This is a genomic window from Bradyrhizobium sp. FW305-F6 (genome assembly GCF_058782905.1).
Window position 1 is genome coordinate 167,252 of sequence record NZ_JBYSYD010000006.1, and the last position, 57,671, is coordinate 224,922.

Here is a 57,671-nt window from a genome sequence, read left to right on the forward strand (position 1 = left end):
GCGAGGCGCTGCGCGCGGGCGAGCAGACCATCAATATGTCGGTCGATCCCGAGCGCGCAGGTGCGCTGCTGTCCAAGTTCAAGACGACGCCCGGCGTCACGGCGGCAGGCTGGACCGCGGGCATGGTCGAGATGGACCGCACCATCCGCTTTCCCGCGGCGGACTGGCGCGAGGGCGACAAGGTCAACAAGGGCAAGCTCGCAACCGCGGTCGCGAACGTGCTGAGCCGGACGCTGGGGGCAAAGCCGGTCTCGCAGAACGTCAACCCCGCGACCGGCAAGCTCAAGCTGGTGTTCAAGCGGCCCAATCCGGATTTCCCGGCTCTCGAGCTCACGGACACGATCGAGGTCGCAGGGCTCATATCGCCGGACAGGCCGGGCACCACCGACAAGCTCATGCTCTGGATCGGCAGCCCCGCGACCACGACCGCGGACGAGGGCAGCGGTGCGAGGCTCAACCTGTCCGAGGATGCCAGCCTGGACGAGGAAGGCGACCTGCCCGACGACAATGGCTCGATCGAGGCGCTTGCCAGGGAGCTGAAGGGCCAGCACTGGGACGCCGACAAGTCGGTGTGGAAGTGACTTTGTCATTCCGGGGCGACGCGCCAGCGTCGAACCCGGAATGACCCTGACGGTCAGTTCCCCGTCGTCCTGAAGCGCAGCGGCTTGGGACCTGCCAGCGTCAGTACGTCGCCCTGGCGCTTCCAGGTCTCGACGCTGCTCAGCGCTGCGACGAGCTCGTCGTCGGCTTGCGCCCGGGCCGGCGGACAGTTGCGGTCCTCGATCTGTCCGGGAACGAAGATCACGGTGTTGCCGGCGACCGAGAACTAGCCCTTGCCGCCCTTGCACCAGAGCTCCAGCACGACTTCGCCATGGTCGCCGATCTCGATGTTCGGAATCCGCTTGGAGCCCGCTTGCGGCAACGCTTCCAGCGTCATCTCGGTGCCGAAGGGAAACCCCTCCTGGGCCCGCGCGAGCGTCGACATCGCAAGCATTGCAACCGCCGCACACACCCATCGCTGGAGCGAAACCATGAGACCTCTCGACCGACCTGACTCGCCGCACCTTCTATAAGACAGCGGGTGCATTGAGAAGGCTCGCCCATGGCCGACGCAGGCGCAAAAAAATCCCCGCGAGGCGAACCTCGCGGGGATTTGCGCCGCCTGGCGGCGGCGACCGCTATTTCAGGACCATCTCCGTGAACGGCCAGACATAGGCCTGCAACGTCACGAGGAGACCGACGAGGCACGCCAGCACGATCGAGTGCCAGAACACGAACCGCAGGATGGTGCCCTCATGGCCGTACCAGTTGGTGGCAGTGGAGGCGACCACGATCGACTGCGCGTCGATCATCTTGCCCATCACGCCGCCGGAAGAGTTCGCCGCGCTCATCAGGATCGGCGACAGGCCGAGTTGCTCGGAAGTGATCTTCTGGAGGTTGCCGAACAGGATATTGGACGACGTATCCGATCCCGTCAGCGCCACGCCGAGCCAGCCGAGCAGCGTGCCGAAGAAGGGATAGAGCACACCGGTCGCGGCAAAGGCGAGGCCGAGTGTCGCGTCGACGCCGGACAGGCGCGTCAGCGTGCCGATCGCGAGCATCGCCGAAATCGTGATCAGCGAGATCGCGCAGAGCCGGATGGTGCGGCCGTATTGGGCGATAAGCCTTCCGGGACCGACGCCCATCAGAACGCCGGAGATGATCGCCGCGATCAGCATGCCCGTGCCGGTGAAGGACAGGTAGGTGAAAGCGAACACCGCGCTCTCCTTGGTCGGTCCCGGCGCGACCGGCGGCATCTTGTTGATCATCTGGTGCAGCTCCGGCACCGGATAGTTCCAGACGAAGATCGCGTTCGCCCAGGTCTTGAAGGCACCGCTGCCCCAGATCAGCATCACGATGCAGACGATGATCCACGGTAACAGCGCGTCGAACATCTCCTTCTGCGTCAGCGGCGTCTTGTCGAGCGGCCTGGCCGCAGCCATGGTGGCGGCCGATTCATCGCGGCCACGCAGCGCGGGGGACAGCCAAAGCTGCTTCGGTTGCCATACCTTCAGGAACAGGATCAACGCCCCCATCGAGATCAGCGACGCACCGATGTCGACGATCCAGGGGTTGATGTAGTTCGAAATCACGAATTGCGGGATCGCGAACGTCAGGCCCGTGACGAGGATCGCCGGCCAGACGTCCTTCATGCCCCTCCAGCCGGCGAAGGCCCACACCACCCAGAACGGCACGAGCAGCGAGAAGAACGGCAATTGCCGGCCGACCATCGCACCCAGGATATAGGGGTCGAGCCCGGTGACGGAGGAAAGGCCCTGGATCGGCGTGCCCAGCGCGCCATAGGCGACCGGCGCGGTGTTTGCGATCAGCGACAGGCCGGACGCTGCGAGCGGCGAGAAGCCGAGCCCGATCAGCACCGCGCCTGTAATGGCCACCGGCGTGCCGAAGCCCGAGGCGCCTTCGAAGAACGCGCCGAACGAGAACGCGATCAGCAGCAATTGCAACCGCCGGTCCTCCGTGACGCCGCCGACGGCGCGTTTCAGCAGCTCGAAACGCCCCGTGGCCACCGTCACCTGATAGAGGAAGATGACGTTGAGCACGATCCAGCCGATGGGGAAGAACCCGGTCACGATGCCCAGCACCGATGCGCGGATCGACATGTTCGCCGGCATGGTGAAAACGAAGATCGTGACCAGATTGGTCAGGATCACGGCGATGATGGCTGCGATATGCGCCTGAACCCGTCCGCTCGCGATCAGAACCAGCAACGTGACGACGGGCACCGCCGCCGCGATTGTCGACAGCACCGGGCTGTTGAGCGGATCATAGATTTGGTTCCACATGGTCTTGCTCCCCACGCATGTTGGCCGCAGGCGGCCCGCGTGGAGAGCCGGTCCTGCTTGATGTCGCAAGCGACAAATCCCGAATTTGACGCGAGGCCTCGCGCATGCGGCGGTTCCATCCGCTCACAAGCTCGCGAAATCCCGTGGGACTCGACCCAGCGCCGCAGGCACCATGCTAGGGTTGCTGCGACAATCCAACGCAAATTATAGAATTTCCGACTTTAGTCTAAGCGCCTCCATTTCCCCCATCGGCTCAGCTATTTGGCTCTGGGCATTGTGCACATCCCCTGAGGAGACCCAGCTCTGTGAACAACATCCGCGCCACGCTCGCGATCGTCTGGCGAATCGCCATCCCTTATTTTCGATCGGAGGACAAATGGGCCGGCCGCGGCCTGCTTGCCGCGGTGATCGTGATCGAACTGCTGCTGGTCGCCATCGACGTGCTGGTGAACCAGTGGTACAGCCGCTTCTACAACGACCTCCAGGAGCGCGACTGGAACGGCTTCGTCCGGGAACTCGGCGTCTTCACACTGCTCGCAAGCGCCAGCGTGGCGCTCTCCGTCTACCAACTCTATCTCAATCAGTGGCTCCAGATTCGCTGGCGACAATGGCTGACGCGTCACTATCTGGGCGAATGGCTGAATAGCGCGACCCACTACCAGATGCAGCTCAAGGGCGATGCGGCCGACAACCCGGACCAGCGCATCACCGACGACGTCCGGAGTTTCGTCGAGCAGACTCTCAATATCGGCATCGGGCTGCTTTCCTCGATCGTCACGCTGTTCTCGTTCGTGATCATCCTGTGGGGCCTGTCGAACGCGGCACCGCTGCATATTTCCGGCATCGACTTTGCCATTCCCGGCTATCTGGTGTGGGCAGCGCTCGTCTACGCGATCTTTGGCACCGCGCTCACGCACTGGATCGGCTCTCCTCTGGTCAACCTCAATTTCGAGCAGCAGCGCTACGAGGCCGACTTCCGCTTCAACCTCGTCCGCGTGCGCGAGAACTCCGAACAGATCGCGCTGCTCAAGGGCGAAGGCGCCGAGCGCCAACGACTCCTGCATCGCTATGGTTTCGTCGTCGGCAACTGGTACGCGATCATGAGCCGGACCAAGCGTCTGACGGCCTTCACGGCGAGCTATTCCCAAGCCGCCGTCATCTTCCCCTTCATACTCACCGCGCCTGCCTACTTTGCGGGTAAGATTCAACTTGGAGGGATGGTGCAGACCGGGTCCGCCTTCGGCAGCGTGCAGAAGGCCTTGTCCTTCTTCGTGTCCGCCTACCGCTCCCTGGCCGAATGGCGCGCGGTGGTTGCCCGTCTCGACGGCTTCGAGATGGCGGTCAGTTCGGCCGCCAACATTGCCGCGCACGAGCCGACCATCGGCATCGCGTCATCCGGCGGCAGCAACGCCGTCGCGTTCGAGCAACTGCTGGTGAAGCTGCCCAACGGCAAGCCGCTGGTCGCGTCACATGCCTTTACGATCGAACCGTCGGAGCGGGTGCTGGTGACCGGGCCATCCGGCTCGGGCAAATCCACGCTGTTTCGTGCCGTCGCCGGCATCTGGCCGTTCGGCACCGGCAGGATCGCCATCCCCGAACAAGCCAAGCTGATGATGCTGCCGCAGCGTCCTTATTTCCCGGTCGGCCCGCTCGGCGATGCCGTCATCTATCCGGCCGAACACGGCGCCATAGCGCCCGAGAAAATCAGAGAGGCATTGATTGCAGTGGGACTTCCCGACCTCGCCGGGCGGCTTGAGGAGGACGGCCACTGGAACCGGACGCTGTCGCTCGGCGAGCAGCAGCGGCTCGGGCTCGCCCGCGCACTGTTGCACATGCCGGACTATCTTTTCCTGGACGAGGCCACTGCCTCGCTGGACGAGCCGTCGGAGGCCCAGCTTTATCGGCTCCTGGCCGAGAAGCTGCCGCAGGCCACCATCGTCTCGATCGGCCACCGCTCGACGCTCGACGCCTTCCACACCCGCAAGGTGGCGCTGGTGAAGGACGGTCCGATCCACGTTCTCGGCGGCGCAGCGCCGGCCGAGAAGGAGCCGAGTGCGGCGGGCTGAGACGCCGCTCCGGCTGCCACGTCGTCATGCCCGGGCTTGTCCCGCCTGCGCGGCCTAAGCCGCTTCGGCGAGGCGAAGGTCCGGGCATCCACGTTCTTTGTGCGGCTATGTTGTTCGCCGGGACAGGCCCGGCCTGACGGCATCTCGAGCGGCCGTCAACGCAAGTCGCCCACAAAGCAGAAGGGCGGCAGGTTGCCCTGCCGCCCTCGCTAAGTTCGCTCGATGCGAAGCTTACTTCAGGTTGGTCATCGCCGTCAGGTCGACAGAGAGCTTGGCGACGCCAGCAGCGCTACACCAGTTGGAGCCGAAAGCCGTGGCTGCGTTCGCGCCACCGTTGATCGGGGTGACGAAGGCAGGGCTGGAGTTGGTGGCGGAGAAGTCGCTGGTGAAGGCGTTGCAATCACCCTTCGACAGATCGGTGTCGTAGTAGCGCAGATCGAGCGTAAACACCTTGTAGGTGAAGCCGACGCCGACGTTCCAGGTGTTGTAGCTCGGCTCCTTGATGCCGTTCGCGTACCGCGGATCGCCTGCGATGCCGTAGAAGATGTCGGAGGTGCCGAGCCACTGGCGGCCGAACTCGCCCGACACATACATGCCGACGCCGCTGGCGCCGAAGGTCGTGCTCGGTGCAGTCCACTTGGCCGTGACCGAGGCGTAGTTGCCCCAGGCGCCGAGGTTCAGGAAGTTCGGCGAATAGTACTCGTTGAAGCCGACCGACCACTGGTCGTTGATGGCGATGTTCAGCTTGGCGTAGGCTTCGAAGAAGCTCGCGTCCTTCTTGGCGAAGTTGCCGTTGATCGGAAGGCCGATGGCGCCCTGGGAGTTATCCAGCGAAGTACCGCAATTGCCCTGCGCGAGGGTGCCCTGCGAGCCGAAGCAGCTTCCGCCCGGATAGAGGTAGCCCCAGACACCGAAGTCGAAGGCGAACATGCCGAAGGTCGGCCGGATACCGCCGTAGATGTCGACCTCGGCCGCAGCGCGGTTCGGGAACGAGATGCTCGCGGCGGCGGTACCGACATAGAGCTGGAGGTCCTTGGTGACGTTGTAGCGCGGCTCGAAATAGGCCGTGACCGACGGGTTGTGGTTCGACTGGGTAATACCGCGGAAGATGTAATCGTTGGTGATGCCGGCGCCGAAAGCGATATCCCACGGATCGAAGGCCGGCGGCGGCGGGGCCTTCAGCGCCTTGACACGCAAGTCTGCCGCGAAAGCCGAACCCGTCGTCACCAATGCCAGCGCCGTTGCCAACAATGCCACTTTTTTCATTTCGATCCCCATCACCAGTTCTTAAACCCCAGTCGGATCCCGGAAGCCCCCCGGGGCGCTCGACCTGATTGCAAATTCATTACTGCGACAATCTGTATTGGCGGATAGAAACCGTGAAGCAAAAAGCGCGGGCATCTGCCGACTTTTTAGGCGTTTTGACCAATTCACGAAAGGTTGTCCGCCTGTGTTGCTTCTCGATCACATTATTTGCATTCCAAAGTGCACGGCAGCCCCGTGTAAGTCCGGGGATCGTCGGGGAGCGTGACACCTGGGTTACGAATCAGGCTGCGCCGGGCTGGTGGCGATCAAGCCGGGCTTACGGCGATGCAAAAAGGCCGCAGCACTCGCGCCGCGGCCCTTCTGGTGACTGGCCCTTGCAAGGGGATAGAGGCCGGGTTGCTACCCCTGTCCCTCGGCCGGCACCGATTCCGCAGAAGACGAAGGCATCGCCCAGCTGGTCTCGGCGGCAGGCTCGGGGGCCGGGGCCTGCGCCGGGGCTGACGGCTTCGAAGCAGTCGCTGCCTTCGCTTTCTTCGGTGCCGCCTTCTTCGCGGCCTTCTTCGGTGCAGCCTTCCTGGCCGCCGCCTTCTTTGCGGTCTTCTTCGCAGCCTTCTTCGGCGCGGCCTTCTTGGCAGATTTCTTGACGGCCTTCTTCTTCGTCGCCTTCTTGGCGGCCTTCTTCTTCGCGGTCTTCTTCGCCGCTACGGCCTTCTTGGCCTTTTTGGCCTTCTTGCTTTTCTTCTTCTTCGCTTTCGCCATCGTGGTCCTCCTGTTGCCGCCGAACAATGGTCGATCGGGCGTCTGCAGTCGTCACCCCGGGAGGAAAGTTCAGGCTCTGCAAGCTCAAACTTGCGCGTTCAGTGCCGGCCGCGCCCCGCCCGTCGCCCAATCGAGAAGCTCAATCGTATGTACGACCGGAACTGACGTGCCACTGGCAATCTGCACCATGCAGCCGATATTGCCCGCGGCAATCATGTCCGGCTTGAGGCTCGCGATGTTGGCGACCTTGCGATCGCGCAACCGGCCCGCAAGCTCGGGCTGGAGAATGTTGTAGGTCCCCGCCGAGCCGCAACACAAATGGCTCTCGGGTACATCTTTCACCACGAATCCGTTCTTGGAAAGCAATTCTTTCGGAAGGCCCGTGATTTTCTGCCCGTGCTGCAACGAGCACGCGGAGTGATAGGCGACGACGATGCCGTCCGCTCGTGACGGCGTCGCGAGCTCGAGGCCGGCGACGTATTCGGTGATGTCCTTGGCGAGCGCCGACACCTTCGCCGCATCGGCCGCGAACGCTGTGTCCTCGCGCAGGAGATAGCCGTAGTCCTTGATCACCGTGCCGCAGCCGGAGGTCGTCACCAGGATGGCATCGAGCCCCTCGCCGGCCATTTCCTTCCGCCACGCCGCGATGTTGGCGCGAGCCCGCGCCAGCGCATCGTGGTCGTTGCCGAGGTGATGGGTCAGCGCGCCGCAGCACTGCTCGTCCCGGACCAGGACGACCTCGATGCCATGGCGGGTCAGAAGACTGATGGCGGCCTGGTTGATGCGCGGCGCCAGCACCTGCTGGGCACAGCCCTGGAGCAGCGCCACACGTGCGCGCTTCTTGCCGAGCGCCGCGAACACGCTGCCCGCGGCCGGCCCGGCGGGCGGCAATTGGCTCGGCGCCAGCGCCAGCATCGCCTTGAGGCGCTGGATCAGGCCGGGCGTCGCCGAAGGCCGCGGCGTGGGCAACAAGACGCCCAGCGGACGGGCGAGCTGCGCCAGCCTCATGCTGATGCGGAAGCGTTGCGGATCCGGCAGGACGAAAGCCAGCACCCGGCGCAGCAGCCGCTCGGCCAAGGGCCGCTGATAGCGCTGCTCGATCCGGACCCGGGCCTGGTCGACGAGGTGCATGTAGTTCACGCCGGAGGGGCAGGTCGTCATGCAGGCGAGGCAGGACAGGCAGCGGTCGATGTGCTTGACCACCTCGGCCGTCGGCGCCTGGTCCTTCTCCAGCATCTCCTTGATCAGGTAGATGCGGCCGCGCGGGCTATCGAGCTCGTCGCCAAGCAGCACATAGGTCGGGCAAGTCGCAGTGCAGAAGCCGCAATGGACGCAGGCGCGCAGGATCTTGTCGGCTTCCGCGATGTCGGGGTCGGCGAGCTGGGCGAGTGAGAATTCGGTCTTCATGCGGTCGCGCCCCGGCTCAGGCGGCCGCGGTTGAGAATGGCCTTGGGATCGAAGCTGGCCCGCACCCTCTCGCTCAGCGCGGCAATGCCGGGCTCTTGCGGATGGAATACGTCGACCGCACGCCTGACATCATCGTTCGCCCGGATCAGCGTGGCATGTCCACCGACCGCAGTCGCGCGTGCGCGCACGACCGCGCCATGCGCATCGTCCTTCGGCGGCAGTGCGGCCCAGATCAATCCGCCGCCCCAATCGTAGATCAATTCGCCCCCCGTCTCGCGCGCCAGCTGGAAGCCGAGCGCCGCGCCAGAAGCCGGCGGACAGACGATCCGCCACACCGGCCAGGCGCTGAGCGCGCCGCCGGCCGCGAACGGCAGCACGTCGCGGATCGTGGCCCACAGCGCCGCGGAGGCCGCGTCCTCGACCAGAATCGCAGCTCCAAACGGCGCCAGCAACTCGCGCAACGAATTGGCGCGGTGCGCGGCGGAGGCCGTGATGCCCTCGAGCCGCAGCATCGTCAGCGCCTCGCCTTGGCCGGCCATGTCGCCGAGCCCCTCGGCCTTGGCCCGGAACTCTGATTTCGGCAGATGCGCGGCACCGGAGACGTCGAAGGGCGAACCGAGCGCCGCGGTCATGGCCTTGTTTGCGGCGGCATCATCCAACCCGCGCAGCAGCAGCGTACGCTCGGCCTCGGGCTTGGGCATCACCTTCAGCGTGACCTCCGTCATTACCGACAGCGTGCCCCAGGACCCCGCCAGCAGCTTGCAGAGGTCGTAGCCGGTGACGTTCTTCACCACCCTGCCCCCGGTCTTGAAGCTGTCGCCGAAACCGGAGACGGCGTGCGCGCCGAGCAGGTGGTCGCGCGCCCCGCCGGCACGGATGCGCCGCGGTCCGGCGAGCCCGGCCGCGATCATGCCGCCGATGGTCCCTGATACCGGCGTGCCGAGCAGGGCCGCGGTGTCCATCGGCTCGAAGGCGAATTGCTGGTTCTTGGCATCGATCAGGGACAGCACGTCGCCCAGCGGCGCGCCGGCCTGGAGGGTGATGACGAGTTCGTTCGGCTCGTAGGACGTGACGGCATTCAGCGCGGAGAGGTCGAGCACCGCATTGGTGGCCATGGCGTGGCCAATGCTGCGCTTGGAGCCATGGCCGATGATCTCGAGCGGCTGCTCGCTCGCAATCGCCGCGCGCACCACTTCTTCAACGTCTTTGGCGTCTCTGACCTTGAGCGTATCCACGGGAAAAGGCGGTATCCAAATTCAGAGCGGAAAGCAATCTGGCGTTGCCGCTAGAACCGCGGCAAATCCGGGAACGCCAGCTTGCCGGCATGGACATGCATGCGGCCGAGCTCGGCGCAGCGGTGCAGGGTGGGGAACACTTTTCCGGGATTGAGCAGCCCCTGCGAATCGAAGGCGCATTTCAGCCGCTGCTGCTGGTTGAGGTCGATCTCCGAAAACATCTCCGGCATCAGGTCGCGCTTCTCGATACCGACGCCGTGCTCGCCGGTGAGCACGCCGCCGAATTCGACGCAGGCGCGCAGGATGTCGGCGCCGAAGGCCTCCGCGCGCTCAATCTCGCCGGGCTTGTTGGCATCGTAGAGGATGAGGGGGTGCAGATTGCCGTCGCCGGCGTGGAACACGTTAGCGCAGCCGAGCTGGTATTTCTCCGAGAGCTCGCGGATGCGCGCCAGCGCCTTCGGCAGCGCGCCGCGCGGAATGGTACCGTCCATGCAGAGATAGTCGGGCGAGATCCGGCCCACCGCAGGGAACGCGGCCTTGCGGCCGGCCCAGAACAGATTGCGCTCGGCCTCCGACGTCGAGATCTGGCAGGTGGTGGAGCCGCAGCCATTGGCGATTGCCTCGACGCGCGTGATCAGCTCGTCGACCTCGATCTTGGGGCCGTCGAGCTCGATGATGAGCAGCGCCTCGACATCAAGCGGATAGCCGGCATGAACGAAGGCCTCCGCGGCGTGGATCGCGGGCTTGTCCATCATCTCCATGCCGCCCGGAATGATGCCGGCGCCGATGATGCGCGCCACGCATTCGCCGGCGGCCTCGACCTCTGCAAAGCCGACCATCAGGGCGCGCGCCGTCTCCGGCTTTTGCAGGATGCGCACCGTGATCTCGGTGATGACGCCGAGCAGGCCTTCGGAACCGGTGATGACGCCCATGAGGTCATAGCCGGAATTCTCTGTCGATTTGCCGCCGATGCGCAGGATCTCGCCGCTCATCAGCACGATCTCGCACCCGAGCACATTGTTGGTAGTCATGCCGTATTTCAGGCAATGCACCCCGCCAGAGTTCTCCGCGACATTGCCGCCGATCGAGCAGGCGATCTGCGAGGACGGATCGGGAGCGTAGTAGAAGCCGGCATGGGCGACGGCCTGGCTGATCGCCAGATTGGTGACGCCCGGCTCGGTGACGACGACGCGGTTGTCGAAATCGATCTCGCGGATGCGCTTGAACTTGCCGAGGCCGAGCAGCACGCCGTCCTCGAGCGGCAGCGCGCCACCGGACAGCGATGTGCCGGAACCGCGCGGCACCACCTTGATGCCGTGCGCGGCACAATATTTCAGGACGAGCGAGACCTGCTCGGTCGTATCGGGCAGCACCACAACCATCGGAGGCTGCCGATAGGCGGTGAGCCCGTCGGATTCATAGGCCCGCATCTCGGCTGGCGTATCGATCACGCCCTCGCCAGGCACGATGGCGCGCAGGGCGGCGACGATTTCGCTGCGACGCGCCAGCACGGCCTGATCGCTTGCGGGCATCATGATGGCCATTTTAAGAACCTTCGTCCGACGGATGGAATTGTCTCGGCAAATCAATCATGTCTTGCCGTCTTTGGGTAGGTCCTCCGAAGGTCGCATTGCTTTGTTGCAGCGCAAGTTCTCTCTGGGACAAGTCTGTTATCTGGAAACCTGTCAAAGCTTCGCGGCTTGTCCACTTGCATCGGACCTGACAAAACCACGACCCTCCATCTGACCCGGGAAGAGACGAAGAGCACACTTATGACAAAACTGACTTTCGGCGCACTGACGATCCTCACCGCAATTGCCACCGCACCCGCCGCGATGGCGCAGGATGTCGCGGCCGGCAAGACATCGTTCAACAAGTGCCTGGCCTGCCACGCGATCGGCGAAGGCGCCAAGAACAAGGTCGGCCCCGAGCTCAACGGCCTCAACGGCCGCAAATCGGGCACTGCCGAGGGCTACAATTACACGGACGCGAACAAGAATTCCGGCATCACCTGGGACGAGGCGACCTTCAAGGAATACATCAAGGACCCCAAGGCCAAGATCCCCGGCACCAAAATGGCGTTCGCCGGCATCAAGAACGAGACCGAGATCAACAATCTCTGGGCGTTCATCGCTCAATACGACAAGGACGGGAAGGTCAAGCAGTAAGCGCGCAACAGGCGGCCGCTCGAGCTCCGCGCGAACCGGTCTCGGCTTCGCTCGAAAGCGCGCTAATCGGCGGCCGCCTGCGCCGGAACGATTTTGCCGATCATCGTCTCGATCTCCGCCTTCACGAGATCAGGCACGGCGTTCTGCACCATGTGGCCGAGATCCGGCAGCACGATCAGCTTTGCATTCGGCACGGTCGCGGCAAACGGGCGCGCGTGAATGCTGGTTTTCACCGTCTTGTCGGGCTCGCCGGCAATCACCGTCACCGGCGCCTCGATCTCGCCATAGCGCGCGACTTGCGCCGCCACGGCCTCTTTCAACGTCACCAGATCATAGGCGTTCGCGATGAACTCGCGCGGGCGAAGCAAGAGCGGCGTTGCGGAGTCCTGCACGAAGCCGTCCGGCATCGTTTGCGGCAGGAACACGTTTCGCGCCCCGGCCTCCGTGACGAAATAGCCGAGCGGCAACGTGATGGTGTAGGCGAGCAGCGGACCGATCACCGGGGTGGCGATAATCTCGTTGTAGCGGCCGACGCCGCCGCGCCAGGGATGCGTGACAGGCGCGAGCATGACGAGGCCGGCCACGCGGTGCGGGTGATCGAGCGCGATCCGCGCTCCGAGGGCGCCGCTCCAGGAATGCACCACGAAGACGGCGCGATCGACGCCGAGCTTTGCAAGCGCCTCATCGATCATCCGCGCCTGGATCTGCGGCGTCGAATCCTGGCGGCTTGCGCGCGTGCTCCAGCCGTGGCCGGGACGATCGACCAGAATTACGCGGTGCTCCCTGGCGAGGAGATCGCCGAGCGGCCGGCGCATGGCTTCGAGATTGGAACTGGCGCCGTGCAGCATCACGATCGGGACACCAGACTCGCGCGGGCCGATGTCGACGACATGAAGCCGCGCGCCGTCGACCTCGATCATGCGGCCCTGCGGTGGATAGGCGCGTTGCACGGCAACGATTCCCGCCTGCGTGACCAGCGCCAGCAGAACCAGCACCGTCACGACTGACATCACGATCATGGAGAGAGTCCGGGTGATCCTGGGCACTGGGAAGTTACGGGTTTGATGGCGCGGCAGTTTCGCCGCCGGTCTCCCACGCTTCCACCGGAAATGCAGGGGCTGTGGATATGTGCATAATTGCAGCAGGAAAAACTCAATGGAATCAAAGCCGGTCGGAGAGGCACGCGAGGGCCGGAACGGCTTCATGCATTCGTCATCGCGGCTTCCATATAATCGCCATGGTCGGTTCCGCCATCTAGGCGCGGGTGGGCGCCGATCCTCCTCGCAACTTCAAGGGGATGCGGGAAAGACCGGCAGGATTGTCCTGGTTTGAACCGGAGATTTTCGATGAGCTTCAGATCGAACGACACTGCGATCGACGAAATCGTCGCGAGCTGCAACGGCGACCTCCGCGGCGCCGTGCGAGCGCTGCTCCTGATCAACGAGCATCTCGAGACCGAGCTGGCAAAGGCTTACGCCGCAGCCGCCCACCGCGGCCTCGTCGAGCGCGGCGGCAGTGTGCTGCACTAGTTCGTCCCGTCCTCGTCCTTTTCCTCGTCCGGCGTGAGCGGCGGACAGACGCGAATCGTCGAGCGGGCAAGCTTGGCATCTTCCATCGACTTGTAGGGACCGTCGCCGAAATAGATGTCGCCGATGATGACCGGATTGCGGGTCACGATGGTGCATTTCCCGGTGGCGCGGTTGCCGATCACCCAGAACAGTCCCTCGGCGAAGCTCACCGTCCCCGACGCGAGCAGCAGCGCGGCTGCAAAGATCAAACGCTTCATGGCTTTTGCTCCTGCCGAGCAGGTAAGCCTGCCGCGGGCTCCGCGCGATGCCGCCGTTCCGATCGTGGTTAATCCGCGACGTCCCTGACCGCTCGGGAAAAAATCAATTTGTCCGCTAGATGTCGCGCCCTTCGACCTTCTCGGTCAGCGCCTTGACCTGGTCGGGGATCTTTTCCAGGTGCGGGTTGACGGCGAGCGCCTTGCGATAGGCGTCGAGCGCGCGCTTCTCGTCGCCGACCTCCTGCATGATCATGCCGAGGCCGGCGAGCGCCCCGAAATGGCGCGGCTCCCGCATCAGCACCTGCTGGATGTCCGACAGGGAGCGGCCGTAGTCGCTCTGCATGTAATAGAGCGTGGCGCGCCGGTTCCAGGCTTCGATGTAATCGGGCCTGAGCTTGATGACGGAATCCAAGAGCTTGATCGCGACGTCGATCTTCTTGGCATCGACGGCGGACTTGGCGCGCGACATCAGAAGCCCGGCGGTGTCGCTCGGCGTCTGCAGCCAGATCGCCCAGATCCGCGCCTCGACATGCTTGGCGCTGGCCTCGTCGGGCGCGGCCTTCAGCGCGCCGAACAGGAAATCGAGGTTCTTGCCGCGGTCGACCTTCGGCAGCTTGGTCGGCGCCTCCGGGAGCTTCTTCTGCTTGCCGGGCGGCTCGACCTGCTGCGCCGAGGCCGGAGCCAAGCCGACGGTTCCCAGAAGAAGGGCCAGACACAGGGTGCGCGCGAAAGGGAATCTGACTGCCATGGTGAAAGTCTAAACGCGTAAAGCCGCCCTTGCAAAGCAAAGGCGGCGTCAAACTCGTGTGAGCGGTGGTCTTGCGCGGGCGCGGGCGACCGCGAGGGCGAGATCGCCCTGAGATCAGCCTTGGGAGATCAGCCCTGGCGCGCCTTGAAGCGGCGCTGCACCTTGTTGATCACATAGACCCGGCCCTTGCGGCGGACCAGGCGGTTGGCGCGATGGCGACCGCGCAGCGATTTCAGCGAGTTACGGACCTTCATGGCAGAATCCTGAACGTTCGAAAGGCCGTGTTCGGCACTACCGTTTCGGCACGCGCGAATGTGGCAAAATGAGATCTTCCCGCCGGCGGATCGACCGCCCGGGATGGGGCGGTTCTTAGGGCATCGCGGGAGGGGCTGTCAATGTTAACCGCCCCGCGGCCCCGCAAAACCGTGAAAACAACCCCATGCACAGTAGAAGCGGCCGGATCGGCCCGATTGGGCCGATCCGAGGTCGAGCGGGCCAAGGACTTTTGCCGACTGCGCTATCGCCGCCACCAGCGCCTTGCCAAATTCGTTATATCCTATAATCAATTCGGTAACACGTCGGGAGGACACCCATGCCGAAGCTCAAGCTGCCTGATATCGACAAAGTCGTCGCCATCGACATCCACACCCATGCCGAGGAGCCCTGCGGCACCCATCCCGACGACGGCTATGACGATTTCCAGGCGCAGATGGCGGAGTATTTCAAGTCGCCGCACAAGCATCCGCCGACGGTGCCGGAGACCGCAGCCTACTATCGCTCCAAGAACATCGCCGCGGTGATCTTCCCCGTCGATGCCGAGCGCGAGACCGGCTTCCGTCGCTACAAGAACGAGGAGATGCTGGAGATCGCCTCCGAGCATCTCGACGTGCTCATCCCCTTCGTCTCGATCGACCCGCACAAGGGCAAGCTGGGGGCCCGCGAGGCGCGCAGGCTGATCGAGGAATACGGCGTGCGCGGCTTCAAATTCCACCCGACCATGCAGGGCTTCTACGCCAACGACCGCATGGCCTATCCGCTCTATGAAGAGATCAACAATGGCGGCGCGATCGCGCTGTTCCACACCGGCCAGACCGGCGTCGGCTCGGGCATGCCCGGCGGCATGGGCATGCGGCTGAAATATTCCAACCCGATGTACATGGACGACGTCGCGGCCGATTTCCCCGACCTCAAGATCATCCTCGCCCATCCCTCCTTCCCCTGGCAGGAAGAGGCGCTGTCGGTCGCGACCCACAAGCCGAACGTCTATATCGACCTCTCCGGCTGGTCGCCGAAATATTTCCCGCCGATCCTGGTGCGCTACATCAACTCGATTCTGCAGGACAAGATGCTGTTCGGCTCGGACTGGCCGGTGATCACGCCGGACCGCTGGCTGTCGGATTTCGCCAAGATCGAGATTCGCGACGAGATCAGGCCGAAGGTGCTGAAGGCGAACGCACGGAAGCTGCTGGGGATCTAGTCACCGTACTCGGCGAACACTGCGCGACGTCCGCCGGCTTGCGGACGTCGGCGCGTGAGTGCGATCAGTTCACGCTTGCCAGATAGCCCGCCAGAATGGTCCGGCTCTGGCTGAGCGTCTCGATACGTTCGTCGATCAGGCTGACCTGCTGGGCAAGTATTCTTCGCAGCTCGTTGCACGGCGTGAAGGCCGGGTCGTTATTCCGCACGCACGGCAGTAACCGCTGGATCGTGTCGAGTGTCATCCCGGCAGAGCCAAGCATCTTGATCCGCCGCACGGTCTGCTCCTCCTCCGAACCGTAGTCGCGATAGCCCGAGCCGGTCCGCTGCGGCGCAAGCAAGCCTTCGCCTTCGTAATAGCGCAGCATGCGGATGCTGACCCCGGTCCGCCGGGAGAGTTCGCCAATTTTCATCCGAAACCTCTTGACCCTGACAGCGCTGTCAGACCCTACAGGCAGTGCCCATCCAAGTCATGTTGCTTGTGAAGGGAACAATGATGAAAGCCTACCATTTGAACAGCCACGCCGGGGCCGGTCGCCTCGTGCGCGCCGACGTCAGCAAACCTGAGCCCGCCAATGGTGAAGTCCGCGTGCGGGTCGAAGCGGCAAGTCTGAACTACCGAGACCTCCTGATCCTGGACCGTGCCGGCCAGAACGAGCTCAACGGCCGTGTGCCGCTCTCCGACGGCGCTGGTATCGTTGACGCCATCGGCCCCGACGTCGCGCAATGGCACGTCGGAGACCGTGTCGTTGCGTCCTTCTTCCGCGATTGGGTCTCTGGACCGTTCAAGTCCGGTTATGTTTCGTCATCTCTCGGTGGCAACACGACTGACGGAATGCTGGCAGAGTATGTCGTGCTGCCTGCAACCGCGCTAGTCGGCGTGCCGCCGCACCTGTCGTTGGTTGAGGCGGCGACCTTGCCCTGCGCCGGCGTCACGGCCTGGCATGGCCTCGTCACGCGCGGTGCGATGGGCGAAGGCGACGCACTGCTTGTCCAGGGAACTGGCGGGGTTGCACTGTTCGGCCTTCAATTCGCGACGGCGCTCGGCGCACGTGCAATCGTGATCTCGTCCTCGGATAAGAAACTCGCCCGCGTCAGGACAATGGGCGGCTCGATCCTCATCAACTACCGCGATACACCCGACTGGGATGCCGAAGTGATGAAAGCCACTGATGGCGAAGGTGCCAGTCACATTCTCGAACTCGGCGGCCCCGGTACCTATGACCGGTCGCTGCGATCTGTCGCGTCGGGCGGCAAGATCATTCAGATTGGCGTGTTGACAGGCTTCGGCCCGAAACCGGACCTCGCCCGCCTGCAATGGGAGAACGCCGACATCATCGGTGTCACCGTGGGATCGGTCGAACATTTCACGGCAATGAATGTCTTCCTGACTGAACACGCGATCCATCCGATCGTGGATCGCGTCTACGATTTCGATGAAGTCCCCGACGCCTATGCTCACCTGCGGAGCGGCTCGCATTTCGGCAAGGTCGTCGTGAAGCTCTAGTTCGCTGTCGAATGAGACCATGCGCAGGGCTGCCGATTGCCGCGCCCCACCTGGAGGGCTTCGATCCGGGGATCGAAACCCTCCCGTTCAAGCGCTCGAGCTGCCTCAGACCTGCGCCAGGCCGCCGTCGACGAAGACCTCGCCGCCGGTCATGTAGCTGCTGTCCGAGGACGCCAGAAATGCAGCCACCGCCCCCGTCTCGCTGGGATCACCGACGCGCCCGATGGGCGTCGAGCTACCGAGTGCATCGAAGGCTTCCGCGCCCACGACCTCCAGCGCCAGTTCCGTCTTGGTCGGCCCGGGCGAGAGCACGTTGACGCGGATGCCGGTGCCGCGCAGGTCCAGCGCCCAGCTGCGCGCCAGATTGCGGATCGCGGCCTTGGTCGCGCTGTAGATGCTGAATTGCGGCGTGCCCATCACGCCCGTGCTCGAGCCGGTCAGGATGATCGACGACCCCTTCGTCATCAGCGGCAGGGCTTTCTGGACCGTGAACACCAGCCCCTTCACGTTGACGTCGAAGATATGATCGTAGTGCTCGACCGTGATCTCGCCGAGCGGTGCAAACAACCCGGTGCCGGCATTGGCGAACAGAATATCGAGCCCGCCCCGTTCGGCCTTCACCCGCTCATAGAGACGGTCGAGGTCGGCCAGATCCGTCACCGAGCCCCTGACGGCGCGGGCCGAGGCCCCCAGCTTCGCCACGGCGGCGTCGAGCTGCTCCTGCCGCCGCCCGAAGACGTAGACGAACGCGCCTTCGTCCACGAAGCGTTTCGCCGCCCCGAACCCGATGCCGGTGCCGCCGCCCGTCACCACTGCGGTCTTGCCTTGTAGTCTGCTCATGATGTGCTCCTTCATTGAGGTTGCACTGAGCTGGCGGCCTACCCACCTATCGACAAGTATGCACCTTTTGGTAAGTGGCTAAAAAATGTCGACCGATCCTTCAGACCTCATCTCCCCGCCGGCGCAAGCTCAAGCAGACGTCCAACGCTGCACGCCGAATCTGCCCGGCTTCACATGCGGCCTGGATGCGACCTTGCGGGTCGTCTCGGGCAAGTGGAAGCCGCTGATCCTCTACTTCGTCGCCCAGGACGGACCCACCCGTTACGGCGAGCTCCGCCGCGCCATCCGCGACGTCAGCGACAAGGTGCTGATCCAGCAGCTTAGGGAGCTGGAGGCCGATGGTCTGGTTAAGCGGACCGACTACAAGGAGGTGCCTCCGCGGGTAGACTACAGCCTGACGCCGCTGGGCCACAGCCTGGCGCAGGCGCTGGTGCCGCTTTGCACATGGGGCACCGAGCACATGGCGGAGGTCAGCCGGGTGTTCGCCGAGCGGGCGACGTGGACCCGGCGAGAACGCCAGCCGACCGTTTAGCTCGCGCGATGCTTGGTACGAGGTCTGCTACGTTCCGTCAGCAGCGCCGGTGAAGCGCAAGGAGATCAGATCTGAATGCTGCAACGTAAGTGCCTCTCCCTCTCCCGATGTTTCCGCAGGAGAAAGCCCTCGCCCTGCGCCGGAGCCTGTCATCAGGCGCGCGTTCGGCGCGGCCCGGTGGGCGCGATCTCTCCCCCGCAAGCGCAGGCAATCGCATATGGTGCTTTGCGCGAGCTGAGCGCGCGCCTCGTCCTTCGAGACGCCCGCCTGCGGCGGGGCCCTCAGGATGAGGCTAAGAAGCATTGGTGCGTATTGAGATTCGCATTTTCCAAATCATGCGGCAGGCAGACATCCGTTGACGACCATGCGCGCTCCCCAAGGGGAGCTCTTGTCACCACAACGGCCCCGGAGGACAGAAAATGCCCATCAATGCCGTCGTCTTCGACGCCTATGGGACGCTCTACGACATTCAGTCGGTCGCGGAGGTCACGGAGGATGCGTTTCCGGGCTATGGCGAGATCATCACGCAGGTCTGGCGCATCAAGCAGCTCGAATACACTTGGTTGCGCTCGCTGATGCGGCGTTACCAGGATTTTGCGGCCGTGACCCGCGATTCCCTCGCCTATACGCTGCGCGTGCTCGGGTTGGCCTATGACAGCGAGGCGTTCGAGCGCGTCATCGAGAAGTATCTGCATCTCGATCCCTATCCCGATGCAGCGGCCGCGCTTGCGGCGCTGAAGCCGCGCAAGCTCGCGATCCTGTCCAATGGCAGCCCGGACATGCTGAATGCGCTGGTGCGCAATTCCGGCCTCGACCGTTTGCTCGATGCCACCATCAGCGTGGACGCCAAGAAAATCTTCAAGCCGAGCCCGGCGGCCTATGAGCTGATCGGCGAAGAGCTGGGCACGGCCTCCGAAGAGGTGCTGTTCGTCTCGTCGAATCCGTGGGACGTGGCGGGGGCAAAGTCGTTCGGGCTGAATGTCGCCTGGATCGAGCGGGTGACGCCGGAAGCGATGGCGCTGGCTTGCGTCGAGACCGAACTCGTGGCACCGCTCACCATGTTCAAGGCGATCCGCACCCAGATGGACGAGCTTGGCTTCGCGCCGGACCACCGCGTCCGCGCGCTCTCCGAGCTGCCGAGAATCGCGTAGCGGTCGCCGCCCGCAAAATTGGAATGAGCTGCCCGGAATGAGCCTGGAATCCGTTCGCGCCTTCTTCGCCGAGAATGCCCCCGACATCTCCGTCATGGAATCCCCGATCAGCTCGGCCACGGTGCCGCTGGCCGCCGAAGCCTATGGCGTCGAGCCCGGCCGTATCGCCAAGACGCTGAGCTTGCGCATCGGCGAGCGCGTGATCCTGATCGTCGCGGCCGGCACCTCGCGGATGGACAACAAGAAGGTCAAGGCGCAGTTCGGCGGCAAGCCGAAGATGCTGGGCCTGGAGGAGGTCGCCGAGATCACGGGACACGAGGTCGGCGGCGTCTGCCCGTTCGGGCTGAAATCGCCGCTGCCGGTCTATTGCGACATCTCGCTGAAGGCCTTCGACGTGGTGGTGCCTGCCGCGGGCTCAACACACAGCGCGGTGCGCATCACCCCCGACCGCATGGCAGAGCTGACCGCCGCCGAATGGGTCGATGTCTGCGAGGTCAGGCCGTAAGCCGGCACCGGCGACGATGCCTGATGCATTTGCCGGTCAGGGAGGCTAGCATGGCGGCGATGACCGACGACAAGGTAAAGCGACGACTGACCACCGTGCTGTGCGCCGACGTGTACGGCTATTCGCGCCTCATGGAGGCGGACGAGACGGGCACGTTGGAGACGCTCCGCCGCTACCGCGCGGCCATCGCGCGACTGGTCGAGCGCCATGACGGCCGCATCGTGAATACCTGGGGCGATGCCGTGATCGCCGAGTTCGCCAGCGTCGTCGAAGCCGTGCAATGCGCGGTCGAGATCCAGCAGGAGATTTCCAGTCAGGCCTCGAGCACGCCCCAGGCGAGCCCGATGCAGTTTCGCATCGGCATCAACCTCGGCGACGTCATGGTGGACGGCACCGACATCTACGGCGACGGGGTCAATATCGCTTCGCGCCTGCAAGAGCTCGCCGAGCCCGGCGGCGTCGTGATCTCGAGCTCGGTCTACGATCAGGTGCACAACAAATTATCCGTCGGGTTCGACTGCCTCGGCCAGCGCCCGATGAAGAACATCGCCCCCCTGACCAGCTATCGGTTGACCCTGGGTGGCCGAACCGCCGGGCCAGCGTCGCTCCCGATCGAGGAGCGGGCAGCCTCCTCAGAGACAGCGCGGGCCCCGCACTGGAACGACAGGCGCGCTCCGGCGTCGGCGACGAATATCGTTTCGGATTGGCTCACAAGGCTGCCCCGCCCGGTTGCCGCGGCGCTCACGGTGTCGGCCTTCCTGATCCTGATCAACCTGTTCACCAGCAACAGGATCTGGTTTCATTGGCCGGTTGCAGCCATTCTGTTCGGCGTGGTTTTGCGGATGGCGCTTGGGCCGCGGCCTGAATCGGGCGGCAGGACGGATCGCTGACCGAGACGGCGCGACCGCATCGTTACGGAACCAGTCTCCACGTCCTAGTTGGCACTTTTCCCGGCTCGCGCTCGTCAGCGCCTAATCCTCGTCATCGTCATAGGGGCGTGGCTGCGCTGGCGGAGGCGGCGGCAAAGCATTGTTGTAACGCGGCGACGGAGCAGCGCGATTGCGTGGAACCTGTTGCTGCGGCGGCATCTGGTTGTTGGACTGGAATACCGCGCGGCAAGCGCTGGAGAGCTGCGGCGTATTCTGCTGCAAGCAGGCCGTGATGCGGCTGACGTCGGGGATCTGGTCGCTGCAGAGACGCCAGACGTCCGGGGTACAGGCCATCTGCTGCTCCATGGTCCCCCGATATTCCTCCGCGAATGCTGCGCCCGGCGCGACGATGCCGCCGATCGCGAGCACGACACCCAGCGCAATCCGCTCTGTTCGCATGTCCCGATCCTTCCCGATTCCCATCGATGTTCATCAATCAATGAGGCGGAAGCCGGTTCTGGACCAACAACAAAACGTGAAAACGAGCCAGGAACCATGGCAGCTCTCGCTGACGCTTTTGTCCGTGGCGCCCCGGCAACATGGCCGAAGCAAACCCGCGTGCTGCGCCTTTGGCCATAGGGCGTTTCGCCTGACGCCAAGAAGCGCGGCGACCTTCCCGCTAGCAATTGTGCTGGAATGAGGAATCGTCGATGCTGAATGCAGTACCAGCCCGTGCGCCAAACGGCACAACGGCCGCCATCCTACGTCGCAAGCTGCTGGTCACCACCGCGCTGGCGCCCCTCGTGCTGGCCTTGCCGGTCCTGACGACCGGCCCGGCGTTCGCGGCCTGCACCGTGGCCGGCACCGGCACGATCGGCGCACTCAATCCGGGCGACGTCGCGACCTGCACCGGCCTCGGCAACACCGACACGATCGCATCGAACGGGAGCAACAACGTCGAAGTCAGAATCGGCGACGGGACTTCCGCCTCGCTCGTTCCGATCGGCAATGTCTCCGCTATTGTCTATCTCGCCACCTCGAACTCGCGCCTGATTCTGAACAGTCAAGCCTCGGTTTCCGCCTATGGCGGGATCGTGCTGGCCGGCAATGCGAACAACAATCAGATCACGATTGCCGCGGGCGCAACGGCGAACGCAACGGGCAACTTCGAGTCCGCGATCATCATCGACGGCTCTCACGGCAACGTGGTCGATATCCGAGGGTCGGTCACGGCGGCATCGACAACGACCGGGCTGCGATTGAGTGGCAACTCGAGCTCGAATGTCATCAACATCTATCAGGGCGGTACGATCGTCAGCACCGGCGAAGCCGTCCAGTTCATCGCAGGCGCGAACAATACGCTCGTGAATAGAGGCTCGATCTCATCCGGCGGCTTTGGGTTCTACGGCAGTGCCTATCCCGACACCGTCGTCACGTCAGGCTCGATCTCGGGTCCTTCCGGCGCCGTCGTTCTGTCGGATGGCAACGACGTGCTGACGCTGGAGGCAGGGTGGAGCATGCTGGGAGCGGTACTCGGCGGCAACGACGTCGACACGCTGAAGTTCGGCGGCACCTCCAGCGCAACGTTCGACCTCGGAACGCTCGGCGCCGGCCTGCAATACGACGAGTTCGAGCAGTTGGCCAAGACCGGCTCCTCGGTCTGGACGCTGACAGGCACCACGGCCTTCAACGGCGCGACGACGGTGGATGCGGGCGGCCTGATCGTGAACGGCACATTGCCCTCGGTGGTCACCATCAATGGCGGCTATCTCGGCGGCACCGGCACGGTCGGCGGCATCGCCGTCAACAATGGCGGCATGGTCGCACCCGGCAATTCGATCGGGACGCTCAACGTCAATGGCAACGTCGTTTTCAACGCCGGCTCGACCTTCCAGGTCGAGATCAATCCCGCCGGCCAGTCCGACAGGATCGCGGCGACGGGGACCGCGACGCTCAACGGCGGCACGGTGCAGATCGTGCCGCTCGGCGCGGGCTTCATCGCCAACACGCAATACACCATCCTCACGGCGGCGGGCGGCGTCAGCGGCACGTTCGGGGCGCTCACGAGCTCGGGCACGCCGCTGGTCGCGGGGCAGCTCAGCTATGACACCAACAACGTCTATTTCCTGCTGCAGCAGATCGGGGGCTTCGGAACGTTATCGGGCTTGACCCCAAACCAGTCCGCGGTGGCCGGCGCCCTCGACCAGGCTCAGCCCGGCGGCGCATCGGGAGCGTTGACCACCGCCATCAACACACTGGCCGCGCTCAACACGTCCGGCATCAAGGCCGGCCTCGACGATCTGGCCGGCCAGATCCACGCCGATGGGCGCCGCCTCGTCGCCGACCAGGCCGACATGTTCCAGGGCTTCATGTGGAATGCCGGGACGCAGTCGCGCGGCGAGAGCGTGCGGATGTCGGCGTCCGCCTATGCGCCGGAGCCGGCCGACCCGATCGGCAAGGCGCTGAAGGCGCGGCGGGCGGCGCCGGCGCAGAGCGTCTGGTTCGGCGGCTACGGCAATTGGGACAAGGTGGCGGCGAGCGACATCGCTTTCGGAACCAATGCAACCATCGCCGGCGCCGCACTCGGCGCCGATCTCTGGCACATGAACGGCTTCACCGCAGGCCTTGCGGTCGGCGCATCGACCGGCCAGCTGCGCATGGCGGGCCGCGCCGACCGGATCGACGCCAATGCCGGGCATGCCGGCGTCTACGCGCGCGGCGAAGCCGGCGGCTTCAACCTGGCATCGGCGCTCAGCTATTCCTTTGCGGCGCTCGACTCCTCGCGCACGATCGCGTTCCTCGGCGAGACGGCAACGGCCTCCTCGCGCGCAAACACCTTTGCCGCTTCGATCGGCATCGCGCGGCCGTTCCAGACGGGATGGGGCCTCGTCGCCGAGCCCTTCGCCAAGGCCGACTGGTACACGACGCGGCAGGGCGGTCTTGCGGAGGCCGGTGCGCCCGGCGTCAATCAGCTGGTGCGGGGCGGCAGCTTCGACCTCGGCTATGGCACGGCCGGCCTGCGGGCCAGCCAGCGCATGATGACGCCGAACGGCCACGCGGCACAGTTCGGCGCGAGCCTCGCCGTCCGTCATGAGTTCACCGGCAGCGCCGCGAACACCACGGCGGCGCTGGAAGGCGCGCCCGGCATTGCGTTCACGATCACCGGCGTCGAGCGCGCGCGCACGGTGGCGCTCGCCGGCGCCGAGATCCGGTGGGATCTGACGAGCGCGACGTCGTTCAGGGCGTCCTATGAGGGCGCGTTCGCGCCGGGATACGACCGTCACACGCTGCGCGGCCTGGTTCGCAGCGAATTTTGAATCGCGCCACCCTCCGCCCTGCGATCGTCTTCCGCAGACCGGCCGGCAGGCAAGGGACAACGTTTACTCAGGATTAACCATGTTCGGCCGGGGCAGGAACGCCTGCCCGGCGGTGGCCGTTGCTGTCCCAGGAGTAAGCCATGGGACAACTCGCAACGATCGACATCGCTTTGGACGAGATGCTGGTCAATCTCGCAGCCATCGTGCTGCGGCTTGCCGAGCCCGAACTGGTGCGAACGCCGGAAGCCCGGCGCGCACTGGCGCGATCCGTCCGTCAGTATGGGGTATGCGCGGCGCGCTCGAGCGACCCTCGGGTCCACGCGTTGCAAGGGCAACTGGAAGAGACGCTGAAGCCGAGCCTACGCATCGTCGCGATCGACGGCGAGAAGGTGTCGTAGCAAGCTGGTGGGCACGCTGCGCTTTGCCCACCCTACGAAACTTGCACAAACGATAGTCTAACGAGATCTCGTAGGGTGGGCAAAGGCGCGCGCTTCGCGCCGTGCCCACGATCACTCCCCAAAGCGCCCCGCGATGTCGCGCATATCCCCGCCCCAGTCCAGGGGAAGGTCACCCTGTTTCACATAGCGATGAAAACTGCTGAGCGACCAATCTCGCACACGCGTGACGTGGCCGTGCTTCACCGGATTGAAATGGATGTAATCAACATGCCGTTCCAAGTCCGCGTCGTCGCGAATGGCGTGCTCCCAGTAGCGGCGCTGCCAGATGCCTTTCTCACGTTTCTTCAATTTGCTCATTGAGGGCGGCCCCGCCTCCAAGCCTCTCGAAAATCCACCCTTGATCAGATTCCAGCGCGATGAAAAGTCCTCGTCGCCTTCCGGCAGCGTCCAGATCGCGTGGAGGTGATCGGGCAAGATGCAGATGGCAACGGTCTCGAACGGGCGGCGTTCAAGAACCGTTCGGTAGATTCGTCTGAAGCGATCAGCTTGATTGACGAGCAGCCTGCTCGACCGATCTTCGAGAACAACGGTGAAGAAGAATGTGCGGCCCTGTGCGCGCCGGTATCGAGACATCTTCGCCCCCTTCAGGCAGGACGTGGGCACGCTTCGCTTTGCCCACCCTACAAATACTCGCACAAGCGAGATCTCGTAGGGTGGGCAAAGGCGCGCGTCTCGCGCTCCGTGCCCACCAAACGTCGCTATCCGGCTTTCGCACCTTTCTTCGTCCGCCGCTTGCAGGTGCCCGGCAGCTTGGCCGCGAGAAAATCGCCGAGCGCTTCGACGCGCGCGGGGCGCGGGCCGCCGGGTGGGGTGACGAGGTGCACGGCGCCTTCGGCCTGCTTCCAGTCCTTCAGGATGACTTCAACCTCGCCGGAGGAAATGGCCTCGCCGACGATGAACTCGGGCAACTCGGCGATGCCGAGGCCGGCGATCAGCGCCGGCATCACCGCCTCGCCATTGTTGACGCGAAGCTGGCCGCCCGGACGCACGCTGGCCTGCTCGCCGGCCGAATTGGTGTAGTGCCAGACGTTGGGCGTGGAGAGATAGGCGTAGCTGAAGCATTTGTGCTCGGCGAGGTGCATCGGATGCGTCGGCCTGCCATGACGTTTCAGATAGGACGGCGCGGCGACCGTGTAGCGCGGCATGGTGAAGAGCCGACGCGCGATCAGCGATGAGTCCGGCAGCCGCGCGATCCGCACCGCCATGTCGAACCCCTCGCCGATCAGGTCGATCGTCGCATCGTTCAAATGCAGGTCGACCGAGACCTCCGGGTAGCTCTCGAAGAATTCCGGCAGCAAGGGCGCCACGGCCTTGATGCCGAACGACATGGGTACGGCAAGCCGCACCAGGCCGCGCGGCGCGACCGATTGGGCGAGCGCCTCGTTCTCGGCGGCCTCGCCGTCGGCCAGCAGGCGCGTTGCGCGTTCGGCCAGCTTGTGGCCGGCATCGGTCAACGCGAGCCGGCGCGAGGTGCGGTTGAACAGGCGCGCGCCGAGCCGCTCCTCCAGCCGCGTCACCGCCTTCGACACCGTCGCCTTGGACATTGCGAGCTCGCTCGCAGCGCCAGCAAAGGACCGCAACTCCACGACTTTTGCGAAAATCGCGAGCGCCTCGAAATCGGGAAGTTTTGCCATGGAGCTGTCCATCCGAATGTTTTTAGAAACAATGCGTTTCAACAGTTTCTATTTCTATACCACGAGCGAGCGCTTATCCAAGGGGCAGTCGCAATCGAACCGGACCAACGCAGATGATCGAACTCAGACCTTTCGAAAAGCTCGGCGGCGCCGACCACGGCTGGCTCAAGGCCAAGCATCACTTCTCCTTCGCGAGCCATTACGACCCGAGCAACATGGGTCACGGCGCCTTGCGGGTGTGGAATGACGACGAGATCGCGCCCAATACCGGCTTTCCCGCTCATCCCCACGCCAACATGGAAATCATCACCTATGTGCGCGAGGGCGCGATCACCCATCGGGACAGCCTCGGCAACGAGGGGCGGACCGAGGCCGGCGACGTGCAGGTGATGAGCGCCGGCAGCGGCATCCGCCACTCCGAATACAACCTCGAGCCGACAAGGACGCGGATCTTCCAGATCTGGATCGAGCCGGCCGAGCGCGGCGGACAACCGACCTGGGGTTCGAAGCCGTTCCCCAAGGCGGACCGCTCCGGCAAGCTCGTCACCATCGCCAGCGGCTTCAAGGACGATGCGGACGCGCTGCCGATCCGCGCCGATGCGCGGGTGCTCGCCACCACGCTGAAAGCGGGCGAAAGCGCGGAGTACGCGCCGCAGACGTCGCGGCACCTTTACCTCGTGCCCGCGGCCGGCTCCGTCGAGATCAACGGCGTTCGCGTCAATGCCCGCGACGGCGCCGCAATCCGCGACGAGGAACGGCTGAAGATCACGGCGCTGGAAGATACCGAGCTCGTGCTCGTCGACGCGGCATGACGAAGATTGCCGTCATTCCGGGAGGTTCCGGGTTCGATGCTTCGCATCGCCCCGGAACGACGGAGTGAAACCGAACACCATCCCCCAACGGAGACCACCATGACCAAAGTTCTCGTCCTCTATTATTCCGCCTACGGCCACATTGAAGCGATGGCCAACGCCGTCGCCGAAGGTGCGCGCGAGGCCGGCGCGACCGTCGACATCAAGCGCGTACCCGAGCTGGTGCCGGCCGAGGTCGCGAAGGCCTCCTACTACAAGCTCGACCAGGCAGCTCCCATCGCCAAGATCGAAGACCTCGCCAATTACGATGCGATCATCGTCGGCACCGGCACCCGGTTCGGCCGCATGGCCTCGCAGATGGCGAACTTCCTCGACCAGGCGGGCGGGCTCTGGGCCAAGGGCGCATTGCACGGCAAGGTCGGCGGCGCCTTCACCGCGACCGCGACCCAACATGGCGGCCAGGAGACCACGCTGTTCTCCATCATCACCAACCTCCTGCATTTCGGCATGGTGGTGGTCGGCATGAACTATGGCTTTGCCGGCCAGATGAAGCTCGACGAGGTCACCGGCGGCGCACCCTACGGCGCCACCACGATCACCGGCGGCGACGGCAGCCGCCAGCCGAGCGCCAACGAGCTCGCCGGCGCGCGCTATCAGGGCCGCCAGATCGCGGAGACCGCCAAGAAGCTGCATGGCTGATGCGTACGGCTGGTGCGCGGCATTTCCGTTCGGGAATGCCGCTTCAGCGCGTCTTGCCCATGGCACGCGCGGCCATGGCGGCAAGTTTCGGATGGCGGCGCAAGCTTGGCGCGGCATGATCGCGCCAGGCGAAAGGCAGACCGCGCCAGGACAGGGGCACGCTGACATCGGTCAGCGGCACCCTCTCGGCGCCGAAACGGCGCTTGTAGTCCTGGTTGCCGACGCTGAGGTCGAAACGGCGCACGCCCTGCGCATGCAGCGCTGCCATGGTGCGCTCGACGACGAGAAGCCCGGGCGAGCAGCTCGACCATGAATCGCCGGCGTGGCTGATGCGCAGCAGGTAATAGGTGGCGCCCTGCCTGACGCCGAACGAGGTGGCTATCACGTCCTCGTCGCAGACCAGCGCCGAGACGACGGCATAGCCTTCCGCAAGGCCCCGGCGCGCCACCTCGCGATAGAACCGCGCATGGGTCTCGTCGTTGAGGACGAAGCGCGAGCCGAGCTTCTGCATGCGCGCCTGCTGCTGTCTGTCCGTCACATCAAGCAATTCATGCGCGCGTGCGACATCCTCGACGAGTTCGAATCGCGCGCCGGCATGACGGCTGAAGACCCGCCAGCAGCGCGGCATCTGCATGCGCTTGATCGAGGCCTGGTAGGCGCCGTAATCGTCGCCCATCAGCACGAGATTGCCGTTGAGCGAGGAGGATCCGGTCCGGCCGAGCGCCGCCAACGGGTTCGTCTTGCCGCCGACCTCGGCCGGCATCTTCCTGAGGCGGAGCAGATCGAAGCGGTCGGGCGCGGCGCGCAACGCATCGATCAATGCCCGGTTGATCGCATCGGTCGTGCCGGGATTCAACTCGACATCGCGCGCGAGGATCGGCGCGTTGTTGTCGGAAACGCCGAGGTCTGCGAATTCGACGATGCGGATACCGCGCCTGAGATGGCTGATCATCGGCACCACCGCGATGTCCCTGCCGGTGGCGGCATCGGAGATCACCGCGATCAGCGGGGTGACGTCGTCAAACGCCGCGTACCATGCACCGAGCCAGTCGACATGCTGGAACGCGGTGCGGTGTCCGGTGTTCAGGCGCGAAGCGGCCTGGCGCCAGTCACGCATGAAATCGACTGCGATTCCCGCCGCGCTGGAGACCCGATCTTCTGACTGCTCGACGGTGATGAACGTCATTCGCGACATACGCCTGCTGAGTGCTTTCAGATAGATATGTTTCGTTGCAGACGACAACAAACGTCGCCGCTTATCGTTAAGCGAGTGCCACCAGAACGGCTTGGCTGCGGCAAGTTGTCAGCGACTTGGTTCCCTGTGCTCGACGCATTGGAACCGGGCTAGGAAGTGCAGACCGGCGACGGCGAAGGCGAACATGAACCAGACGGGATTCTGGCGTTCAAGCAGGAAGGTCTCGGTCGCCCCGTAATAGAGGCCGAACAGCCATACGGTCAGGAACAGCTTTGCCAATGCGCCACTGCGACTGTGAGCCTGGGCGGTCTGGAAGTTGCCGAGCGGTGCGAGCACGAAGACGAGGATCACGAGCATCAACCCCGGCAGGCCGATGGTGACGGCGAGGTCGAGATAGCTGTTGTGGCTGTGCGCCGCGGAGGTCGCCCATTCGGCACCCTGGGCCGTCTGCCGCGCGCTCACGTCGTCCCAGAACGCTCCATAGCCGTGACCGATGATCGGCTTCTCCGCAACGGCGGCAAGCGCGAACTCCCAGATCGCGGAACGGCCGGTGAAGGAGGGATCGAGCGGAAGCAGCCGCGTCATCGCCCCGAGCGCCGGGCTCATGACGCTGCCGACGGTCAACAAATTCATCGCGAGCAGCGGCGCGAAGCAGATGATCCGCTTCAGCCACAGGCCGGGCGTAACATAGACCAGCGATGCCAGGGCGTAGATCGCAAGGCACAACACCGAGGACGTCTTGCCGCCGGTGAAGATCAGGAAGATGCCGGCCAGTGTGGCGATCGCCGGCCCCATCACGAACGAGCCCACCGCGGACAGGTAGATGCCGACATAGACAAGGATGGTCATCACGGGCGAGGCGACGTTCTTGTGGCCGAAGCTGCCGCGCCAGTCGCCGGCAAGCTGCGGCTCGGTGACGTCGAGGGCAGAGTGCATCGAGTATTGCGGCGCGAGGAAGATGCCGAGATAGCAGAGCGCGAGCAGCACGAGCGCGGCCCCGCCAAGGCAAAGGTTGAAGCTGCGCTGCGTCGGCGGCAGCAACGGCAACACGACGGCCAGCGACGTCACGCTGGCCGCCAGAACAAACCGTTGCATCGAAACGCCGCGGCTCTCGGAGAAGACGATGTTGATCGCCAGCCATCCGAGCAGGCAGAGATGCAGCGGCGTCACCAGGCTCTTCAGCGCTGGTGCATCCGAGCCGGCGACACAGAGCATTCCGACCGCGGCCAGGAGCCCCCAGGCGATGTAAGTCAGCGCCATTCGTCCGCCGACGATGGTGGTGACGTTGGGATCGCGCAGGTCCGGGAACGGATCGAGCGTCACCAGCACCAGCAGCAGCGCTGCGATGGCGACGAGGCAGCGCGCCACCTGCATCGCATCGAGCTCCGCCAGACGATCGCGCAGGACATGGCCGAACGATCGGGCTTCGGTATCGGTCACGTCGGCAGCGCTGCGGTTCATGGCTCAAGACGTCCAGTGGAGCGCCGGGTTGCTCTCGCTCTGGCGTAGACAGATCATCAGCCGCGAAGGCGCCACATTGACCGTCTGTCGCTCCATCCGCGGCACTCCGATGCGCATCTCGCATGGGACCGGCTGCCCCACTCTTCCGAACTTGCCACAGGCTTAATGCCGCCAGCTTAACGCTAATCTACGAAACCGGCGGCGCACGCGCGTTCGCGGCAAGCATTCGCGCGCGATCCGAGTATCATCCGCGGGTCGCCGAGGTCTGGGTTTTCGGCGCGACAGATGCGTCGTGGTTAACAGATCATTAAAGACGGGTCACAGCTTGATCACCGCAGAAGACATTCTCGAACTGCCAGTGGCCTCGCGCGTCTCGCAACCGGCGCACCTGCCACTGCCGCTGAGCCCGGTCACGCCGGTCTCCGTCATCATTCCCGCCAAGAACGTCGCTGCCTATATCGGCGAAACCCTTTCCAGCGCGCTTGCGCAAAACGAGGTGGGTGAAGTGATCGTCGTGGACGACGGTTCCACCGACGACACCGCCGCCATTGTCCGTGCCATTCGTGACCCGCGACTGCGCCTGATGACGAATGACTCCGCAGGCGTATCGTCGGCCCGCAATCTCGGCGCGCGCCATGCCAGCGGCGAGTGGCTGCTGTTCCTCGACGCCGACGACCGCCTGCGCTCTGGCGCGGTTGCGGCCCTGCTGACCGCCGCACGCGGCGCGCCGCGCGCGGTTCTCGTCTACGGCGATTACAATACGATCGACAGCGAGGGACGGCAGATCGGTCGGCGCAGCCTCCTGAAGGGACGCCGCAAGCCGTCGGGAGACGTGCTGACCCGGCTCGCCGCCGGCAACTTCATCGTCAACGGCGGCATCGCGCTCGCACGTGCCGAGGCCTTTCGCGCCGTCGGCGGCTTCGACACCTCTCTCAGGTATTGCGAGGATTGGCATTGCTGGTGCCGCCTGGCGGCCATCGGCGAATTCGAGTTCGCGCCAGAGCTTCTGCTCGACTACCGGCTGCACACGTCCAACACCATGAACGCTGCGGTGCGCACCCCGCAGGATTTCCTCCCCGCGGTCGCGCGGGTTTTCGATGACGGGCTGATCCTGGCGAGACTTCCCGAGGGGACGGCGAGTGGATTGCGCCAGGCTGCCGAGATTCACCTCGTCACCTATTCGGCGATGCAGGCCATTCGCTTCGGACGATATCGCGACGCCTCTACTTATCTTGCAATGATCGGCCGGCGGTCGGTCAAGTCGCTGCCACGCGCGGTCGTCAGGGTCGCCCTCGCACGCTTCGGCATCTAGCCGGCCGCCGCGTCACGTCACGATCTTCGAGGCCTCGTAGGGCTTCGGCTCGAGGCCGAAGGCGGCCAAAGCGGCGCCGACCGCAACCATCACGGGATGCATCGCGACGACGGCCTTCGACGACCTCAACGAGGTCGCGGCGCGAACCAGCGACAACGGCACCCGTCCAAGCATCTGCGCAAACACCCGTATCCGCGCCGTCGTGCTCCGCGCTGCCTTGTACTGCACCCGATAGTTGATCGCACCGATGCGCAGGCCGCGCTTTGCGATCCAGCCGAGGCTGGTGCGGTTCTGCGGCACGGTCTCGGTGATGACGGCCTCCGCCGTCCAGTGGAAGGTCATGCCGGCATCGCGGCACCGCACGAAGAAATCGCAGTCGCCGCCGCCGAGAAAATTGAAGCGCAGGTCGAACGCGGGCCGGTCGAACCGCTCGAAGGCGGCACGCGTGATCAGGCAATTGCCGCAGCCGTAGATCAGCGGCACCGCGCCGCTGTAGTCATAGGTCGGACAGAAGGCGGGATGACGCGCAAGCCAAGGCTTGCTGCCGTCATCGAACACCGGCAGCACCGGCCCGCCGACGACGTCGGCACCGGTTGCCTCCGCTGTTCGGACCATCAGTTCGAGCCAGTCGGGTGAGGCGATCTCGTCGTCGTCGATCATCAGGAAGCGGGTGGCGGCGGGAAACAACGCCTGCGCCGTCTCGAACGCGGCATTGATCGCCTGGCAGTTTCCCTGCCGTTTCTCGACGAGGCAAACGCCCTGAAGTCTGCCGTCTGCGAGATATTCCGCAGCGACCGGCGCGCTCTCGCGCCGCGCGGCGTCGTTCTCGACCATCACGACGGCAAAGGAGCGCGGAGTGCGCTGGCTGACGAGCGAGTCCAGCGTCAGCCGCAGATGCTGCGGACGGCGGAAGCAGGGAATGCAGACGACGATGCCGACCGACAGGTCGATGACGCGGGAGCTCGCCAGGATCTCCCGGTTGGGATCACGCACGGCATCCGAGATGCGCGTGGCGGACAGGTCGGTCGGGATCAATGTCATGTCTTCTAGATGTCCGAGATATGTTGAAAAAGCCCTGCCTCGATCTCACGTCCTGCAACGGGTCATCACCGCGGGACACATGCGTCCCAAAATGAACGGCCGGTTGGAGGTCACAAGCTCACCTCTCGCGCCGGCCTTGACGTCCGCCCTGGAGCAACATGAACCGCTTAACCGCTTTCGTCCGTTTATCCCGCGAAGTCATGCGCGTGTGATACTGCAATTCGCAGTCCATGCGCGCAGCGGCGCCCACCATGAACAATGCCGTAGTTAACGCACATGAGCGTTAACCGGACCGTAAGCACTGCAACCGGTGGGCACGTGCGGCATCGGATTTGCTCTTCGGGCTGGCACGTCCTTTCCTGTAAATTTGATTAGAACAAGCGCGGTCAGAGAAAATGAACAAGCCAGCTACGATCGATTTCGCGACAGCCACGGCGATCCGGATTCCCGCGGCCACTGCACCGACCCAGGCGCTTCATGATCTTGTCCCCGGCGAAGCCCGCGACAGCCTGCTCGCCGTCCATGACGTGCTGTGCCGCGAGCTGCCGCAGGGCCGGCTCGCGATCTATGAAGCCGGCGGCGGCTCATGCAGCGTCCTGCCACCGGAATTGCTGAGCCGGAGCAAGGTCACCGTCGTCGATATCGACGAGGACCAGGTCCGCAACAACACTTATGCCGACGAGGCGATCCTGGGCGACGTCCAGACCTACCGCTTCGGCGGCGAGACCTTCGATCTCGTGATCTGCTACAACGTGATCGAGCATCTGCCGCACGTCGACACCGCGTTGCTGAACTTCCGCGACGCGCTCAAGCGCGGGGGGATGATCCTGATCGGCGCGCCCAATCCACGCTCGCTCTCCGGGGTCGTCACCAAATATTCGCCGCACTGGTTTCATGTCTGGTTCTACCGGCACATCCGCGGAATCAAGGATGCCGGTTTGCCGGGCGAGCCGCCGTTCCCGACGTTCTTCCATCCCCTGGTGACGCTGCCCCGGCTCGAGGCATTCGCAGCCGCCAACGGCCTCGAGATGATCTATCGTCGTGAGGTCGAAAGTCCGCGCTATCCCGAGATGCGCCGGGGCAAGCCGCTGTTCGCGGCCTTGGTCGATGCCGGCGCCGCATTGCTGAACGCCGTGCTGCCGCGCGGCACGGACGTCCGCCGCGGCGACTATCACGTCATCCTGCGGAAGAGCTGACGGCCATGCACGCGCAGCCGATCGCACGACGAGCGACGCTTCGCGGGCGCGCTGCGGGCGGTAACGAACCGTTAATCTCTCGGGGATCCAGGCGTCCCGGCAGCGCTCCGAACGGCGGCATGCGCTTAAACGCTTTGTTTGCCATTTCGGTGAATAGTCCCGCAATGGGTATGGTTAATTTTCCCTGTTGCGTTGATTGGGCACCTACATCCCGGGTGCGTGGCGTAAAGCGAAGAGTAACCCCTCAGCCCGCGACAATTGGAATGAAAGCTGGGGATCATGCTTGACTACAACCAGCCGATCGATCGAGCCGCACCGGAGGCCTCGCAGGGGAAGCCTCAGGCCGGCTTCAACGTGCTGGAGCTCATCAATATCCTCTGGCGGCGAAAGGTAGCGATTGCCGCGGCCGCCTTGCTCGGCGCGACGCTTGCAGTCGTCGTCGGCAAGAGCATAACGCCGCGCTACACCGCGACCGCCCAGCTCTATGTCGATCCGCGCGAGCTTCAGCTGGTCGACCGCGAACTCACGCCGCGCGCCCAGGACATCTCCGGCATGTCCATGGTGGTGGAGAGCCAGGCACGCCTGATCACCTCCAACAGCGTGCTGCTGAACGTGATCCAGCAGGCCGGGCTCGACAAGGATCCGGAATTCGGCGGCGGCGACAGCCGAAGCCTGATGTCGTCTCTGCTCGGCCTGGTCGGCCTGCAGCCCCGTGCGCCCTCCACCGCGGAGACGAAGGAAGTGCAGCTTGCAGCGCTCGAGGCGCTCAACAAGCACATCACCGTTCGCAAGACCGAGAAGAGCTTCATCGTCGACGTCGAGGTCTGGTCGACGGATCCCGCCAAGGCGGCCATGCTGGCCAACACGCTGACCAGTGCCTACCTCGCGGAGTCCCGCAACTCGCAAGCCTCGGCCGCGCGGCGCGCGACCAACGATCTTTCCGGCCGGCTGAAGGAGCTGCGCGACCGGCTGCGCAATGCCGAGACCGCGCTTGCCACCTACAAGGCCCAGAACAATTTCGTCGGCACCCAGGATGCGCTGATCAGCGATCAGCAGCTCTCGGCCAGCAACCAGCGGCTTTCCGCGGCACGGGCGGCAACGATGGATGCGCAGGCACGGCTCGACCAGATCGAGGCGACCCGCCGCACCGCGGCCGATGCCGGCGCGATCCCGGAGGCGCTGCAATCGCCGACCATCGCGAATCTGCGGGCGCAATATGCCGACGCCCGCAAGAAATATGCGGAACAGGCCAGCGAGCTCGGGCCGCGCCATCCGGCGCTGCGTCAGACCGAGAAGCAGGTCGAAGACCTCAAGCGAACCATCAACGAAGAGATCGACCGCTTCGCCCAGTCCGCCAAGAACGATTTGACGCGCGCCCGCGACTACGAGGCCTCGCTCAACCGGGCGCTGGAAGCGCAGAAGCGGCAGAGCGTCCAGCTCAGCCAGGCCGCCGTGCGCCTGCGCGAGCTCGAGCGCGAGGCCGACGCCAGCCGCGACGTCTATCAGTCCTTCCTCAAGCGCTCCCGCGAGACCGAGGAACAGGAGAGCCTGAACACGTCGGCGGCGCGCGTCATCGGCGAGGCGACCGTGCCGCAGCGGCGCTCGTTCCCGCCGGCCATGAGCCTGTTCGCGATGATCGGCTTCATCTTCGGGGCGATCGCTGCGTCCAGCTGGTTCGTCGCGGCCGAGCTGCTGTTCACCGGCGCGATCGCACCGGCGCCGGCGCCCGCCCGTCCGCAGCGCATTCCGGCGCCGGATGCAGCGCGAGCTCCCCAGCGCACGCGGCCGCCGGAACCCTCGCCGGCTCAACCGGCCTCGCGAGCGCCGGAGATCGAACAGGTACCGCCGGAGCTTGCGGCTCCGCCGCTACAGCCTGCGATGGTCGAAACGCCTCCGGTCGAAAAGCCGCTGATCGCGCGCTTCCAGGAGGCCGACGTCATCCACACGCTCGGCGCCATTCTCGCGACCGGCGGCGGTGTCGACCTGACGCGGCTGGGCTGGCCGACGCTCCGCCCCGGTTTTCCGCTGACCACGCTGCTCAACGCCTGGCGCGACATGCGCAGCGCGGTGACGCGGCGCGCCGGCGGCAAGGCGATGCCGGTCATCGCGCTCGTCGGTGCCGGCACGAGCACGGGGCGCAGCGTGACCGCGCTGAATTTCGCGCTGGCGGCCGCGCGCGACGGCGCCCGCGTGCTGATGATCGATGCCGACCATCAGGCCCGCTCGCTCTCCAACAAGGTCATCCGCCGCGGCAAGAGCGAACCGAGCGGACGCGGCTGGCTCTCGATCGGTAGCAAGGAGGCGCGCGAGGTCAAGACGGTCAACGGCATTTCGGTGCTGCCGGCCGCCGAGGGCGACGCCGGCAAGGCCGCCGATGCGATCCGCAAGGCGATTGCGCAGGCCCGTTCCGCCGCCGGCTATGATCTCGTGGTCCTCGACGGCCCTGCGCTGCCGCTCCCGGCCGGCGGCCGCAAGCTGCTCGACGACATCGACTCGCTGGTGGCCGTGCTGCCGACCAGCCTCGACGTCAACGACAGCCTCGAAGAGATCCTGACCGCGCTCGGCCCCGCCGAGCGCAAGCTCGTCGGGGTCGTGCTCGACGAGCTCACCCCTGCAATGCAAACGCGCCAGCGAGACAGACAATATGCTTGAGCGCCGCGTCAACCTCGATGGACGGGCGGCAACTGCCGACGTGCCGAGAACCACCGTCGGCGGGCTTCGCATGGCCGCGCTCGACCTGGAAGCCACCGCCGATTTCATGATCGAGGCGACCGATCCCGACAATCGCATCGGCCGTCCGCTGTTCCTGACGTCGGCCAATGGCGAGGTGCTGGCGCGCTGCTCGACCGAGCCGCAGACCGAGCGCCTGTTCCGCGCCGCCGACCTGATCAACGCCGACGGCCAGCCGCTGGTCGCGGTCTCGAAGCTGCAATCCTGGTTCCCGTTGCCGGAGCGCGTTGCGACCACGGACCTGTTCCACGTCGTCGCGCGCAAGGCCGAAGCAGCGGGCCGCACGTTCTACATGTTCGGAGCCAGCGAGGCCGAGAACGCCGCCGCTGTCGAGAACGTCCAGAAGCTGTATCCCCGCCTCAGGATCGTCGGGAGCAGCCACGGCTATCTGCGCGGTGAGGCGCTGCGGGCCAAGGTCGAGGAGATCAACGCCCTCGCACCGGATTATCTGTGGATCGCGCTCGGCGTGCCCAACGAGCAGGCCTTCGTGAAGGAATTCACGCCGCATCTGACCAATGTTGGCGTTATCAAGACATCCGGTGGCCTGTTCAACTTCCTGTCAGGGAGCCGCTCCCGTGCGCCGCAATGGATGCAGAGAATCGGGCTCGAATGGGCCTGGCGCACCTTGCTCGAGCCACGCCGTCTGTTCTGGCGCTATTTGACCACCAACCCCCGCGCACTCTATCTTCTCATCAGCCGCAACCGCACCCTCCGCTAAGAGAAGAGCTGAAGACGACATGACCGACCGACCGACCGTCCTCGTCACCGGGGGCGCGGGCTATATTGGCTCGCATGCCTGCCGCGCATTGACCGCTGCCGGCTATCAGCCCGTCGTTTATGACAATCTCTCGACGGGCCATCGCAGCTTCGTCGCCGGGCCGCTGGTGACCGGCGACCTGCTCGACGGCGTGACGCTGGCGCGTGCCTTCGCCGATCACAACATCAAGGCGGTGATGCATTTCGCGGCGGCGAGCCTCGTCGGCGAGTCCATGGCCGACCCGCAGAAATATTACATCAACAACGTGCAAGGCACGCTGTCGCTGTTCCAAGCCATGCGCAACGCCGGCTGCAACCACATCGTGTTCTCATCGACCGGCGCCGTCTACGGCAACGCCGATTCCAAGGCGCTGCCGGAAGACTTTCCCTGCACGCCGATCAACCCGTACGGCGCCTCGAAGCTGATGATCGAGCGCATGCTGGCCGATTACCGCACGGCCTATGGCTTCGGTGCGTTCTGCCTGCGCTATTTCAACGCCAGCGGCGCCGATCCGGGCGGCGGCATCGGCGAGCTGCGCGACAACGAGACCCATCTCATTCCGCGCGCCATGATGGCGCTTCAGGGACATGTCGAGTTCGCCGTGTTCGGTGACGACTACGACACGCCCGACGGGACCGCGATCCGCGACTACATTCACGTCACCGACCTCGCGGCGGCGCATGTTGCGGCACTGAAGCTCCTGGAACAAGGCCATGCCGGCGGCAGCTTCAACCTCGGCACCGGCTCCGGCTTTTCGGTGCGCGAGATCCTCGACGCGATCAGGCAGGAGACCGGGCGCGAGGTGCCGCACACCGTCAAGCCGCGTCGCGCGGGCGATCCCACTTATCTGGTCGCGGATCCCTCCGCCGCGAAACAGGTACTGAACTTCGTGCCGCGCCACTCCGACCTGCCGACGATCATCCGCACGGCCTGGGCCTGGCACCAGACGGCGCATCCGTTCAGGGCGCGCTGAAGCATGATCCGGAAAAGTGCGAAGCGGTTTTCCGGAACAATCATGCGTCATCAACACCCTGAAGCGCGATGACGATTCATCCAAATCTCATCGCGCTCTGGAGCGTCAGACGACAGCGCGCTTCAGCCCCGGGGCTACGGCTTCGTCGGCCGGTTCCGGCTGGAGCGGCGGCGCGACCGTCAACACCGTCGGCCGCAGCAGCTCGGCCATCTCCCGCGCCGGCAACGGCTTTGAGATGAGGAAGCCCTGCATCTCGTCGCAGCCATGGGTGCGCAGGAACGCCTCCTGCTCGGCGTTCTCGACGCCTTCGGCGACGACGGTCATGCCCAGTGCCTTGCCCATGCTGATGATCGCCTGCGCGATCGCCTGATCCTCCGAATCCTGCGGCAGGTCGCGCACGAAGGAGCGGTCGATCTTGATGGTGTCGATCGGGAAGTGCTTCATCAGCGACATCGACGAGTAGCCGGTGCCGAAATCGTCGATGGCGAGACGGATGCCGCGGCTCTGGATGGAGTCGAGCACCTTGAGCGCACGACCGACATTGCGCATCATCATGCTCTCGGTGACCTCGAGCTGGAGCAGCACCGGCGACATGCCCGAGGCCGCCAGCGCCTCGTCGACGTCCCGCAACAGATGCTCGTCGGCGAACTGCCGGGGCGACAAATTGACCGCCATCGACAGCGGCAGCAGGCCGCGGCGCTGCCAGGCCATGGCCTGTGCGCAGGCCTCGTTCAGCACCCAGCGGCCGATCGGCACGATCAGCCCGGTTTCCTCCGCGAGCGGAATGAACTGTGCGGGCGAGACGCTGCCGAGTTCCGGATGGGCCCAGCGCAGCAGCGCTTCGACGCCCGTGATCTGGCCGCTCTCCATGTCGATCTTGGGCTGGTAGTTGAGCGAGAACTGCTCGCGCTCCAGCGCGCGGCGCAGCGCGCTCTCGAGCGACAGCCGCTCGATCGATTGCGTCTTCACCTCGTTGGAGAAGAAGCGGCAGCCGTTCTTGCCGTCTTCCTTGGCGAGGTACATCGCCATGTCGGCGTTCTTGGTCAGCGTCTGCGCGTCGGAGCCATTGGCCGGGTACATCGCGATGCCGATCGAGGCCGTGGTGTGGCACTCGTGGCCGGCAAGCTGCATCGGCTCGGCAAGGGCCGAGAGCAGCGCGGTCGCGATGCGCTGAACGTCCTCGATCTCGCCGCACCGGTCGAGGATCACCACGAACTCGTCGCCGCCGAGACGCGCCACCACGTCGCTGGTCCGCAACGCGCTGCGCAAGCGCTTGGCCACTTCGAGCAGAAGCAGATCGCCGGCCTCGTGACCCAGCGAATCGTTGATGACCTTGAAGCGGTCGAGATCGATGAACAGCACGGCAAAACGCTGATCGCGGCGCTGCGCCGCGTCGATCGCCTCGCGCAGCAGGGCGTTGAAAGTCTCGCGGTTCGGCAGGTCGGTCAGGCTGTCATGGGAAGCGAGGTATTCGATGCGCTCGTCGGCCTTGTTCTTCGCGTCGGCGCGATCGAAATTCTCCATGGCAAAGGAGACGTTGTCGGCGAGGCGCTGCAGCAGCTCGACGAATTCGGGCGTGAAGGTGCCGGGCTCGGTCGACATGTAGATCATGACGCCGACGGGCTGGTCGTGCGCGACGAGCGGAAATGCTGCGCCCGAGCGCGCGCCGTCACTGCGGACGATGGCGTGGAAGGCGCGGACGCGGTCGTCGTTGAGATAGTCATTGCTGATGCAGGGCTGGCGCGTTCGGAACGCCGTGCCGCTCATCCCGCGTCCTTCGGGCCGCTCCGGATCGATGGAGAGCCGAACGTTGCGGGTGGTGTCGGCGGACGGCCCTGCGCTCGCCACGATTTCCAGCCGATCGCTGTCGGCGCTTGCCAACGCGATCGTGGTCGACGTGAACTTGGCGCCGCTCGATGCCGCGAGGCAGACCAGGTCGAACAGCTCGGCACGCGACTTCGCCCGCATGATCGCCTCGTTGGTCGCGCTGAGCGCTGCGAACATACGCGTCAGCCGCTCCTTCTGCGCTTCCGTGCGGGCCTTCTCCTCGGCTCGCTCGAAATTGTCGAGCGCGAAAGAGACGTTCTCCGCCAGCCGCCCCAGCAGCGCCACCAGATCGGGCGTGAACGTATTCTCCTCCAGAGCCAGGAACAGCAGAACGCCGACCGGCTCCCGCCCCGCCCTCAGAAGCGGGAAGCTCGCCGCAGCACGGGTCCCGTCCTCCACCGCCTTGGAGTGCCAGTGTGCCGAGCGCGGATCGTGCAGATAATCGTTGATGACACTCGGCTGGCGCGTCCGTAGCGAGGTGCCGATGATGCCATCTCCCTCGGGATTGCCGGCGGAAATGCTGCAGGTCCGTCCAATCATGCGGTCCTGCAGGCGCCCTTTGACCGCAACGACGCGAACGAGCTCGCGCTCGTCGTCGACGATGCCGATCGTCGCCGAGGCGAACAGACCGCCGAGTACGGCGGCCTGGCACGCAGCCTCGAACAAGCCCTCGCGCGTCTTGGCGCGCATGATGGCTTCGTTGGTCGCGCTCAGCGCCTCGAACATCCCGCTCAGGCGATCGCGCTGCTTGTCCGCCCGCGCCTTCTCGTCGGCGCGGTCGAAACTTTCAAGCGCAAAGGCGACGTTGGCCTGAAGCTTGCGCAGCAACTCGACGAGCTCGGGCGTGAAGGTGCCGCACTCCGGAGAATTGAACAGAAAGACGCCCTCGACCCGGTCGCCGTTGAACAGCGGCAATGCCGCGGAGGATGCGATTCCGGCGCGGCGGGCGCTGGCATGCCACGGCGCCATGCGGTCGTCGGCGAGCACGTCGTTGCTGACGGCGGGCTGGCCCGTGCGGAAGGCGGTGCCTGTCAGCCCGCGCCCCTCGGGCACACGGTCGGAGGTGGAGAACTTGAAATTGCGGACCTGGTTGGCATTCGGTCCATAGCTGGCGACCACGCGCAGCAGCTCGGCATGCCGATCGACCAACGCGACGGTGGCGGAGGTGAACTTGGCTCCCTTCGCAGTGGCTTCGCACACGAGATCGAAGAGCTCGGCGCGCGAGCGCGCGCGCAGGATCGCCTCGTTGGTGGCGCTGAGCGCCGCATACATGCGCGCCAGGTGCTCTTCTTTCGCAGCGATACGGGCCTTGTCGGCCTCGCGGCCGAAATTCTGGATCGCGAACGAGACGTTCTCCGCCATGCGCAGCAGCAGCGCGACGATTTCCTCGTCCTTGGCCCAGGAGCGGCTGATGAAGAACTGCAGCACGCCGACGCTCGCGCCGTACCTGATCAGCGGCGCGATCACGCAGGCGGCAACGCCGGTGTTGACGTTGGCCTGTTCCCACGGCGTACCCTTGGTGCGGCGGGCGAGATCGTCCTCGACGATGGCTTTCTGCGTACGGAACACCTCGCCGGAGATGCCCCTGCCGTACGGATTCTCCGGGTCGACCGAATAGCGGGCCTGGGTGACGAGTTCGAGGTTCTGCCCGGTGGCGGCGACGGCTTTCAGCCAGTGCGAACCCGGCTCGCGGAGCAGCACGATGGTCGCGAGCGACTTGCCGCCGTGGACCGCGGCGTCGCACACGAGTTGGTACAGCTCCTGCTCGGTCTTGGCGCGCAGGATGGCCTCGTTGGTGGCGCTGATGGCGCCGAACATGCGGTTGAGGCGCCGTGTCGCCCTTTCGCTGGCCTGCTGCGCGGTCTCGCGCGCGAAATTGTCCAGCGCGTAAGAAATGTTCGCGGACATGCGCTCGAACAGCGAGACGACCTGCTCGCTCAGCGAGTTGGCTTCGCTGCGCGTCACATACAAGACGCCGACGCTCTTGCCGTTGCAGCGCAGCGGCAGCGCGGCGGCCGCACCGATGTGGGCCTGGGCGGCGCCCTCGCGCCAGGCCAGCGAGCGCGGATCGTTCAGATAATCGTTGCTGACGCACAGCTTCTGTTCGCGAAACGCCTCGCCACCGACGCCGGACCCTTCGGGCGTCCCGGCTTCCGTCGTGATCACGAGGGAGCGCAGCCGCGCAATGTCGTCGCCACAGCCGGCCGCGAAGCACAAGCGCCGGCCGTCCGGCTCGACCAGGAACACGGCGACGGCCAGAAAGTCCGCGCTCGAGAACCCGGCGTCGCAGACTTTCTGGTACAGCTCGTCCGGCGACCTCGCGTAGAGGATCGCTTCATTGATGGCGCTCAACGCCGCAAAGGTGCGCGCGAGGGTCGTCGGCACGATCTCAGCTCCCCGGCATTTCTGCCTATTTCTCCCGATACCTCTTTGGACGGCGATCGCCTAAATGGTCGTTATTGCGCGGCGCAAACCATCGATCAAAGTGAACGAGCTGCGAACGAGCGTGACAAAACTGACGGGAATACCGCTGCGAGGCCGAACCGCCGACGCAGGCATGTTCCGTTTACCAATTTGCAGCCCTGTGTTGGTTTACAGGAGCTTGATGCCGCGGTGCCGTCGCGAAGCGTGCCTGCCGGAAAAATGAGGCGACATGGCACGAGGGGCGCCGGGCTAATCCTTATCTGTCGCGAGCAGAGTCCGGGACACGATGGCAACCTCGGTCCGGTTTCGTACATTCAGCTTCCGCATGATATGGCGAAGGTGAACTTTGACAGTGTGTTCGCTCAACTTGAGCTCATAGGCAATTTGCTTGTTGGCCTTGCCATGACGAATCTCCTCGAGAACAGCCATCTGCCGTTGCGTCAGCGTTACACCCGCTTTGAGCGGCTCAGCCGGTTGCTCGCGATCAACGAAACTGCTCGCGGGAACGAAGACTCCTCCGGCCTCGACCAGTCGCACGGCTTCAACGGCGACGTTGAACGGGAGACTGCTCGGGATGTATCCGCGCGCTCCGCGCCTCAGGGTTCGAACGATGTGATCGACGTCATCGATATCGGACACGACCACAAAGGACGTCTTTTCAGTCGCACCATCGAAACTTTGGAGATCGTTCAAGCCCGGGCCATCTCCAGACTCAACTACCACGATGGCGATCGCCGCCGCCAAAGCCGGGGGGGCCGTCGACCCGCGCCAGTCCGCTACGCTGGCGAAGGAATAGACGTCATGATCGTCGTACGCAATTTCGAGACAGCGGGCGAAGCAGTCCCGAAACACCGCTCGCGGATGGATCACCACAATGACAGGCTTCAGACTGGGAGCAACCGATTCGTCCGGGTGCTCAACCTCTAATCCCTTCGGCGTATCGCGCATATCCGGCTCCGGGGAATTGTCCCGGAACGAGCCGCCGCGTGCCCTCTTCGACCCATCAGCAAGGGGCAGCGGGCCAGCTGAACTGGCCGAGAGCGGGATTTCGATCGATGCCGAGAAACAAACCTCCTTCGCGAGGTCGCTGACGCCGTCTTCATCGTCATCCGCACCGTCTCCAACAGACGAGCGGCCTGGCTGTGCAATCATGTAGCTTTCTGAAATGGGTCTCGATGAAGACCGCGAACTCAAATGCAACACATTACGCACGATCCTACCCTCGCGTAATTGTTCTCCCGCAGCAATCTAGAGTCTTCGGTAGCTTTTTATGAATAATTTGGCCTGTGTTATCATTTTGGCAGGCCAAACACAACGTCGCGTTGTCACAGCTGATCACGGGGGCTGGCCAAACTCATGGTTTGCACTTGCACAAATATGCGCTTCGAAACACTGCGCCCATGCTTCTCGAATGTCGTCTCGTTGCAGGGCCGGACCATCGAGCGCCGCATCGACGGGCGGGATACCCGCCCCGTGGAACAGCATTTTTCTGCCAAACAAGACGACAGCGAACGCTGCTGCAGCATGACATCCTAGCTCGAAGTCACGGTCGCGCCCCTTGTTCAACAGCATGAAGCGCTCCGCAATCGCACCATCTCGATCGGACGTTATGTCGCGCCAAGCCCCGCATTGGATACGGCAGAGCGCGCGCTCGGAGAACTCTCCACCCTCGACTTTGGCCACGACACTGATGAGCATGACGAGGAGGCCGATGATATAGGGGTCCGACCAGACGGCCTCGTCGATGCCGCCAAGGCCCTGGCGGCTGCGCTCAACGATCGGCATGATCATACCCGCCGCCGCTTTGCGGGCTCTTCGAATCCGAAACGTGTTCAGCACCAAGCGCCACATTTTCAGCTCCGCCGCTTGTGCAGCGCGAAGGCCACCACCGATCTCGCCGGTGTCTTGCTCACTCGCCGGCCCGCCGATATATTTCAATCGCATTTCTGAGCGCGCTGCACGTTTTGGCGTAAGAGCGAGCCTGATCCATGCCGTCCAGTCGACTTCCACCAAAACCCGATTTCGATGTGATCGCGGCCTCTGCTCCCGCCTCAGCCGATCGACGCACCCTGATCCTGGCGCTGATCGGCAACCTGGTCTCCAGCTGGTCGAACAATGAAAGCCTGTTCATCTACGTACTCATGATCCTGATGCGGACCGATCAGGCTTCCGCGGCACTGACCTTTGCAACCCTCAACACCACGCGGGCGCGGCTCGATCTCATCCAGAGGCTTGCGAAGATTACCATCAAGGACAAGCAACTCGACGATGCCCTGGCGAAGGTGATCGAGCGCTTCAACGAGACCACACAGATCCGAAACGAGTTCAATCACTGCATGTACATCGTGGATGCGGCCGGCCAGATCACCTCCACTCAATCGATGCGCATCTCGCAGAGCAAAGATAGCCTGCAATTCGGCCAAAGAAAACCGCTGGACGACGCCCGGCTCAAGACCATGATCAAGGCGACGAAGGACATGACCCGCATCAATCGCGACATCTGGGATCTGCTGCCCCGTCTCGATAGCCATGTCCGCTCGACCGAAGCTCTTCATTGACGATGCAGCCGTCGCGTTCGACGCAGCGATGCCAGCCAATGCGGTTGATCCCGAGGGCGCTGCCGGACACAGATTTCTCGCCAGCATCATTCGGATGACGTACATGCTCAGCCGATCGGGTGAAGGTAGCGGACCCCACTACCCTTTGGATGATGCCCCCTCCCCCGAAATGATTAGTGGCACAATCGACATGGTGGGTCGACCTAGGCAGCGTAAGAGCAGGCGAACGGCTAGCCGGGGTACTTCCTTCGAGGCCGCGCGATAGCACCAATGTGCGGCTAGCCCAATCAATTCGACCCGAGCAACCTTGAGCCTGCGAAGTCTCGTGAAAATTCGCGGGAGGATCGCAGTCGGAACTTCCGGCTTCAATCGCATCGTAGTCTTGGTTATCGCAGACGCAGAAGATCAGCGGTTCCCAACGCGACGATGCTCCTAGACGCGACAGGAGTTCGTCATGGGTTATCATCCGAAGAAGAAGTACGATCCCGACCAGGACCAGGATCAGGATCAGGATCAGAAGCAATCCAATCTGCAAGGTCAGCTTCAGGGCCAAGCCAACCTCCAGGGTCAACTTCAGGGCCAAGGCCAGGGTCAGGGCCAAGCGCAGGGTCAGGCGCAGCTTGCCGTTCAATCGCTCGATTCGAAGAGCGAGAACGACAACGACAACGACAACAAGAACGACAACAAGAACGAGAACCGGAACGAGAATTCGATCGATAACAAGGTCGACAACAAGCTGGCCAACAACGTCGATAACGACGTTGACAACAAGATCGAGAACAAGGTCGAGAATACCGTCGACACCAAGGTGAACGTCGACGTCGACGTCGACATCGATCTCGACCTCAAGGCCGACGGGCTCAGCAGTCCGGTGATCGACCTGTCGTGCCTGAGCGATGTCAAAGGCTCGATCATCATGCCCGACGTAGTCGACCAGAAGCTCGACGGCAATGGCAACCAGTTCAACATCGATCAGGTCAACAACCTCGTCGACAACGACTGGAATCACTCCTCTGTCGACTACGACGGCAAGGGCGGTGAGTTCAGGATGGACGCCAAGGCCGAAGGCGGCGACCTCAAGCTGGACGCCAGGATTGAGGACGTGATCGGCGATTCGGCAAGTGGCGTTACCGCATCTGCCGATGCAGCGATCTCCCAAGAGGCCTTCAACCAGACCATCACGCAGGGTGCGAACATCCAGTTCAACAGCATCACCATGAGCGTGGCAGGCAACGACTTCGAGGACAGCCACGATCTCGGCTGACCTGAGACAACCCGCGCGGCGCCAGCCGCGCGGGTTTTGCCGGCCACATCATTCTCTATTTCAGAATGTGTTAATTGCGTTTCGCAACCATGCGAGATGTTTCGAACGTTGAGCCTACAGTGGGAGGCTCCTATGATTCCTGGCGGCATCACCGAATTGGTTTGGCACTTCGTCGGCCACATGCGTATCATTAACGATATTGCACGCGACCGGCTGACTTACGAAGAAGCTGCGAGCCCAAAGCTGCTCGACGACTATAAGACACTGCGGCCCGATTTCGATCCCAATACCGACCTCGACGAATTCAGCACCTTGCCGATCGGTCCTCCCGTCCTCCATCTCCTCGACGATCATTACCTCGCCAAGAACATCCCAATGCGATCGGGCTCCTTTCCTCCGATCGACGAGGACCTCGGCCTGCCGACGAGGCTGCCTGCCACGCCGCTGCTCCGCGCCGGCGGTGGTGGAGGCGGCGGCTCAGACCGTGACATCAAGGTGATCTACGAACCCGGCGGCGAACAGAGCCAGATCCAGATTCGCCAGCTCAATGGCATGCTGGACAACGACATTGCCCTCCAAGGCTGCGCCCAAGGCAGCGACGTTGCTGCGCTCTCTGTACAAGCAGCGCAACTCAACGGGCTCGCTGCATCACTGCTGCAACAAATGGCGGACGATGCAAACGCACAACTCCCCGAGCAGTGGTGGATTTCGCAGAACAACGCCGGAATCACCGACTACCTCAAGGAGTTCGACAGCAGCCGGGCCGAGCAAGGCGTCCCCAGTGCCAATTCGGTGGCGCCCGGCTACTATCTCAACGGCGAACTTCAAACGCCCACCCCGGAGCCGCCCTCTCCGGAGCTTGGCAGGAACACTGACCACGACACGGGAAACGGCATTGGCCTTTGGGCGGAGGCAGGCGCCAACGTCAGCTTTAACGGCGCCATGATTGTCGATCTCAGTGAGTCCGGCCGGTCCATGATCGTGAAGGGGGACTATTTCCACACCAACGCGATCATCCAGACCAACTCGCTGATGGACAAGGACCAGGTCGCAGCTTCGGGAGGCGAAGACCAGTCAGTGACCAAAGGCGACAATATCGCCGACAACATCGCCGACTTCATCCAGCATCCCGGCGTCTACAGCATCACGCCCGCGGCCTACGCGGGGCCGAATTGGCATGTCGATGTCGTCAATGGCAGCTACTACAACGTTCACACCCTCGTACAGATGAACTACCTGCTCGACAATGACGTGATCGTGCAGAAGGGCGGCAGCAATCATTATGACCTGATCACGGGAGAGAACGAGCAGGGAAATCTGGCTCAGATCTTCAATGGCAGCTTGCACTACGACCTGATCATCGTTGCCGGCACCTATCACGGCATGAACGTGATTTTTCAGAATAACATTCTGCTGGACGATGATGCCGTCACGCAACTCGCGAAGGGCGACGATCAGACGCAATCGATCGCAACCGGCCAGAACGCGCTCCTCAACGCCGCCACCATCGAGATTTTCGGAAACGACAACTTCCTGTCGCTGACCCCGGATCTGGCAAGCCTCGTCGCCGCGCTCGCAAACGGCAATCCCGGTCTAGATCCGGAAACCGGAACCCTGCTCCCAGGCACGGGCGGCACCTTTGAAGTACTCTACATCACCGGCGACTACTACGACATCAACGCGATCTGGCAGACGAACGTCGTTTCGGACGTGGACGTGCTGCTTCAGCTTCTCGATCCCCCGTCAGAGGCCGCACAACAACTTCATCCCGACGACGATGGCACTCAAGCCGCCGCCGCGGGTGAAAATATACTGACCAACGACGCAGCCATCATCGATGTTGGACCAACCGACGCGTATGTCGGCGGCCAAGTCTATGGCGACACAATCCTGGTCCAGGCCAATCTGCTGCCGGCCGATGCCGACCCCGCTCTCGCAAAGAGCGCGCAAGCCCTGGTCTCCGAACTCGTGGCATTCGTCACTGAAGCGCAAGACGAGGAATGGCAGGGGCCACCCGCGCCGCCGCCACCGCCGTGCGACGACGCGATATCCAACGTGATGCACTAGGAGCGCGAGCGGCAACGGGAGGGCGGAGCGATGGGTTGGGGCAACGAGGAGAAGCGCGATCCAGCTCACGACAGCGAGGGCAGCACTTCGTCGGACAGCGACAGCGCCAGAATTCTCGCGTTTCCCGGCCGTCCCTACGGTCGAGAAAGCCGTAGCGACACATCGGTCGTTTCTCCGCTGCCCGGAGAGCGACCGCAGCCCCCAAGCCTGGACGCAATGGCCCCCATCGCCACGTCCGGAACCGTGTCAGCTGCGGCACCAACGACCGCCTCCGCCACGAGACTGGACCAACCTGCCGTTCACGAAGCTGAAAGAGCGCTTCCGCGCAGCGACGCGCGCGGGGCATCCGGCAAGACGTCGATCGGCAACGGCTCGGCCAATCCGGTTCCGCCTGGCGGAGGCGGCGGAGGGGCGGCAAGCGGCGGCGGGCGCGGCAATGGAGGCGGTGGCCAGCCCTTGCACAAGCGGTCCGGCGATAATGAGTTCCGCGACGTGCTCGGCAAGGGCCTCGCCGGAGCCCGACGCAATCTCGTCACCGTCGGCATCTTCTCGGTGATGGTCAATCTGCTCGTACTGGCGATCCCCGTCTACCTCTTCAACATGTCGGATCGCGTTCTGACCAGCCGCAGCACCGATACGCTCGTCATGCTCACGATGATCGTCGTCGCCGCGATTGCCGCTCACGTGCTGATGGACATGCTCCGCCGTATCATTCTGATGCGCGTCGCCGTAGACACGGAAGCACGGCTCGGCGGCCCGGTTCTGAGCGCCGCCGCAAGGGCCGCCCAGACCGGATCGAGCCGCGAATTTCAAACGCTTGCGGATCTCCAGCACTTGCGCTCGTTCATCACTGGGCCGGTGGTGCTCACGATGTTCGACGCGCCGATCACACCAATCTACTTCGCCGTCGTATTTCTCGTTCATCCGCATCTCGGATTGATCGTCCTATCTGCCGGAGTGCTGTTGATGGGCGTGGCCTTGCTCAATCAGAAGATCACGGCGCTGCCATTCACGAGGGCCAACGCGTTCGGAACGCGCGCAAATTTGCAGGCCGAAGCCATGGCGCGCAACGCGCAGGTCATCAACGCGATGGGGATGATCCCGGAGGGTGTCCTTATTTGGGGACGTGAGACCGTCGAGTCCCTGAAGGAACAGGTGATCGCTCAGGACCTCAACATCCTGATGACCGGGATATCCAAGTTCCTGCGACTTTGTACGCAGATCGCGATCCTCGGCTGGGGCGCCTGGCTTGCCCTCGAAGGTCAATTGACCGGCGGCATGATCATCGCAGGCTCGATCGTTGCCAGTCGCGCCCTTGCTCCCCTCGAAGGCACCATCGAGGGCTGGCGCAACTTCGTCCAGGCGCGATCCGCTTACGGTCGCGTGAAAGCTTTGCTCCAGAACTCTCCGCTCAATCTCGAACGGCTTCGACTTCCGCGCCCGCAGGGTCACCTCAGCGTGGAGCGAGTTCTCTACGTTCCCCCGCCGACCAAAAAAGTCATCCTCAACGGCATCAGCTTCCAGCTCCAGCCCGGCGAGTCGCTGGCCATCGTCGGCGATTCCGGTGCCGGCAAGACCATGCTGGCCCGCATGCTCGTGGGCTCGATCATCCCGACGGCCGGCAATGTGCGGCTGGACATGATGGATCTGCGAAATTGGGATCCAAGGCAGTTCGGCGAGAGCTGTGGTTATCTGCCGCAGGACGTCCAGCTCTTCCCCGCGTCGATCAAGGCCAACATTGCGCGGATGCGCGAGGATGCAATCGACGCCGACATCTTTGATGCCGCGGAGCTCGCAGACGTCCACGAGATGATCTCCAGCTTCGCGCAGGGATACGAAACCATCGTCGGCATGGACGGCAGCCCACTGTCCGGCGGTCAGAGGCAACGCATCGGACTCGCCCGCGCATTCTACGGCAATCCTCGGCTGATGGTGCTGGACGAGCCGAATTCGAATCTCGACGCAGGCGGCGAGCGCGCCTTGGCCAAGGCCCTTATCCGCGCCAAGGAACGCGGGATCACCGTCGTCGCCGTGACGCAACGGGCGGCACTGCTGCGAAGTGTCGACAAGATCATGATTCTGAGCAACGGGGCGGTTCAGGCCCTCGGAGCAAAAGACGAGATCATCCCGCTCATCACCGGACGGAAGCCAAACGGCGGAGACGGTCCACCCATACTGAACTCCTAGATCATGTCGGGTCATCCAATGTCGAACGACCTCGTCATACATGAACGATCTTCCCAGGCGCCGTGGTACGTGAGCCTTCCCCGCACCACGCGGCTTCCCACCGTGGCCGGCATCATCGTGATGGCGGTAATGCTGTGCGGCTTCGGCATCTGGGGCAACGTTGCTCCCATTGCCGGTGCGGTCGTCGCTTCCGGCGTATTCGTCGCCACCGGGCAGAACAAGATCATCCAGCATCTCGAGGGTGGGGTAATCCGGACCATCCATGTCCGGGAAGGCGATCTGGTGGAGCAGAAGCAGCTGCTCGTCGAACTCGACGACACCGCCCCTCGCGCGGAGTTGCGGCGTCTATACCTACGAAGCCTGCGCCTAAGCGCGATGGTTGCCAGGCTTCAGGCGGAGATGCGCGAGGATGGGGATATCCAGTTTCCGCAACCGGTTCTCTCGGCCGCAAGCGAGCCGGAGATTTCGGAGATCATCGAAAGCCAGAAGCTCACCTTCGTCGCGCGCAAGAACAACCTGAACAGCGACATCGCCGGCATCGAGGAGGGCATCAACGCGCTCAGCGAGCGGATTCAAGGCTCGAACGTGCAGCTCGAGGGCGTACGGCGGCAGATTGTTTTGCTGGACGACGAGATCGATACCAAACGACATCTGCTGCAGACGGGTCTCGTCCGCAAGCCCGAACTACTGGTCCTTCAGCGCACAAAGGCCAATCTTGAAGGCGAAATCGGTCGCATCCTCGGCGAAATCGGCGACGCCAGGGAGCGTATTGCGCGCTCGAAGGAACAGATCAACGGCGTGCGCAAGACCGCGATCAAAGCCGCCGTGGAACAGATGCACGAGGCGCGAGGCGAGCTTGCGGATGTCCGTGAGCGGATGCTCGCCGCACAAGGCGTGCTGGACCGTGTTCGGATCGCCGCGCCGGTCAAGGGGGTCGTCGTCAAGCTGCGCTATCACACACAGGGCGGCGTGGTCGAGCCTAGCAAGACCATCATGGAAATCCTGCCTCTTCAGGAAGAGCTTATCATCGAGGCCCGCATCCGGCCGCAAGATATCGACACCGTGAAGAACGGACAGCACGCGATGGTCCGCCTGACGGCACTCAACCAGCGGATCACGCCGATGATCTCTGGCAACGTGATTTATCTGTCCGCAGACACGCTGGCCGACGAACGCAAATCACAGCAGGTCGGACCGACCGACATCTATATCGTACGCGTCAAGCTCGACAGATCCGAAGCGATGGCCATTCCTGATTTCAGCCCCACACCGGGCATGCCGGTCGAGGTCTACATCAAGACCCACGAGCGGACCTTCTTCCAATACGTCGTGAAGCCGATTCACGACAGCATGATGCGGGCATTCCGGGAGAGGTGACGACGAGTTCGCGACCCGAACAAAAATGGAGTAAAGCCACCGTGCACATCGATCTCATAGAGAAGCTCGAAGACTTCGCGCGAATTGAGGACAACTGGAACGCCGTGTATGACGCGGACCCTGACGCGCAGATCTTTCTATCGTGGAAATGGCTGGCGGGATGGCTTCGGCAGATCGCAGGGCCCTGGATGATCCTGGCCGCCCGGGAGACTGACGAGGACGGCGCTCCATATATCGCCTTCTGGCCATTGCGAAGCTACTTCAAGTCGGCCGACGCGAAGTTCCGCAACGAGCTCAACATGGCCGGCAATTTTTCCGCCGACTATACTGGCATCCTGTGCGCCTCCCGCTTCGAAAGCCAGGCAATCCCGGCCTTCGCAAGGCAGCTCAAGCGCATGAACTGGGCGCGCGTGAACCTCGAGAACATTCGCCTGACCGAGACACGACATCGCCTGCTCATGGCTCATTTTCCAAAAGCGAAATTTCGACATGATGAGAGCAATCGCATCAACAAGGTTGACGGCATAGATAACAATGTATGTCCGTTCGCTTCACTCCCGGCCGAATGGGACGCATACCTTAACGGGCTGAGCGCCAATACGAGACAGAAGATCCGGCGCCTGCTCAAATTGGTAGACCCCTCGGGAGAGTTTCACATCACCGAAGCGACGAGCGAAACGATCGATCGCGATCTCAACACGCTTCTCCAGTTCTGGGAAACCAAGTGGCGCCCGCGCAAAGGCGATCTCGTGGACAAGCTTGTCCGTTCAAACCGCGCCATGTTGACCACGAGTTTCGGGTCGGGCCTGCTGTTCTTGCCGACGCTGTGGCAAAATGATCGGCCTCTCGCGGCTCTTGCCATCCTGATCGATCCAAGAAAACGCAGCTACTTGTTCTACATGACCGGCCGGGACGAACGTTACGACGGACCCCCGCCCGGAGTAATCTTGCATGCTTACAGCATTCGCCGGGCCATCGCCGGCGGCTTCGTGGAGTATGATTTCCTCCGGGGAAACGAGCCTTACAAGTATTCGTTCGGAGTCAAGGAACGACGCATTCGCAGCATTGCCATCAGCACGAGAAACGGCCTCAATCTTGGCGGCCGACTTGACCGGAGAACCATCGCCGAGGCCCTCCATGAGGCGACCAGGTTGCATCAGGCCGTCAAGCTCTCCGACGCGGAACGCGGCTACCGGCAGATCCTCGATGTCGAGCCAGGAAATGCGGACGCGATCCACCGCCTTGGCCAGCTCTATGCAACGCGTGGCAATCACGCCGCGGCAAAGCGACTGTTCAAGCTGCTTACGACAATCAGGCCCGAGACGCACAAATCCTGGCTCTGTCTTGCACAATCCTGTGAAGCTCTCGACGAGCAACTGGAAGCCGCCCGCAGCTACCGGCAAGTGATCCGGTTGCAGCCGAATGCACCCGACGCATTCACCGCCTTGGGGAGAGTTCTCGTCAAGCTCGAGCTCATTCGAGAATTCGACGAGGCGCTCGCCGTAGTTCTCGGCGAGGCGGAACACCAACCCGACAAGCCAGAGCGCACCATGCGCATCCTGCCGGCCAGAGGTACAAAGGACGAGCGCTAGCCGCCGAACATTGCCCGCACTTCAAAACGGCAGCGCCACGCTGGTCTTGATCTCCTTCAGCACCACGTTGCTGCGGACGTGGCGGATGCCGGGGATGCGGAACATGAACTCGTCGAGGAAGCGGTTGTAGGCCGCCATGTCCTGCACGACGACGCGCAAATGATAATCGGCATCGCCCGTGGTCGCAAAGCACTCCAGCACCTCGCGGCGCCTGGTGACCCTGGCCACGAATTCGTCGACAAATTTCGCATCGTGCCGCTCCAGCGAGACGTGGAGGATGGCCGACATCGCAAAGCCCGCCTGCTCGCGCGCGACCAGCGCCGCATAGCCCTGGATGACGCCGCTCTCCTCCAGCGCCCGCACCCGCCGCCAGCAGGCCGAGGTGGACATGCCGACATCGTCCGCGAGCTGTTGATTGGTGGCCCGGCCGTCCTTCTGGAGATAGGCGAGAATCCGCGTGTCCTGTTCTTCGATCATGACAGCTCCCAACTCGGCATAGATCACCGGAATTGGTCATGCTACGCAAAATTCTACCGAAATGGCACCATTAAACGGGAAAATAGGTAAGACCTACCAGCGCGCCGCGCTTAACCTTCCGCCATCGGGCAGGATGCCGCGCGAGGTCCGTCATGGACGCCATTCCGTCACTCGACACCTACGAGCTCTCCGACCGCTACGATCGCGAGGAGGGGCGCGTCTTCCTCACAGGCACACAGGCCATCGTTCGCATCGCTCTCGACCAGGCGCGGCGAGACCGCGCCGCCGGACTTACTACTGCAGGCTTCATCTCCGGCTATCGCGGCTCGCCGCTCGGCGGCATCGATCTCGAGCTCTGGCGCATCCAGGAGCGGCTGAAGCGGGACCGCATCGAATTTCTTCCGGCCGTGAACGAGGACCTCGCCGCGACGGCCGTGCTGGGCTCGCAGCAGGTCGAGACGCAAGTCGACCGCGAGGTCGATGGCGTGTTCGGGCTCTGGTACGGCAAAGGCCCCGGCGTCGACCGCTCCGGCGATGCGCTCAAGCACGGCAACGCCTACGGCTCCTCGCCGCACGGCGGCGTGCTGGTGGTCGCGGGCGACGACCATGGCTGCGTGTCATCCTCGATGCCGCACCAGTCCGACGTCGCCTTCATGAGCTGGTTCATGCCGACGCTGCATCCGGCCGATGTCGGCGAATACCTCGCATTCGGCGAATATGGTTATGCGCTGAGCCGCTTCTCCGGCATGTGGGTCGGCTTCAAGGCGATCTCCGAGATCGTGGAATCGGGCGCATCCGTCGCGCTGCGCCCGCCGCGTATCTTCCGCACGCCCGACTTCTCGCCGCCGCCGGGCGGCCTGCACTATCGCTGGCCCGACCTGCCGGGCCCGCAGATCGAGGAACGGCTGGAGGCGAAGAAGCACGCGGTCTACGCATTCGCCAAGGCCAACCCGATCGACCGGCGCATCTACGATATCCAAAGCGCCACCTACGGCATCGTCACCACGGGCAAGGCACATCTCGATCTGATGGAAGCGCTCCGCCTGCTGGGCCTCGATGAGGCCGCCTGCCGCCGCATCGGCATCGACGTCTACAAGGTCGGCATGGTCTGGCCGCTGGCGCTGCATGACGCCATGGCGTTCGTGAAGGGCAAGCGCGAGATCCTCGTGGTCGAGGAGAAGCGCGGCATCATCGAGAGCCAGTTCAAGGAGTATTTTTACGACTATCCCGGCAGCAAGCCCGAGCGCATGGTCGGCAAGCACGATGAAACCGGGGCACGGCTGATCTCCTGGATCGGCGAATTGTCGCCCCGCGCGCTCGCGGGCGTGCTGGCGCGCCGGCTCGATCCGATGTTTCTGGGCCTCGATCTCGCCGCACGTGCAGCCGCCTTGATGCCGGAGGCCGCACGCACGATCAATGTCAGCGGCGCGACCCGCACGCCGTATTTCTGCTCGGGATGCCCGCACAACACGTCGACCAAGGTGCCGGAGGGGTCCAAGGCATTGGCCGGTATCGGCTGCCACTTCATGGCGAGCTGGATGGACCGCGAGACCTCCTCGCTGATCCAGATGGGCGGCGAAGGCGTGAACTGGGCGGCGTCGTCGAGATTCACCGGCCGCAAGCACATCTTTCAGAACCTCGGCGAAGGCACCTATTATCACTCCGGCTCGATGGCCATCCGGCAGGCGATCGCAGCCAGGGCCAACATCACCTACAAGATTCTGTTCAACGACGCGGTCGCCATGACCGGCGGCCAGCCGGTCGATGGACCCGTCAGCGTCCATGCCATCGCCCACAGCGTCCGCGCCGAGGGCGTGGCGCGCATCGCGCTGGTGTCGGACGATCCCGCACAATTCAGCCCGGTCGACCTGCCGGCCGGCGTCACCATCCATCCGCGGGAGGAGATGGATAGCGTGCAGCGCGAGCTGCGCGCGATTCCCGGCGTCTCGGTGCTGATCTATCAGCAGACCTGTGCCACCGAGAAGCGGCGCCGGCGCAAGCGCGGGCAGATGGCCGACCCAAAACGCTTCGCCACCATCAACGACCTCGTCTGCGAAGGCTGCGGCGACTGCTCGGTCGAATCCAATTGTCTCAGCGTCGAGCCGAAGGAGACGCCGTTCGGCCGCAAGCGGCAGATCAATCTATCCGCTTGCAACAAGGATTTTTCCTGTCTCAACGGCTTCTGCCCGAGCTTCGTCACGGTCGAGGGGGCGACCCGCCGGAAGAAGAGTGCGAGCGAGATCGACGCGGTCGGTCGCGCCGCCGCCCTGCCCCTCCCTTCGCCGGCAACGCTCGACCGGCCCTACGACCTCTTGGTGACCGGCGTCGGCGGCACCGGCGTGATCACCGTCGGCGCGCTGATCGGCATGGCTGCGCATCTGGAGCGCCGCGGCGTTTCGGTGCTCGATTTCACCGGCTTCGCGCAGAAATTCGGCCCGGTGCTGAGCTACATCCGGCTCGCTGCATCTCCGCAGGCGCTGCATCAAGTCCGCGTCGACCAGGGCGCGGCCGATGCGTTGATCGGCTGCGATCTCGTCGTCAGTTCCTCGCCGAAGGCCTCTGGCACCTATCGGCGCGGCACGCGCGCAACCGTCAACACCGCGGAGATGCCGACCGGCGACGTGGTCCGCTTCCGCGACGCCGATCTCGCTTCGCCGGCCCGCCTGCGCGCAATCAGCCAGGTCATCGGCCATGACAATCTCGACACGATCAATGCCAATGCGCTGGCCGAGCGCCTGCTCGGCGATGCTGTCTATGCCAACATCATCATGCTGGGCTTTGCCTGGCAGCGCGGCCTCGTCCCTGTTTCGCTTGCCGCGCTGTTGCGCGCAATCGAGCTCAACGGCGTCGCGGTCGAACGCAACAAGCAGGCCTTCGCCTGGGGACGAATCGCTGCGATCGATCCGGACTCTGTGCCGAAGGCGGACGATGTGCCCGAAGCCGAGACGCTCGAGCAGCTCATCGCGCGGCGCGCCGCGTTCCTGACGGCCTATCAGAACGAGGCCTATGCGTCGCGCTACCGGGCGATGGTCGGAAAGGTCCGGAATGCCGAAGCCGGGCTGAACAGCGAGGCGCTGACCGAGGCGGTCGCGCGCGCGCTTTTCAAGCTGATGGCCTACAAGGACGAGTACGAGGTGGCGCGTCTGCACATGCAA

48 protein-coding genes and 1 pseudogene (2 of these 49 running past the window's edge) are annotated in these 57,671 nt (G+C 64.1%); 26 read left to right on the forward strand and 23 right to left on the reverse strand.

Annotated features, from left to right (window positions below):
• Positions 1–581, forward strand: partial view of a hypothetical protein gene (locus AC3WLX_RS31190; RefSeq protein ID WP_492338815.1) — the end only. It extends 631 nt beyond the left edge of the window; only the last 581 of its 1,212 coding nucleotides appear in the window; its start codon lies off the left edge, out of view; its stop codon occupies positions 579–581.
• A gap of 53 nt (positions 582–634) precedes the next feature.
• On the opposite strand, the pseudogene AC3WLX_RS31195 reads toward AC3WLX_RS31190, so the two are convergent.
• Positions 635–1,033: pseudogene (locus AC3WLX_RS31195) on the reverse strand (META domain-containing protein).
• Between the two features lie 145 nt (positions 1,034–1,178).
• The gene (locus tag AC3WLX_RS31200) at positions 1,179–2,843 is read right to left on the reverse strand and encodes an L-lactate permease (RefSeq protein ID WP_291627820.1); all 1,665 of its coding nucleotides are present in this window, start codon (positions 2,841–2,843) and stop codon (positions 1,179–1,181) included.
• Between the two features lie 305 nt (positions 2,844–3,148).
• On the opposite strand from AC3WLX_RS31200, the gene AC3WLX_RS31205 reads away from it, so the two are divergent.
• Positions 3,149–4,909, forward strand: coding sequence for an ABC transporter ATP-binding protein/permease (locus tag AC3WLX_RS31205; RefSeq protein WP_492338816.1), 1,761 nt, complete (start codon positions 3,149–3,151; stop codon positions 4,907–4,909).
• 231 nt (positions 4,910–5,140) lie between these two features.
• Here the strand turns inward: AC3WLX_RS31205 and AC3WLX_RS31210 are convergent, their stop codons facing one another.
• The 5 genes from AC3WLX_RS31210 to AC3WLX_RS31230 all read right to left on the reverse strand — a co-directional run bounded on the left by AC3WLX_RS31210 (position 5,141) and on the right by AC3WLX_RS31230 (position 11,120).
• Positions 5,141–6,175 (reverse strand): TorF family putative porin, encoded by a 1,035-nt coding sequence (locus AC3WLX_RS31210; RefSeq protein ID WP_291627824.1) that lies wholly within the window; start codon positions 6,173–6,175, stop codon positions 5,141–5,143.
• A gap of 399 nt (positions 6,176–6,574) precedes the next feature.
• Complete coding sequence (locus AC3WLX_RS31215; RefSeq protein ID WP_492338817.1) at positions 6,575–6,934, reverse strand: histone; 360 nt, start codon at positions 6,932–6,934, stop codon at positions 6,575–6,577.
• Positions 6,935–7,018: 84 nt separating this feature from the next.
• Positions 7,019–8,341, reverse strand: coding sequence for a glycolate oxidase subunit GlcF (gene glcF, locus AC3WLX_RS31220; protein ID WP_492338818.1), 1,323 nt, complete (start codon positions 8,339–8,341; stop codon positions 7,019–7,021).
• Entirely contained in the window at positions 8,338–9,576 is a 1,239-nt protein-coding gene (locus AC3WLX_RS31225; protein ID WP_492338819.1) for an FAD-binding protein, read from the reverse strand. Before AC3WLX_RS31225 ends, glcF begins: the two co-directional genes overlap by 4 nt.
• 50 nt (positions 9,577–9,626) lie before the next feature.
• Positions 9,627–11,120, reverse strand: a complete 1,494-nt coding sequence (locus tag AC3WLX_RS31230; protein ID WP_291620412.1) for an FAD-linked oxidase C-terminal domain-containing protein — start codon at positions 11,118–11,120, stop codon at positions 9,627–9,629.
• 228 nt (positions 11,121–11,348) lie between these two features.
• Between AC3WLX_RS31230 and cycA the strand changes: the two genes are divergently transcribed.
• A complete protein-coding gene (gene cycA, locus AC3WLX_RS31235) occupies positions 11,349–11,744 on the forward strand; it encodes a cytochrome c-550 CycA (protein WP_291620410.1) in 396 nt (131 codons plus the stop codon).
• Between the two features lie 62 nt (positions 11,745–11,806).
• Here the strand turns inward: cycA and AC3WLX_RS31240 are convergent, their stop codons facing one another.
• The gene (locus AC3WLX_RS31240) at positions 11,807–12,763 is read right to left on the reverse strand and encodes an alpha/beta fold hydrolase (protein WP_492338820.1); all 957 of its coding nucleotides are present in this window, start codon (positions 12,761–12,763) and stop codon (positions 11,807–11,809) included.
• A 327-nt stretch (positions 12,764–13,090) separates the two neighbouring features.
• Between AC3WLX_RS31240 and AC3WLX_RS31245 the strand changes: the two genes are divergently transcribed.
• The gene (locus tag AC3WLX_RS31245) at positions 13,091–13,273 is read left to right on the forward strand and encodes a hypothetical protein (RefSeq protein WP_492338821.1); all 183 of its coding nucleotides are present in this window, start codon (positions 13,091–13,093) and stop codon (positions 13,271–13,273) included.
• On the opposite strand, the gene AC3WLX_RS31250 is transcribed toward AC3WLX_RS31245, so the two are convergent.
• The 3 genes from AC3WLX_RS31250 to ykgO all read right to left on the reverse strand — a co-directional run bounded on the left by AC3WLX_RS31250 (position 13,270) and on the right by ykgO (position 14,532).
• Positions 13,270–13,530, reverse strand: a complete 261-nt coding sequence (locus tag AC3WLX_RS31250) for a hypothetical protein (RefSeq protein ID WP_492338822.1) — start codon at positions 13,528–13,530, stop codon at positions 13,270–13,272. The two genes, AC3WLX_RS31245 and AC3WLX_RS31250, sit on opposite strands and share 4 nt — an antisense overlap.
• A gap of 115 nt (positions 13,531–13,645) precedes the next feature.
• Positions 13,646–14,278, reverse strand: a complete 633-nt coding sequence (locus tag AC3WLX_RS31255; protein WP_492338823.1) for a tetratricopeptide repeat protein — start codon at positions 14,276–14,278, stop codon at positions 13,646–13,648.
• A 128-nt stretch (positions 14,279–14,406) separates the two neighbouring features.
• On the reverse strand, positions 14,407–14,532 hold the full coding sequence (ykgO, locus tag AC3WLX_RS31260; RefSeq protein WP_006611362.1) for a type B 50S ribosomal protein L36: 126 nt from the start codon (positions 14,530–14,532) through the stop codon (positions 14,407–14,409).
• 338 nt (positions 14,533–14,870) lie between these two features.
• Here ykgO and AC3WLX_RS31265 point away from each other — a divergent pair, with 338 nt between their 5' ends.
• Positions 14,871–15,755, forward strand: coding sequence for an amidohydrolase family protein (locus AC3WLX_RS31265; RefSeq protein WP_291620404.1), 885 nt, complete (start codon positions 14,871–14,873; stop codon positions 15,753–15,755).
• Between the two features lie 64 nt (positions 15,756–15,819).
• Here the strand turns inward: AC3WLX_RS31265 and AC3WLX_RS31270 are convergent, their stop codons facing one another.
• A complete protein-coding gene (locus AC3WLX_RS31270) occupies positions 15,820–16,167 on the reverse strand; it encodes a MerR family transcriptional regulator (RefSeq protein ID WP_492338824.1) in 348 nt (115 codons plus the stop codon).
• Positions 16,168–16,250: 83 nt separating this feature from the next.
• Between AC3WLX_RS31270 and AC3WLX_RS31275 the strand changes: the two genes are divergently transcribed.
• Positions 16,251–17,261, forward strand: a complete 1,011-nt coding sequence (locus AC3WLX_RS31275) for a zinc-dependent alcohol dehydrogenase family protein (RefSeq protein ID WP_492338893.1) — start codon at positions 16,251–16,253, stop codon at positions 17,259–17,261.
• Between the two features lie 105 nt (positions 17,262–17,366).
• Here the strand turns inward: AC3WLX_RS31275 and AC3WLX_RS31280 are convergent, their stop codons facing one another.
• Positions 17,367–18,101 (reverse strand): SDR family NAD(P)-dependent oxidoreductase, encoded by a 735-nt coding sequence (locus AC3WLX_RS31280; RefSeq protein ID WP_492338825.1) that lies wholly within the window; start codon positions 18,099–18,101, stop codon positions 17,367–17,369.
• Positions 18,102–18,261: 160 nt separating this feature from the next.
• Between AC3WLX_RS31280 and AC3WLX_RS31285 the strand changes: the two genes are divergently transcribed.
• From AC3WLX_RS31285 to AC3WLX_RS31300, 4 genes are all read left to right on the forward strand, one after another.
• Entirely contained in the window at positions 18,262–18,633 is a 372-nt protein-coding gene (locus tag AC3WLX_RS31285) for a winged helix-turn-helix transcriptional regulator (RefSeq protein ID WP_291620422.1), read from the forward strand.
• Positions 18,634–19,052: 419 nt separating this feature from the next.
• Entirely contained in the window at positions 19,053–19,784 is a 732-nt protein-coding gene (locus tag AC3WLX_RS31290) for a haloacid dehalogenase type II (protein ID WP_492338826.1), read from the forward strand.
• A gap of 37 nt (positions 19,785–19,821) precedes the next feature.
• Positions 19,822–20,289 (forward strand): YbaK/EbsC family protein, encoded by a 468-nt coding sequence (locus tag AC3WLX_RS31295; protein WP_291620398.1) that lies wholly within the window; start codon positions 19,822–19,824, stop codon positions 20,287–20,289.
• Positions 20,290–20,348: 59 nt separating this feature from the next.
• Positions 20,349–21,179: an adenylate/guanylate cyclase domain-containing protein gene (locus tag AC3WLX_RS31300; protein ID WP_492338894.1), complete on the forward strand. Its 831-nt coding sequence runs from the start codon at positions 20,349–20,351 to the stop codon at positions 21,177–21,179.
• A gap of 81 nt (positions 21,180–21,260) precedes the next feature.
• On the opposite strand, the gene AC3WLX_RS31305 is transcribed toward AC3WLX_RS31300, so the two are convergent.
• Positions 21,261–21,617: a hypothetical protein gene (locus AC3WLX_RS31305; RefSeq protein WP_291620397.1), complete on the reverse strand. Its 357-nt coding sequence runs from the start codon at positions 21,615–21,617 to the stop codon at positions 21,261–21,263.
• Positions 21,618–21,868: 251 nt separating this feature from the next.
• On the opposite strand from AC3WLX_RS31305, the gene AC3WLX_RS31310 reads away from it, so the two are divergent.
• Entirely contained in the window at positions 21,869–24,475 is a 2,607-nt protein-coding gene (locus AC3WLX_RS31310; RefSeq protein ID WP_492338827.1) for an autotransporter outer membrane beta-barrel domain-containing protein, read from the forward strand.
• 140 nt (positions 24,476–24,615) lie between these two features.
• The gene (locus tag AC3WLX_RS31315) at positions 24,616–24,873 is read left to right on the forward strand and encodes a hypothetical protein (RefSeq protein ID WP_492338828.1); all 258 of its coding nucleotides are present in this window, start codon (positions 24,616–24,618) and stop codon (positions 24,871–24,873) included.
• A 111-nt stretch (positions 24,874–24,984) separates the two neighbouring features.
• Here AC3WLX_RS31315 and AC3WLX_RS31320 read toward each other — a convergent pair whose 3' ends face one another.
• Both AC3WLX_RS31320 and AC3WLX_RS31325 read right to left on the reverse strand, forming a co-directional pair.
• Entirely contained in the window at positions 24,985–25,506 is a 522-nt protein-coding gene (locus AC3WLX_RS31320) for an REP-associated tyrosine transposase (protein ID WP_492338829.1), read from the reverse strand.
• A gap of 125 nt (positions 25,507–25,631) precedes the next feature.
• The gene (locus tag AC3WLX_RS31325) at positions 25,632–26,567 is read right to left on the reverse strand and encodes a LysR family transcriptional regulator (protein ID WP_492338830.1); all 936 of its coding nucleotides are present in this window, start codon (positions 26,565–26,567) and stop codon (positions 25,632–25,634) included.
• A 113-nt stretch (positions 26,568–26,680) separates the two neighbouring features.
• On the opposite strand from AC3WLX_RS31325, the gene AC3WLX_RS31330 reads away from it, so the two are divergent.
• Positions 26,681–27,379, forward strand: coding sequence for a pirin family protein (locus AC3WLX_RS31330; RefSeq protein WP_492338831.1), 699 nt, complete (start codon positions 26,681–26,683; stop codon positions 27,377–27,379).
• Positions 27,380–27,478: 99 nt separating this feature from the next.
• On the forward strand, positions 27,479–28,078 hold the full coding sequence (gene wrbA / locus AC3WLX_RS31335; protein WP_291620387.1) for an NAD(P)H:quinone oxidoreductase: 600 nt from the start codon (positions 27,479–27,481) through the stop codon (positions 28,076–28,078).
• A gap of 43 nt (positions 28,079–28,121) precedes the next feature.
• On the opposite strand, the gene AC3WLX_RS31340 is transcribed toward wrbA, so the two are convergent.
• Positions 28,122–29,264: a GNAT family N-acetyltransferase gene (locus AC3WLX_RS31340; protein WP_492338832.1), complete on the reverse strand. Its 1,143-nt coding sequence runs from the start codon at positions 29,262–29,264 to the stop codon at positions 28,122–28,124.
• Positions 29,265–29,381: 117 nt separating this feature from the next.
• Positions 29,382–30,734 carry an O-antigen ligase family protein gene (locus AC3WLX_RS31345; RefSeq protein WP_492338833.1) on the reverse strand — a complete coding sequence of 451 codons (1,353 nt, stop codon included), beginning with the start codon at positions 30,732–30,734 and terminating at the stop codon, positions 29,382–29,384.
• Between the two features lie 325 nt (positions 30,735–31,059).
• Between AC3WLX_RS31345 and AC3WLX_RS31350 the strand changes: the two genes are divergently transcribed.
• A complete protein-coding gene (locus AC3WLX_RS31350) occupies positions 31,060–32,046 on the forward strand; it encodes a glycosyltransferase (protein WP_492338834.1) in 987 nt (328 codons plus the stop codon).
• Positions 32,047–32,058: 12 nt separating this feature from the next.
• On the opposite strand, the gene AC3WLX_RS31355 is transcribed toward AC3WLX_RS31350, so the two are convergent.
• A complete protein-coding gene (locus tag AC3WLX_RS31355) occupies positions 32,059–33,087 on the reverse strand; it encodes a glycosyltransferase family 2 protein (RefSeq protein ID WP_492338835.1) in 1,029 nt (342 codons plus the stop codon).
• 395 nt (positions 33,088–33,482) lie between these two features.
• Between AC3WLX_RS31355 and AC3WLX_RS31360 the strand changes: the two genes are divergently transcribed.
• The 4 genes from AC3WLX_RS31360 to galE all read left to right on the forward strand — a co-directional run bounded on the left by AC3WLX_RS31360 (position 33,483) and on the right by galE (position 38,743).
• Positions 33,483–34,283, forward strand: coding sequence for a class I SAM-dependent methyltransferase (locus tag AC3WLX_RS31360; RefSeq protein ID WP_492338836.1), 801 nt, complete (start codon positions 33,483–33,485; stop codon positions 34,281–34,283).
• Positions 34,284–34,562: 279 nt separating this feature from the next.
• Positions 34,563–36,935: a Wzz/FepE/Etk N-terminal domain-containing protein gene (locus AC3WLX_RS31365; RefSeq protein WP_492338837.1), complete on the forward strand. Its 2,373-nt coding sequence runs from the start codon at positions 34,563–34,565 to the stop codon at positions 36,933–36,935.
• On the forward strand, positions 36,928–37,731 hold the full coding sequence (locus tag AC3WLX_RS31370) for a WecB/TagA/CpsF family glycosyltransferase (protein WP_492338838.1): 804 nt from the start codon (positions 36,928–36,930) through the stop codon (positions 37,729–37,731). The genes AC3WLX_RS31365 and AC3WLX_RS31370 overlap by 8 nt, the downstream gene beginning before the upstream one ends.
• 19 nt (positions 37,732–37,750) lie before the next feature.
• A complete protein-coding gene (gene galE / locus AC3WLX_RS31375) occupies positions 37,751–38,743 on the forward strand; it encodes a UDP-glucose 4-epimerase GalE (protein ID WP_492338839.1) in 993 nt (330 codons plus the stop codon).
• A 105-nt stretch (positions 38,744–38,848) separates the two neighbouring features.
• Here galE and AC3WLX_RS31380 read toward each other — a convergent pair whose 3' ends face one another.
• The 3 genes from AC3WLX_RS31380 to AC3WLX_RS31390 form a co-directional block, all read right to left on the reverse strand.
• The gene (locus AC3WLX_RS31380; RefSeq protein WP_492338840.1) at positions 38,849–42,955 is read right to left on the reverse strand and encodes a bifunctional diguanylate cyclase/phosphodiesterase; all 4,107 of its coding nucleotides are present in this window, start codon (positions 42,953–42,955) and stop codon (positions 38,849–38,851) included.
• A gap of 288 nt (positions 42,956–43,243) precedes the next feature.
• Positions 43,244–44,146, reverse strand: coding sequence for a helix-turn-helix transcriptional regulator (locus tag AC3WLX_RS31385; RefSeq protein WP_492338841.1), 903 nt, complete (start codon positions 44,144–44,146; stop codon positions 43,244–43,246).
• 183 nt (positions 44,147–44,329) lie between these two features.
• Positions 44,330–44,932 carry a hypothetical protein gene (locus tag AC3WLX_RS31390; protein WP_492338842.1) on the reverse strand — a complete coding sequence of 201 codons (603 nt, stop codon included), beginning with the start codon at positions 44,930–44,932 and terminating at the stop codon, positions 44,330–44,332.
• A gap of 50 nt (positions 44,933–44,982) precedes the next feature.
• Between AC3WLX_RS31390 and AC3WLX_RS31395 the strand changes: the two genes are divergently transcribed.
• The 6 genes from AC3WLX_RS31395 to AC3WLX_RS31420 all read left to right on the forward strand — a co-directional run bounded on the left by AC3WLX_RS31395 (position 44,983) and on the right by AC3WLX_RS31420 (position 54,039).
• Positions 44,983–45,552, forward strand: coding sequence for a hypothetical protein (locus AC3WLX_RS31395; protein ID WP_492338843.1), 570 nt, complete (start codon positions 44,983–44,985; stop codon positions 45,550–45,552).
• A gap of 454 nt (positions 45,553–46,006) precedes the next feature.
• Positions 46,007–46,816 carry a hypothetical protein gene (locus AC3WLX_RS31400; RefSeq protein ID WP_492338844.1) on the forward strand — a complete coding sequence of 270 codons (810 nt, stop codon included), beginning with the start codon at positions 46,007–46,009 and terminating at the stop codon, positions 46,814–46,816.
• Positions 46,817–46,948: 132 nt separating this feature from the next.
• A complete protein-coding gene (locus AC3WLX_RS31405; RefSeq protein ID WP_492338845.1) occupies positions 46,949–48,883 on the forward strand; it encodes a hypothetical protein in 1,935 nt (644 codons plus the stop codon).
• Between the two features lie 216 nt (positions 48,884–49,099).
• A complete protein-coding gene (locus AC3WLX_RS31410) occupies positions 49,100–51,070 on the forward strand; it encodes a type I secretion system permease/ATPase (RefSeq protein WP_492338846.1) in 1,971 nt (656 codons plus the stop codon).
• 18 nt (positions 51,071–51,088) lie between these two features.
• The gene (locus AC3WLX_RS31415) at positions 51,089–52,447 is read left to right on the forward strand and encodes an HlyD family type I secretion periplasmic adaptor subunit (protein WP_492338847.1); all 1,359 of its coding nucleotides are present in this window, start codon (positions 51,089–51,091) and stop codon (positions 52,445–52,447) included.
• Between the two features lie 41 nt (positions 52,448–52,488).
• The gene (locus AC3WLX_RS31420) at positions 52,489–54,039 is read left to right on the forward strand and encodes a GNAT family N-acetyltransferase (protein ID WP_492338848.1); all 1,551 of its coding nucleotides are present in this window, start codon (positions 52,489–52,491) and stop codon (positions 54,037–54,039) included.
• 21 nt (positions 54,040–54,060) lie between these two features.
• On the opposite strand, the gene AC3WLX_RS31425 is transcribed toward AC3WLX_RS31420, so the two are convergent.
• On the reverse strand, positions 54,061–54,516 hold the full coding sequence (locus AC3WLX_RS31425; protein ID WP_492338849.1) for an Lrp/AsnC family transcriptional regulator: 456 nt from the start codon (positions 54,514–54,516) through the stop codon (positions 54,061–54,063).
• Positions 54,517–54,668: 152 nt separating this feature from the next.
• On the opposite strand from AC3WLX_RS31425, the gene AC3WLX_RS31430 reads away from it, so the two are divergent.
• On the forward strand, positions 54,669–57,671 hold the 5' portion of the coding sequence (locus tag AC3WLX_RS31430; protein ID WP_492338850.1) for an indolepyruvate ferredoxin oxidoreductase family protein. It continues 447 nt past the right edge of the window; the window shows 3,003 of its 3,450 coding nt (coding positions 1–3,003); the start codon lies at positions 54,669–54,671; the stop codon falls past the right edge of the window.

Bases quoted from the DNA above. Each gene is read 5' to 3' on its own strand.
- AC3WLX_RS31295 (WP_291620398.1), top strand. From the start codon at position 19,822: ATGAGCCTGGAATCCGTTCGCGCCTTCTTCGCCGAGAATGCCCCCGAC.
- AC3WLX_RS31240 (WP_492338820.1), bottom strand. From the start codon at position 12,763: ATGATCGTGATGTCAGTCGTGACGGTGCTGGTTCTGCTGGCGCTGGTC.
- AC3WLX_RS31395 (WP_492338843.1), top strand. From the start codon at position 44,983: ATGCCGTCCAGTCGACTTCCACCAAAACCCGATTTCGATGTGATCGCG.
- AC3WLX_RS31245 (WP_492338821.1), top strand. From the start codon at position 13,091: ATGAGCTTCAGATCGAACGACACTGCGATCGACGAAATCGTCGCGAGC.
- AC3WLX_RS31200 (WP_291627820.1), bottom strand. From the start codon at position 2,843: ATGTGGAACCAAATCTATGATCCGCTCAACAGCCCGGTGCTGTCGACA.
- wrbA (WP_291620387.1), top strand. From the start codon at position 27,479: ATGACCAAAGTTCTCGTCCTCTATTATTCCGCCTACGGCCACATTGAA.
- AC3WLX_RS31355 (WP_492338835.1), bottom strand. From the start codon at position 33,087: ATGACATTGATCCCGACCGACCTGTCCGCCACGCGCATCTCGGATGCC.
- AC3WLX_RS31360 (WP_492338836.1), top strand. From the start codon at position 33,483: ATGAACAAGCCAGCTACGATCGATTTCGCGACAGCCACGGCGATCCGG.
- AC3WLX_RS31280 (WP_492338825.1), bottom strand. From the start codon at position 18,101: ATGAGCAGACTACAAGGCAAGACCGCAGTGGTGACGGGCGGCGGCACC.
- AC3WLX_RS31230 (WP_291620412.1), bottom strand. From the start codon at position 11,120: ATGGCCATCATGATGCCCGCAAGCGATCAGGCCGTGCTGGCGCGTCGC.
- AC3WLX_RS31215 (WP_492338817.1), bottom strand. From the start codon at position 6,934: ATGGCGAAAGCGAAGAAGAAGAAAAGCAAGAAGGCCAAAAAGGCCAAG.
- AC3WLX_RS31290 (WP_492338826.1), top strand. From the start codon at position 19,053: ATGCCCATCAATGCCGTCGTCTTCGACGCCTATGGGACGCTCTACGAC.
- AC3WLX_RS31300 (WP_492338894.1), top strand. From the start codon at position 20,349: ATGACCGACGACAAGGTAAAGCGACGACTGACCACCGTGCTGTGCGCC.
- AC3WLX_RS31315 (WP_492338828.1), top strand. From the start codon at position 24,616: ATGGGACAACTCGCAACGATCGACATCGCTTTGGACGAGATGCTGGTC.
- AC3WLX_RS31405 (WP_492338845.1), top strand. From the start codon at position 46,949: ATGATTCCTGGCGGCATCACCGAATTGGTTTGGCACTTCGTCGGCCAC.
- AC3WLX_RS31410 (WP_492338846.1), top strand. From the start codon at position 49,100: ATGGCCCCCATCGCCACGTCCGGAACCGTGTCAGCTGCGGCACCAACG.
- AC3WLX_RS31310 (WP_492338827.1), top strand. From the start codon at position 21,869: ATGCTGAATGCAGTACCAGCCCGTGCGCCAAACGGCACAACGGCCGCC.
- AC3WLX_RS31275 (WP_492338893.1), top strand. From the start codon at position 16,251: ATGAAAGCCTACCATTTGAACAGCCACGCCGGGGCCGGTCGCCTCGTG.
- AC3WLX_RS31415 (WP_492338847.1), top strand. From the start codon at position 51,089: ATGTCGAACGACCTCGTCATACATGAACGATCTTCCCAGGCGCCGTGG.
- AC3WLX_RS31340 (WP_492338832.1), bottom strand. From the start codon at position 29,264: ATGACGTTCATCACCGTCGAGCAGTCAGAAGATCGGGTCTCCAGCGCG.
- glcF (WP_492338818.1), bottom strand. From the start codon at position 8,341: ATGAAGACCGAATTCTCACTCGCCCAGCTCGCCGACCCCGACATCGCG.
- galE (WP_492338839.1), top strand. From the start codon at position 37,751: ATGACCGACCGACCGACCGTCCTCGTCACCGGGGGCGCGGGCTATATT.
- cycA (WP_291620410.1), top strand. From the start codon at position 11,349: ATGACAAAACTGACTTTCGGCGCACTGACGATCCTCACCGCAATTGCC.
- AC3WLX_RS31265 (WP_291620404.1), top strand. From the start codon at position 14,871: ATGCCGAAGCTCAAGCTGCCTGATATCGACAAAGTCGTCGCCATCGAC.
- AC3WLX_RS31345 (WP_492338833.1), bottom strand. From the start codon at position 30,734: ATGAACCGCAGCGCTGCCGACGTGACCGATACCGAAGCCCGATCGTTC.
- AC3WLX_RS31270 (WP_492338824.1), bottom strand. From the start codon at position 16,167: ATGAAAATTGGCGAACTCTCCCGGCGGACCGGGGTCAGCATCCGCATG.
- AC3WLX_RS31320 (WP_492338829.1), bottom strand. From the start codon at position 25,506: ATGTCTCGATACCGGCGCGCACAGGGCCGCACATTCTTCTTCACCGTT.
- AC3WLX_RS31255 (WP_492338823.1), bottom strand. From the start codon at position 14,278: ATGGCAGTCAGATTCCCTTTCGCGCGCACCCTGTGTCTGGCCCTTCTT.
- ykgO (WP_006611362.1), bottom strand. From the start codon at position 14,532: ATGAAGGTCCGTAACTCGCTGAAATCGCTGCGCGGTCGCCATCGCGCC.
- AC3WLX_RS31370 (WP_492338838.1), top strand. From the start codon at position 36,928: ATGCTTGAGCGCCGCGTCAACCTCGATGGACGGGCGGCAACTGCCGAC.
- AC3WLX_RS31385 (WP_492338841.1), bottom strand. From the start codon at position 44,146: ATGATTGCACAGCCAGGCCGCTCGTCTGTTGGAGACGGTGCGGATGAC.
- AC3WLX_RS31365 (WP_492338837.1), top strand. From the start codon at position 34,563: ATGCTTGACTACAACCAGCCGATCGATCGAGCCGCACCGGAGGCCTCG.
- AC3WLX_RS31250 (WP_492338822.1), bottom strand. From the start codon at position 13,530: ATGAAGCGTTTGATCTTTGCAGCCGCGCTGCTGCTCGCGTCGGGGACG.
- AC3WLX_RS31330 (WP_492338831.1), top strand. From the start codon at position 26,681: ATGATCGAACTCAGACCTTTCGAAAAGCTCGGCGGCGCCGACCACGGC.
- AC3WLX_RS31210 (WP_291627824.1), bottom strand. From the start codon at position 6,175: ATGAAAAAAGTGGCATTGTTGGCAACGGCGCTGGCATTGGTGACGACG.
- AC3WLX_RS31305 (WP_291620397.1), bottom strand. From the start codon at position 21,617: ATGCGAACAGAGCGGATTGCGCTGGGTGTCGTGCTCGCGATCGGCGGC.
- AC3WLX_RS31325 (WP_492338830.1), bottom strand. From the start codon at position 26,567: ATGGCAAAACTTCCCGATTTCGAGGCGCTCGCGATTTTCGCAAAAGTC.
- AC3WLX_RS31400 (WP_492338844.1), top strand. From the start codon at position 46,007: ATGGGTTATCATCCGAAGAAGAAGTACGATCCCGACCAGGACCAGGAT.
- AC3WLX_RS31425 (WP_492338849.1), bottom strand. From the start codon at position 54,516: ATGATCGAAGAACAGGACACGCGGATTCTCGCCTATCTCCAGAAGGAC.